Below are 56,284 nucleotides of genomic sequence, written 5' to 3'. Positions count from 1 at the left end.
GTCGGCGTCCCCTCGGAGTCGATCACCATCACGTTGCTGACGTGGATGGGAGCCTCCTGGGTGACGATGCCGCCCTGCTGCGCGCCCCGCTGGTTCGAGCTGATGCGGGTGTGCTTCTTGACGCGGCCGACGCCCTCGACGAGGACCTTCTGCAGCTTGGGGTAGGCGGCGATGACGCGACCCCTGGCGCCCTTGTCCTTGCCGGACAGGACCACCACGGTGTCGCCCTTCTTCACCTTCATGCCCGGCGTCTTGGCCGGCGGGGTCTTCTTGGCAGCCATGGTCAGAGCACCTCCGGGGCGAGCGAGATGATCCGCATGAAGCGCTTGTCGCGCAGCTCGCGGCCGACGGGACCGAAGATGCGCGTACCGCGCGGGTCGCCGCTGTCGCGGATGATCACCGCGGCGTTCTCGTCGAAGCGGATGTAGGAGCCGTCGGGACGACGGCGCTCCTTCCGCGTGCGGACGACGACGGCCTTGACGACGTCGCCGCGCTTGACGCCGGCACCGGGCAGCGCGTCCTTGACGGTCGCCACGATGACGTCGCCGATGCCCGCGTAGCGCCGCCCGGACCCGCCGAGCACCCGGATGCAGAGGATCTCCTTCGCACCGGTGTTGTCGGCGACCCGGAGCCGCGACTCCTGCTGGATCACGTCCTACTCCCAATCTCAGTGGTGACAGCCGGGCCGGAACGGTGAACCGGCTGTCCGGTACCCACGCGCGGACGCACCGGCGACTGATGCCGCCGGTGCGTCCGACACGGGTACCGGGATGTGGCGCTCACCCGGAGGGGCGCCAGTCGTCCAGGGTACCCGGTCCCGCGACCCGCCCCACAGGGCGTCGGTCACAGGGCCCGCGGACCCCCGACGCGTCTTACTTGGCCTTCTCGACGACCTCGACCAGCCGCCACCGCTTGGTGGCCGACAGCGGCCGGGTCTCCATGATCTGCACGCGGTCGCCGACACCGGCGACGCCCTGCTCGTCGTGGGCCTTCAGCTTGCTGGTGCGCCGGATGACCTTGCCGTAGAGGCCGTGCTTCACGCGGTCCTCGACCTCGACGACGATGGTCTTGTCCATCTTGTCGCTGACCACGAGGCCCTCGCGGACCTTGCGGTAGCCGCGGCCGGCCAGGCCGGGGCCGCTGGCGACAGCGGTGTTGTCGGGCTCGCTCATGCCACACCCTCGTTCGGGGCGACCGAGAGGCCCAGCTCGCGCTCGCGCATGATCGTGTAGATCCGGGCGATGTCGCGGCGGACGGTCTGCAGTCGCCGGTTGTTGTCCAGCTGGCCGGTGGCCACCTGGAACCGCAGGTTGAACAGCTCTTCCTTGTGCTCACGCAGCCGCGTGGCGAGCTCCTCGGCCGAGAGCTCGCGCAGCTCCGGGGCGGTCAGACCGGCGGCCATCACACCTCTCCTTCACGCGTGATGAAGCGAGCCTTCATGGGCAGCTTGTGGATGGCGCGGCGCATGGCCTCGCGGGCCACCGACTCCGGGACACCCGACAGCTCGAACATGACGCGGCCCGGCTTGACGTTGGCGACCCACCACTCCGGGGAGCCCTTGCCGGAGCCCATGCGGGTCTCGGCCGGCTTCTTGGTGAGCGGGCGGTCCGGGTAGATCGTGATCCAGACCTTGCCGCCACGGCGGATGTGCCGGGTCATGGCGATACGGGCGGACTCGATCTGGCGGTTGGTGACGTACGCCGGCTCGAGGGCCTGGATGGCGTACTCACCGAAGTTGATCGCCGTGCCGCCCTTGGCCCGGCCGGAGCGGTCCGGGTGGTGCTGCTTGCGGTGCTTGACGCGCCGGGGGATCAGCACGTGTCAGCCCTCCGTGTTCTCGGTCGCGGTCGTCTCGGCCGCGGCGGTCGCCTCGGGGCCGGCGGCCTCGGCGACGGTCTGCTCGGGCGCGACCTCACCCGAGGTCACGGCCACGGTGCTGTCGGCGGCGGTCTCCGGACCGGTCGTCGACTCGGCGGCGGCGCGGCCGGCCTCGGTGCCACCGGCGGTGGTGCCGCTGGAGCCCGACCGGCGGGGGCGCTGCGGGCGCTCCCGGCGCTGCTGCCGCGCGGCGAGGGCCTCGAGGGCCTCGCGCTCGGCACGCGAGCCGCTGACGTCGCCCTTGTAGATCCACACCTTCACGCCGATGCGGCCGAAGGTGGTGCGGGCCTCGTACAGGCCGTAGTCGATGTTCGCCCGGAGGGTGTGCAGCGGCACGCGACCCTCGCGGTAGAACTCCGACCGGCTCATCTCGGTGCCGCCCAGGCGCCCGGAGCACTGCACCCGGATGCCCTTGACCTGCGGGCTGCGCTGGGCCGACTGCATGGCCTTGCGCATGGCGCGGCGGAAGCTGACGCGGCTGGACAGCTGCTCGGCCACGGCCTGGGCCACGAGCTGGGCGTCGGCCTCGGGGTTCTTGACCTCGAGGATGTTCAGCTGCACCTGCTTGCCGGTGAGCTTCTCCAGCTCGCCGCGGATGCGGTCGGCCTCGGCGCCGCGGCGGCCGATGACGATGCCCGGCCGGGCGGTGTGGATGTCGACCCGGACCCGGTCACGGGTGCGCTCGATCTCCACCTTCGAGATGCCGGCGCGCTCCATGCCCTTGGACATGAGCTTGCGGATGGCCACGTCTTCCTTGACGTAGTCCTTGTACAGCTTGTCGGCGTACCACCGGGACTTGTAGTCGGTGGTGATGCCGAGGCGGAACCCGTGCGGGTTGACCTTCTGACCCACTAGCGGGTCCCTCCCCTCGTGTTGGAGCGCTGCTGCGTGCCCTGCTGCTGCGTCGCCGGGCCGGACTGGCCGGTGCGCCGGCGGGCGGTGCGGGACTTGCCGGCGAGCTCGGCGCTGGAGCCGACCTCGCTCACCTCGACGGTGATGTGGCTGGTCCGCTTGTTGATGCGGTAGGCGCGGCCCTGGGCGCGCGGCCGGATCCGCTTCATGGTCGGGCCCTCGTCCACGTAGGCGGCGCTGACGACGAGCGCGGCCGGGTCCAGCCGCAGGTTGTGCTCGGCGTTGGCGACGGCGCTGGCGACGACCTTGGCCACCGGCTCGCTGGCCGCCTGCGGGGCGAACCGCAGCAGGGCCAGGGCCTCGTCGGTGGGCAGGTAGCGGATGAGGTCCACCACCCGGCGTGCCTTCATGGGGGTGACGCGGACGCCGCGGGCGACGGCCCGGGCGACCTGCGTCTCCTCTCCCAGCTGGGAAGTCATATCGAGTCTCTCTCTCGGGACCGGGCTCAGCCGCGCCGCGACCGGCGGTCGTCCTTGACGTGACCCCGGAAGGTCCGGGTCGGGGCGAACTCGCCGAGCTTGTGCCCGACCATGGCCTCGGTCACGAAGACCGGGACGTGCTTGCGCCCGTCGTGCACGGCGATGGTGTGGCCGAGCATGTCCGGGATGATCGTCGAGCGGCGGGACCAGGTCCGGATGACCGTCTTGGTGCCCTTCTCGTTCTGCGCGTCCACCTTCTTGAGCAGGTGGTCGTCGACGAACGGGCCCTTCTTCAGGCTGCGTGGCATGTCTGTCGGACTCCTCTAACCCGCTCAGCGCTTCTTGTTGGTGCGCCGGCGGCGCACGATCAGGGCGTCACTGGCCTTGCGCTTGCGCGTGCGGCCCTCCGGCTTGCCCTTCGGGTTCACCGGGTGGCGACCACCGGAGGTCTTGCCCTCACCACCACCGTGCGGGTGGTCCACCGGGTTCATGGCGACACCGCGGACGGTCGGGCGCTTGCCCTTCCACCGCATGCGGCCGGCCTTGCCCCAGTTGATGTTCGACTGCTCGGCGTTGCCCACCTCGCCGACGGTGGCGCGGCAGCGCACGTCGACGTTGCGGATCTCGCCCGAGGGCATGCGCAGCTGGGCGAAGCGGCCCTCCCGGGCGACCAGCTGGACGCTGGTGCCGGCGGAGCGGGCGATCTTCGCGCCGCCGCCCGGCCGCAGCTCGATCGCGTGCACGACCGTGCCGACGGGGATGTTGCGCAGCGGCAGGTTGTTGCCCGGCTTGATGTCGGCCGCGGGGCCGCACTCCACCGTGTCGCCCTGCTTCAGGCGGGCCGGCGCGATGATGTAGCGCTTCTCGCCGTCGGCGAAGTGCAGCAGCGCGATGCGCGAGGTGCGGTTCGGGTCGTACTCGATGTGCGCGACCTTCGCCGGCACGCCGTCCTTGTCCGCCCGACGGAAGTCGATGACGCGGTAGGCGCGCTTGTGGCCGCCGCCCTGGTGGCGAGCGGTGACCTTCCCGTGGACGTTGCGCCCGCCACGACCGTGCAGCGGCCGGACCAGCGACTTCTCGGGGTGGTCGCGGGTGACCTCGGCGAAGTCGGCGACGCTGGAGCCGCGGCGGCCCGGCGTCGTCGGCTTGTACTTGCGGATAGCCATTGCTGACTCGGTTCCTCTGTCTCTGGTCCGGCAGTCCCGGGGCTCAGGCGCCCGGGCCCCCGAAGATCTCGATCCGGTCGCCGGGCGCCAGCGAGACGATGGCCCGCTTGGTGTCCTTGCGCTTGCCGAGCTTGTTGCCCCGGCTGCGCTTGCGCTTGCCCTGGCGGTTGATGGTGTTCACGCCGAGGACCTTCACGTTGAAGACCTGCTCGACCGCGATCTTGATCTGCGTCTTGTTGGCCTCGGGCAGCACCACGAACGTGTACTGGTTCTCGTCCAGCAGCCCGTAGCTCTTCTCCGAGATGACCGGCGACAGCAGGACGTCCCGGGGGTCGCGGACGCTCACGCCTTCTCCTCGGTGGTGTCGGTGGCCTCGTTCTGCTCGAGGTCCAGGTCGGTCGTGCCCTCGGCCGGCTGGATCGACGGGATGGCGCCGGGGATGTCCGGCGTCGTCAGGTCCGGCTTGGTCAGCGAGGTGCCGCCCTTGCCGCCGGTGCCGCCGTGCGGACCGGCCACGAACTCGGCGAGCGCGGTTTCGGTGAAGACCACCTCGTCGCTGACCAGCACGTCGTAGGTGTTGAGCTGGCCGGCCTCGATCAGGTGCACGCGCGGCTCGTTGCGCAGGCTCACCCAGTTGAGGACGTCGTCGCGGTCGAGGACCACGAGCACCCGCTTGGCGCCGGTCACCGCGTCGAGGGTGGCCAGGGCCGCCTTGGTCTTCGGCGCGTCGCCGTCGACGAAGGTGGTGACGACGTGCACGCGGCCGTCGCGCGCCCGGTCGGAGAGGGCACCGCGCAGGGCGGCGGCCTTCATCTTCTTGGGCGTGCGCTGCGAGTAGTCGCGCGGCTGGGGGCCGTGGACCGTGCCACCGCCGGTGAACTGCGGCGCGCGGATCGAGCCCTGGCGGGCGCGGCCGGTGCCCTTCTGGCGGTAGGGCTTGACGCCACCGCCGCTGACGGCGCCACGCGTCTTGGTCGCGTGGGTCCCCTGGCGGGCCGCGGCCAGCTGGGCGACGACGACCTGGTGCATGAGCGCGACGTTCGCGTTCGCGTCGAACAGGTCACCGGGCAGCGTGACGCTGCCGGAGGTCTCCCCCGCCGGCGTGCGGACGTCGACCTGGCGGTCGGCGCGCGCGGCCGTGCTGGTGGTCGCGGTCGCGGTCGACTGGGTCACTGGTTGTCACTCCCCACGGGACCGCCCTTGACGGCCGAGCGGACGAGCAGGAGCCCGCCCTTCGGGCCGGGGACGGCGCCCTTGATCAGGATGAGGCCGCGCTCGGTGTCGACCTTGTGGACGACGAGCGAGAGGGTCGTGGTCTTCACCGCGCCCATGCGCCCGGCCATCTTCAGGCCCTTGAACACGCGGCCGGGGGTGGAGGCGCCGCCGATCGAGCCGGGCGACCGGTGCTTGCGCTGGGTGCCGTGCGCCGCGCCGAGGCCCTTGAAGCCGTGGCGCTTCATGACACCGGCGGTGCCCTTGCCCTTGCTGGTGCCGATGACGTCGACCTTGGCCACGCCGTCGAAGACCTCGGCGGTCAGCTCCTGGCCGACCGTGTACTGGCCGGCGTCCTCGGTGCGGAGCTCGACCAGGTGACGGCGCGGCGTCACGCCGGCCTTGGCGAAGTGGCCCCCCTCGGGCTTGTTCACCTTGCGGGGGTCGATCTCGCCGAAGCCGAGCTGGACGGCCGAGTAGCCGTCGACCTCGGGGGTGCGCACCTGCGTCACCACGTTCGGGCCCGCCTTGACGACGGTCACCGGCACGATGCGGTTGTTCTCGTCGAAGACCTGGGTCATCCCCAGCTTCTCGCCGAGGAGCCCGCGGAACGTACTCGCCATGACTGGACTCGGTCCCTTACTGGATGTTCACGTCGACCGAGGCCGGCAGGTCGATGCGCATGAGCGCGTCGACCGTCTTCGGCGTCGGGTCGAGGATGTCGATGAGCCGCTTGTGCGTGCGCATCTCGAAGTGCTCGCGCGAGTCCTTGTACTTGTGCGGCGAGCGGATGACGCAGTACACGTTCTTCTCCGTCGGCAGCGGCACCGGGCCGACGACGCGCGCACCGGTCTTGGTCACCGTGTCGACGATGCGCCGCGCCGAGGCGTCGATCGCCTCGTGGTCGTAGGCCTTCAGCCTGATGCGGATCTTCTGTCCCGCCATCGCTGTCTCTCGCTCCTGCCGATCGCTGTTCTGCTAGCTGGGGAACGCCGGGTGCGTCCGGACGTCATCCGGTCTGGCCCCAGCGGGGAGGGTGGCGGTGCACACACGCAGCACGCACACCCGGGGACGGGCGGCGGCGCAGGGGTGCGCCGCCGCCCGTCGGGGGTGTTACTTGATGATCTTGGTGACGCGGCCCGCGCCGACGGTGCGGCCACCCTCGCGGATGGCGAACCGCAGACCCTCCTCCATGGCGATCGGCTGGATGAGCTCGACCGTCATCTCGGTGTTGTCGCCCGGCATGACCATCTCGGTGCCGGCCGGCAGGGTCACGACGCCGGTGACGTCGGTCGTCCGGAAGTAGAACTGCGGACGGTAGTTGTTGAAGAACGGCGTGTGACGGCCACCCTCGTCCTTCGAGAGGATGTAGACCGAACCCTCGAAGTTGGTGTGCGGGGTGATCGAGCCGGGCTTCACGACGACCTGGCCGCGCTCCACGTCCTCGCGCTTGATGCCGCGCAGCAGCAGACCCACGTTGTCGCCGGCCTGGCCCTGGTCGAGCAGCTTGCGGAACATCTCGACGCCGGTGACGGTGGTCTTGGTCGACGAGGAACGGATGCCGACGATCTCGACCTCCTCCGACACCTTGACGATGCCGCGCTCCACGCGACCGGTGACGACGGTGCCGCGACCGGTGATGGTGAAGACGTCCTCGACCGGCATGAGGAAGGGCTTGTCGACCTCACGCTGCGGCTCCGGGATCGCCGTGTCGACGGCGTCCATGAGCTCCATGAGCTTGTTGCCCCACTCGGCGTCGCCCTCGAGGGCCTTCAGCGCCGAGACGCGGACCACGGGGACGTCGTCGCCCGGGAACTCGTACTCGGACAGCAGCTCGCGGACCTCCAGCTCGACGAGCTCGAGGATCTCCTCGTCGTCGACCATGTCGGCCTTGTTCAGCGCCACGACGATGTAGGGGACGCCGACCTGGCGGGCCAGGAGGACGTGCTCCTTGGTCTGCGGCATCGGGCCGTCGGTCGCGGCGACCACCAGGATGGCGCCGTCCATCTGCGCCGCACCGGTGATCATGTTCTTGATGTAGTCGGCGTGCCCGGGGCAGTCGACGTGCGCGTAGTGACGGTTCTCCGTCTGGTACTCGACGTGGGCGATCGAGATCGTGATGCCGCGGGCCTTCTCCTCGGGCGCCTTGTCGATCTGGTCGAAGGCCGACGCCTCGTTGAGGTCCGGGTACTTGTCGTGCAGCACCTTGGTGATCGCCGCGGTCAGCGTGGTCTTGCCGTGGTCGATGTGCCCGATGGTGCCGATGTTGACGTGCGGCTTGGTCCGCTCGAACTTGGCCTTGGCCACTGGGTTCCTCTCCTCGTGGTCTCGCGTCGTGCGCGGGAACTCTGGGGTGGGCTTGCTGGGGGTGCCGGGCGGGGACGTACCCCGCCCGTCGGGTCACTCGCCGGTGGCCTTGGCGATGATCTCCTTGGCCACGTTCTGCGGGACCTCGGCGTACGAGTCGAACACCATGGTGTAGCTCGCCCGCCCCTGGGTGCGGCTGCGCAGGTCGCCCACGTAGCCGAACATCTCCGAGAGCGGGACCAGGGCCCGGACGACGCGGGCGCCGGAGCGCTCCTCCATCGCCTGGATCATCCCGCGCCGGGAGTTCAGGTCGCCGATGACGTCACCCATGTAGTCCTCGGGCGTGACGACCTCGACGGCCATCATCGGCTCGAGCAGGGCCGGGCTGGCCTTGCGGGCGGCCTCCTTGAAGACCATCGAGCCGGCGATCTTGAAGGCCATCTCCGAGGAGTCGACCTCGTGGTACTGCCCGTCGACGAGGGTCGCCTTGACGCCGACCATCGGGTAGCCGGCGAGGATGCCGTACTGCATGGCGTCCTGCATGCCCTGGTCGACCGAGGGGATGTACTCCTTCGGGATGCGACCACCGGTCACGGCGTTGACGAACTCGTAGGTCGGGCCGTCGCCACTGACCTCGAGCGGCTCGATGCTGACCTGCACCTTGGCGAACTGGCCGGACCCACCGGTCTGCTTCTTGTGGGTGTAGTCGATCTTCTCGACCGCCTTGCGGATGGTCTCGCGGTAGGCGACCTGCGGCTTGCCGACGTTGGCCTCGACGCGGAACTCGCGCCGCATGCGGTCGACCAGGATCTCCAGGTGGAGCTCGCCCATGCCGGAGATGACCGTCTGACCGGTCTCCTCGTCGAGGCGGACCTGGAAGGTCGGGTCCTCCTCGGCCAGCTTCTGGATGGCGGTGCCGAGCTTCTCCTGGTCGCCCTTGGTCTTGGGCTCGATCGCGACCGAGATGACCGGGGCCGGGAAGGTCATCGACTCGAGGATCACCGGGTTCTGCGGGTCGCAGAGGGTGTCACCCGTGGTCGTCTGCTTCAGGCCGACGACGGCGACGATCTGGCCGGCGCCCACGCCCTCGCGCTCCTCGCGCTTGTTGGCGTGCATCTGGTAGATCTTGCCGATCCGCTCCTTGCGGTCCTTGGTGCTGTTGAGCACCGGGGACCCGGAGTTGAGCCGGCCCGAGTAGACCCGGACGTAGGTCAGCTTGCCGAGGTGCTGGTCGGTCTGGATCTTGAAGGCCAGCGCCGAGAACGGCTCGTCCTCGTCGGCGTGCCGCAGGACCTCGGTCTCGCCGTCGAGGGCGGTGCCCACGATGGCCTCGATGTCCAGGGGGCTGGGCAGGTAGTCGACGACGGCGTCGAGCAGGGGCTGCACGCCCTTGTTCTTGAACGCCGTGCCGGTGAGGACCGGGTTGATCTGCGCGGCGATGGTCGCCTTGCGGATGGCGGCCTTGAGCTGGTCGACGGGGATGTCCTCGCCGCCCAGGTAGGCCTCCATGATCGCGTCGTCGGTCTCGGCGATCGTCTCGAGCAGCTTGTCGCGGTACTCGGCGGCCTGGTCGGCGAGCTCGGCGGGGATCTCCTCGATGGCGTAGTCCTCGCCCATCTTGGTCTCACCGCGCCAGGTGAGCGCGCGCATCTGCACCAGGTCGACGACGCCGATGAAGTCGGCCTCGGCGCCGATGGGCAGCTGCAGCACGGCCGGGTTGGCGCCGAGCCGCTCGACCATCATGTCGACGCAGCGGAAGAAGTTCGCGCCGGTCCGGTCGAGCTTGTTGACGAAGCACATGCGCGGGACGCCGTACTTCTCCGCCTGCCGCCAGACCTGCTCGGTCTGCGGCTCCACGCCGGCGACACCGTCGTAGACGGCCACGGCACCGTCGAGCACGCGCAGGGACCGCTCCACCTCGACGGTGAAGTCGACGTGCCCCGGGGTGTCGATGATGTTGATGTCGTGGTCGTTCCAGGAGCACTTCGTCGCGGCGGACGTGATGGTGATGCCGCGCTCCTGCTCCTGCTCCATCCAGTCCATCGTGGCCGCGCCGTCGTGGACCTCACCGATCTTGTAGTTGATACCGGTGTAGAAGAGGATGCGCTCGGTCGTCGTGGTCTTGCCCGCGTCGATGTGCGCCATGATCCCGATGTTGCGGGTCCTGGCGAGCTGGGCCTTGGTGTCGGCCATTCCTCACTCCTCTTTGTCTCTGGTCCGCGTGCGGTGTCCGGGGGTGGCCCGGCGTTCCCGCCGGCGGGTGCTGGTGGACGGGGGTGTCCCCAGCGGGGGTGCGACTACCAGCGGTAGTGCGCGAAGGCCTTGTTCGACTCGGCCATCTTGTGGGTGTCCTCGCGGCGCTTGACCGCGGCACCGAGGCCGTTGCTGGCGTCGAGCAGCTCGTTCATGAGGCGCTCGGTCATCGTCTTCTCGCGGCGGGCCCGGCTGTACTGGATCAGCCAGCGCAGGCCGAGGGTGGTGCTGCGGGAGGCGCGGACCTCGACCGGGACCTGGTAGGTCGCGCCACCGACGCGGCGGCTGCGGACCTCGAGGGCCGGCTTGACGTTGTCCAGCGCGCGCTTGAGCGTGACCACAGGATCGGTGTCGGTCTTGGCGCGGCAGCCCTCGAGGGCGCCGTAGACGATCGACTCGGCGACCGAGCGCTTGCCGTCGACGAGGACCTTGTTCACCAGCTGGGTGACCAGCGGCGACTGGTAGACCGGGTCGTTGACCAGCGGACGGCGCGGCGCGGGGCCCTTGCGCGGCATGTCAGCTCTTCTCCTTCTTCGCGCCGTACCGGCTGCGAGCCTGCTTGCGGTTGCGGACACCCTGGGTGTCGAGCGAGCCGCGGATGATCTTGTAACGCACACCCGGGAGGTCCTTCACGCGGCCGCCGCGCACGAGCACCATCGAGTGCTCCTGCAGGTTGTGGCCGACGCCCGGGATGTAGGCGGTCACCTCGATGCCACTGGTGAGGCGGACGCGAGCGACCTTGCGGAGCGCCGAGTTCGGCTTCTTCGGCGTCGTGGTGTACACGCGGGTGCACACGCCTCGACGCTGAGGGGAGCCCTTCAACGCCGGGGTCTTGGTCTTCTCGACCTTGTCCTCGCGGCCCTTGCGGACCAGCTGGTTGATCGTGGGCATGGGTGGCCTGGATCTCCTACCTGCGCTGGGTCGTGCTGTGGACGGTGCTGCTGTCGTGTCGCCGGTGCCGGTCCTGCCGGGGTCGTCCGCCCAGGTCGCGAGCCACTCACCGGTCCCCGCGGTCGGGCGTGTCGCCTTCCCCAGGACCGGCCGGCGGTCGAACCGGACAGGTCGCCCCCCGCGACTCGGCGCCGCCACCTCCGGACACCGTCCTCCGTGGACGGCCCACCGGGGCGGACCCGCGGCCTGGAGGCGGACCTCCGGACACCCAGGCGCACCGCGAACGGGAGCAGGCCCAGGGCACCCTGGGCACGGCTGACCACGATACCCGCGTGCTGGGAGGCGGTCAAAGCCGGGTCCCGGGAGCCGAGCGGGCAGGGTCTGCCTGCCACCCGGGCCCGTTCGACGGGGACAACGGCGCGGTGACGCCGGCCATTCCCGGCGGCCGCGGGGACCGTGCCGCACGGCCCCGGGGGGAGGTCGCACCATACCGCGGCGAGGGCCCCGCGCCAGGGGAGGACGCCGCGCCCGCGGTCCCCGGTGGGCGCGCGACTGTCAGCCCCTCCCCCTACCGTCGGTCCCAACGAGACCACTCACCGCTACGGAGGTCCTGGTGCTGATCGACACGGCGCGCGAGCTCAAGGCACGGCTGTCCGCGCGCCTGGCCGAGGGCTTCCCCCCGGTCCGGGCCAGCGACCTCGGCGGCCGCGTGTGGACGCGGCCGGCCATCGGGCTGGCGCCCGTCGCCCCCGGGCGGGCGCACCTGGCGATCCGCGTGGCCGCCGAGGCCGACGCCCGGGTGCTGCTCACCGACCTCGACGACGTGGTGCGCGCGGAGATCGACGTCCGGGTGACCGGGCCGATAGTGCCGCTGTCCTCCCCCACCCCCGCCGAGCTCCAACAGCGCACCCGCCCGCTGCGCCCGGGGCTGTCGGTGGCCCACCCGGCCGTCACGGCCGGGACGCTGGGCGGCTTCGTCCGGGTGGACGGCCGGCTGGCGATCCTGTCCAACAACCACGTCCTCGCCGCCAGCGACGCCGGCGCGGTCGGGGACGCGGTGCTGCAGCCCGGACCGGCCGACGGCGGCGTCCCGGCCGACCGGGTGGCCACGCTGACCGCGTTCGAGCGCTTCACCGAGGGCCGCAACAAGGTCGACGCCGCCGTCGCCGTCCTGGACGCGGGCGTCGAGGCCGAGCCCGGCCGGGTCCCCGGCGGCCCGCTGGCCGGCACCGTGGCCGACGGGCTGGAGGTGGAGCCCGACGAGGAGGTCGAGAAGGTCGGCCGCACCACCGGGCACACCCGTGGGCGGGTCACCGCCGTCGAGGTCGACGGGGTCGCCGTCCAGTACGACGACGGCGTGCACGTCTTCGACGACCAGATCGAGATCGAGGGCCTGTCGGGCCCCTTCTCCGCCGGCGGGGACAGCGGCTCGGTCATCTGGCGCAGCGCCGACCGCGTCCCGCTGGCCCTGCTGTTCGCCGGCAGCGACCAGGGCGGCAGCAACGGCGCCGGGCTGACCTTCGCCAACCCCCTGTCGACCGTGCTGGCCACCCTGGGGGCGGAGTGGGTCGCTTCCTGACCTCCTGAGGTCCTCTCCCAGGTCAGGGGGATGTCGCTCCGGGCGGGAACGAGGCACCATGGGGAGGTGACCGAGCCCGCACGGCCGTCCGGGACCTCCCTCGTCCCGGACACCCGGCGCGCGGGCGTCAGCGAGGAGACCTCGTGACCGACCGTGCCGCCGCCCGCGCCGCCAAGGGCGTCCTCGCCGACCAGCTCTCCACCCAGCCGGGGGTCGTCGGCATCGGCCTGGCCCGGCGGGACAGCGGCTACGTCGTCAAGGTCGACGTCGCCGACGCCGACGCGGCCGGCCTGGTCCCCCGCGACGTCGACGGCGTCCGGGTGGTCACCGAGGTCGTCGGCGTGATCCGCCCGCTGCGCAGCCGCACCGCCTGAGCCTCCGGCCCGCCCGCGCGCACCCGCTACGGTCGCCGGAGGCGCCGACGCGGGCGCCGCCGACCAGAGGAGTGCAGGTGCGCATCGGCATCCAGGCCAGTTACGCGGGGGGTTTCCAGGAGACGGCGGCGGAGATCGTCGACCTCGAGGCCGCCGGGCTCGACCTCGCGATGTGCGCGGAGGTCTACACCTTCGACGCCGTCAGCCAGCTCGGGTACCTGGCGGCCGTGACGCAGCGGGTCGAGCTGATGAGCGCGATCCTGCCGATCTACAGCCGGACGCCGGCCCTGACCGCCATGACCGCGGCCGGGCTGGACTTCGTCTCCGGCGGGCGGTTCACCCTGGGCCTGGGCGCCTCCGGCCCGCAGGTGATCGAGGGCTGGCACGGCGTCCCCTACGACGCCCCGCTGCAGCGCACCCGCGAGGTCGTGGAGATCTGCCGGCAGGTGTGGCGGCGCGAGCGGCTCGTGCACGAGGGGCCGAAGTACACGGTGCCGCTGCCGGCCGAGCAGGGCACCGGCCTCGGCAAGCCGCTGAAGCTGATCAACACCCCGGTGCGCGAGCGCATCCCGGTGATGCTGGCCGCGCTCGGCCCCAAGAACGTGGAGCTGGCCGCGGAGATCGCCGAGGTCTGGGAGCCGATCTGGTTCATGCCCGAGCGCGCCGACGACGTCTGGGGCGACTCGCTGCGGGCAGGGAAGGCCAAGCGCGACCCCGAGCTCGGGGACCTGCAGGTCATCTGCGGCGTCCCGGTGGCGATCGGCGAGGACGTCGACCACCTGCACGACCTGGTGCGGCCGCAGCTGGCCCTCTACGTCGGCGGCATGGGCGCCCGGGGCAAGAACTTCTACAACGACCTCGCCCGCCGCTACGGCTACGAGGAGGCCGCCGGGACCGTGCAGGACCTCTACCTGGACGGCAAGAAGGACGAGGCGGCCGCGGCGCTGCCCGAGGAGTTCGTCCGCAAGGTGTCGCTCATCGGGCCGGAGTCCTACGTCGCCGAGCGGGTGGCCGCCTACGCGGAGGCCGGCGTCACCACGATCGCGCTGCAGCCCCTCGACGACAGCCGCGAGGGCCGGCTGCGGACGGTGGAGACCATGCGGAAGCTGGCCGACCGCTAGGCACGTCGTCGGCCCACCGGCCGACACCGCGGCCAGGTGCCGTCCCGGCCGCCGTGGAGCCCCTCCCGCGTCCCCGTCGGGGACCCTCCGGGCCCCGCGACGGGCCCACTCCGAGGAGGTGCCGTCCCCGGCCGGGGACGGGACCCCGCCACCGTTCCGTCACTGTGACGGGTGTCCGCGGCACTTCCCTGTACACGGAAGGGCCCCCAGGTCGTCGACCTGGGGGCCCTTCTCACGTGCTACCGGGGATCAGCCCCGCCAGTCGTACTCCTCGAGGCGGACGGCCTCACCGGAGCCCGACCCGAAGACGTCCGGGCTGTAGTACTGCCCGTCGTCGTACCCGGCCATCGTGTAGACGGCGGCGCGGGCCTCCTCGGTCGGCTCGACCGTGATGTTCCGGTAGCGGCTGATGCCCGTACCCGCCGGGATCAGCTTGCCGATGATCACGTTCTCCTTGAGGCCGAGGAGCGAGTCGCTCTTGCCCTGGATCGCGGCGTCGGTGAGCACCTTGGTCGTCTCCTGGAAGGAGGCGGCCGACAGCCACGACTCGGTCGCGAGCGAGGCCTTGGTGATGCCCATGAGCACCGGACGGGCCGAGGCCGGCTCGCCGCCCTCGGCGACGACGCGGCGGTTCTCGGTCTCGAACAGCGTCCGCTCGACCAGCGCACCGGGGAGGAACTCCGTGGCGCCCGAGTCGATGATGGTCACCCGCTTCAGCATCTGGCGGATGATCACCTCGATGTGCTTGTCGTGGATCGACACGCCCTGGCTGCGGTAGACCTCCTGGACCTCGCGGACCAGGTGCAGCTGCACCTCGCGCGGGCCCATGATCCGCAGCACCTCGTGCGGGTCCACCGCACCCTCGGTGAGCTGCTCGCCGACCTCGACGTGGGCGCCGTCCTCGACCCGCAGCCGCGACCGGCGCGACAGCTTGTCGTAGACGACCTCGTCGGAGCCGTCGTCCGGGGTGATGGTGAGCTTCCGGAACTGCTCGCCGTCCTCGATCCGGACGGAGCCGGCCAGCTCGGCGATCGGGGCCTTGCCCTTGGGGACGCGGGCCTCGAAGAGCTCCACGACACGCGGCAGACCGTGGGTGATGTCCTCACCCGCGACACCACCGGTGTGGAAGGTGCGCATCGTCAGCTGGGTGCCGGGCTCACCGATCGACTGGGCGGCGATGATGCCGACCGCCTCGCCGACGTCGACGAGCTTGCCGGTGGCCAGCGACCGGCCGTAGCAGGTCGCGCAGGTGCCCAGCAGGGACTCGCAGGTCAGGACGCAGCGGACCTTGACCTCGGCGACGCCGGCGTCGACCAGCTGGCCGATCAGCACGTCACCCAGGTCCTGGCCGGCCTGCGCGATCAGCGTGCCGTCCTCGGCCACCACGTCGGCGGCCAGGGAGCGGGCGTAGACGCTGGTCTCGACGTGCGCGTCCCGGGTCAGGACGCCGTCGACGACGGTCGCGATCGGCATGATCACGCCGCGCTCGGTGCCGCAGTCCTCCTCGCGGATGATGACGTCCTGCGAGACGTCGACCAGCCGGCGGGTGAGGTACCCGGAGTCCGCGGTCCGCAGCGCGGTGTCGGCCAGACCCTTGCGCGCACCGTGCGTGGAGATGAAGTACTCCAGCACGGACAGACCCTCCCGGAAGTTGGCCTTGATGGGCCGCGGGATGATCTCGCCCTTCGGGTTGGCCACCAGGCCGCGCATGCCGGCGATCTGGCTGATCTGCATCATGTTGCCTCGGGCGCCCGAGTTGACCATGACCCAGACCGGGTTGGTGGTCGGGAAGTTGTCCACCATCGCCTGGGAGACCTCGGCCCGCGCGCGGGTCCAGATCTCGATCAGCTCGCCACGACGCTCGGCGTCGGTGATGACACCGCGCTCGTACTGCCGCTCGATGCCGCGCGCCTCGGCCTCGTGCCGGTCCAGGATCTCCTGCTTGGCCGGCGGGGTGACGACGTCGTCGATGGCGATCGTGACGCCCGAGCGGGTGGCCCAGCGGAAGCCGGCCGACTTGAGGGCGTCCAGCGTCGCCGCGACCTGCACCTTGGGGTAGCGCTCGGCGAGGTCGTTGACGATCGCCCCGAGCTCCTTCTTCGGCACCTGGTAGTTGACGAAGCGGTAGTCCTCGGGCAGTGCCTCGTTGAACAGCACCCGGCCCAGGCTGGTCTCGACGATCGCCGACGCACCCGGGGTCCAGTCCTCGGGCTGGGTCCAGGGCTCGTTGACCTTGCCGTTGTCGACGCCGAACACCTCGTCGAGGCGGATCAGCGCGCGCTCCTGCAGGCCCAGGGCGCCCTTGTCGAACGCCATGATCGCCTCGGCCGTCGACCCGAAGGCCGCCGGACGGCCACCGTCGGCCTCGTGCCGGCTCCGCACCAGGGTGGTCAGGTGGTACAGGCCCAGCACCATGTCCTGGGTCGGCGCGGTGATCGGGCGACCGTCGGCCGGGCTCAGGATGTTGTTGCTGGACAGCATGAGGATGCGGGCCTCGGCCTGCGCCTCCGCCGACAGCGGCAGGTGGACCGCCATCTGGTCACCGTCGAAGTCGGCGTTGAAGGCCGTGCAGACCAGCGGGTGGATCTGGATGGCCTTGCCCTCGACCAGCTGCGGCTCGAAGGCCTGGATGCCCAGGCGGTGCAGCGTCGGCGCCCGGTTCAGCAGGACCGGGTGCTCGGTGATGACCTCCTCGAGCACGTCCCAGACGACGGGACGGGCGCGCTCGACCATGCGCTTGGCGGACTTGATGTTCTGCGCGTGGTTGAGGTCGACCAGCCGCTTCATGACGAAGGGCTTGAACAGCTCCAGCGCCATCTGCTTGGGCAGGCCGCACTGGTGCAGCTTCAGCTGCGGGCCGACGACGATGACCGACCGGCCGGAGTAGTCGACGCGCTTGCCGAGCAGGTTCTGGCGGAACCGGCCCTGCTTGCCCTTGAGCAGGTCGGACAGCGACTTCAGGGGACGGTTGCCCGGGCCGGTGACCGGACGGCCGCGGCGGCCGTTGTCGAACAGCGCGTCCACGGACTCCTGGAGCATCCGCTTCTCGTTGTTCACGATGATCTCGGGCGCGCCGAGGTCGAGCAGCCGCTTGAGCCGGTTGTTCCGGTTGATGACCCGGCGGTACAGGTCGTTCATGTCGCTGGTGGCGAAGCGGCCACCGTCGAGCTGCACCATCGGGCGCAGGTCCGGCGGGATGACCGGGACGCAGTCCAGCACCATGCCCATGGGCGAGTTGCGGGTCTGCTGGAACGCCGCGACGACCTTCAGCCGCTTGAGGGCCCGCAGCTTGCGCTGGCCCTTGCCGTTGCGGATGGTCTCGCGCAGCGAGGCGGCCTCGGCGTCGAGGTCGAAGTCGGCCAGCAGCTTCTGCAGGGCCGCGGCACCCATGCCGCCCTCGAAGTACTCGCCGAACCGGTCGCGCAGCTCCCGGTACAGGCCCTCGTCGGCGATGAGCTGCTTGACCTCGAGCTTGCGGAAGGTGTCGAGCACCTCCTCGAGGCGGTCGATCTCCCGCTGGGCGCGGTCGCGCAGCTGGCGCATCTCGCGCTCGCCGCCCTCGCGCACCTTGCGGCGGACGTCGGACTTGGCGCCCTCCGCCTCGAGCTCGGCCAGGTCGGCCTCGAGCTTCTGCTGGCGGGCCTCGACGTCGGCGTCGCGCCGGCTCTCGAGGTTGTGCTTCTCCGCGCTGATCTCGGCCTCGATGGTCGGGAGGTCGCGGTGGCGGGCCTCGTCGTCGACCGAGGTGATCAGGTAGGCGGCGAAGTAGATGATCTTCTCGAGGTCCTTGGGCGCCAGGTCGAGCAGGTAGCCCAGGCGCGAGGGGACGCCCTTGAAGAACCAGATGTGGGTGACCGGCGCGGCCAGCTCGATGTGACCCATCCGCTCGCGGCGGACCTTGGCCCGGGTCACCTCGACGCCGCAGCGCTCACAGATGATGCCCTTGAAGCGGACGCGCTTGTACTTGCCGCAGTAGCACTCCCAGTCCCGCGTGGGACCGAAGATCTTCTCGCAGAAGAGACCGTCCTTCTCCGGGCGCAGCGTCCGGTAGTTGATGGTCTCGGGCTTCTTCACCTCACCGTGCGACCACTGGCGGATGTCGTCGCCGGTGGCCAGGCCGATGCGGAGCTCGTCGAAGAAGTTGACGTCGAGCACTGAGTGGACCCCTTTCCCGGGGCTCGTTACTGCACTTCTAGTCGTTGGCTGGGGACGCCGGCCGGCCCGTCACGCGGAGGGCCGGCCGGCGGCCGATCACACGTCCTCGACGCTGGAGGGCTCGCGGCGGGACAGGTCGATGCCCAGCTCCTCCGCGGCCCGGAACACCTCGTCGTCGGTGTCGCGCAGCTCGATCGCCTGCCCGTCGCCGGAGAGGACCTCGACGTTGAGGCAGAGCGACTGCAGCTCCTTGAGCAACACCTTGAACGACTCGGGGATGCCCGGCTCGGGGATGTTCTCGCCCTTGACGATGGCCTCGTAGACCTTGACGCGGCCCAGGATGTCGTCGGACTTGATGGTCAGCAGCTCCTGCAGCGCGTAGGCCGCGCCGTAGGCCTGCATCGCCCAGCACTCCATCTCACCGAAGCGCTGGCCACCGAACTGCGCCTTACCACCCAGCGGCTGCTGCGTGATCATCGAGTAGGGGCCGGTCGACCGGGCGTGGATCTTGTCGTCGACCAGGTGCAGCAGCTTCAGGATGTAGACGTAGCCCACCGAGATCGCCTCGGGGAAGGGCTCGCCGGAACGGCCGTCGAACAGCCGCGCCTTGCCGGTCTCCTGCACCATCCGGTTGCCGTCGCGGTTGGGGATCGTCGAGCCGAGCAGGCCGATGATCTCCTCCTCGCGGGCGCCGTCGAACACCGGCGTCGCGGTCCGGGTCCCCGGCTCCGCCTGACGCGCCTGCTCGGGCAGGTTGGCCGCCCACTCGGGCGTGCCCTCGACCTGCCAGCCGGACTTGGCGATCCACCCGAGGTGGGTCTCCAGGACCTGGCCGACGTTCATCCGGCCCGGGACGCCGAGCGGGTTGAGGACGATGTCCACCGGGGTGCCGTCCTCGAGGAACGGCATGTCCTCCTGCGGCAGGATCTTCGCGATGACGCCCTTGTTGCCGTGGCGCCCGGCGAGCTTGTCGCCGTCGGAGATCTTGCGCATCTGGGCGACGTAGACCCGGATCAGCTCGTTGACGCCGGCGGGCAGCTCGTCGCCGTCCTCGCGCGAGAACACGCGGACGCCGATGACCTTGCCGGACTCGCCGTGCTTGACCTTGAGCGACGTGTCGCGGACCTCGCGGGCCTTCTCACCGAAGATCGCCCGCAGCAGCCGCTCCTCGGGGGTCAGCTCGGTCTCGCCCTTGGGCGTGACCTTGCCGACGAGGATGTCGCCGGGGACGACCTCGGCGCCGATGCGGATGATGCCGCGCTCGTCGAGGTCGGCGAGGACCTCCTCGGAGACGTTCGGGATGTCCCGGGTGATCTCCTCGGCACCGAGCTTGGTGTCGCGGGCGTCGACCTCGAACTCCTCGATGTGGATCGAGGACAGGACGTCGTCCTGCACGAGGCGCTGCGACAGGATGATCGCGTCCTCGTAGTTGTGGCCCTCCCACGGCATGAAGGCGACGAGCAGGTTCTTGCCCAGCGCCATCTCGCCCTGGTCGGTGCACGGCCCGTCGGCGATGACCTGGCCGACCTCGACCCGCTGGCCCTCGTCGACGACGGGGGTCTGGTTGATCGAGGTGCCCTGGTTCGAGCGGCGGAACTTCAGCAGCCGGTAGGTCTGCCGGGTGCCGTCGTCGGCCATGACGGTGACGTAGTCGGCGGTCGAGTCCTCGACGACGCCGGCCTTCTCCGCCACGACGACGTCGCCGGCGTCGACGGCGGCCCGCAGCTCCATGCCGGTGCCGACCAGCGGCGCCTCGCTGCGCAGCAGCGGGACGGCCTGGCGCTGCATGTTGGCGCCCATGAGCGCGCGGTTGGCGTCGTCGTGCTCGAGGAACGGGATCATCGCCGTCGCGACCGAGGTCATCTGCCGCGGCGAGACGTCCATGTAGTCGACCTGCTCGGGCGACAGGTAGTCGACCTCACCGCCCTTGGTGCGGACCAGGACGCGGTCCTCGGCGAACCGGCCCTGCGCGTCCAGCGGCGAGTTGGCCTGGGCGACGACGAAGCGGTCCTCCTCGTCGGCGGTCAGGTAGTCGATGGAGTCGGTGACGACACCGTTCTCGACCTTGCGGTACGGCGTCTCGATGAAGCCGAAGGCGTTGACCCGGCCGTAGGCCGACAGCGAGCCGATCAGGCCGATGTTCGGGCCTTCCGGGGTCTCGATCGGGCACATCCGGCCGTAGTGGCTCGGGTGCACGTCGCGGACCTCCATGCCGGCCCGCTCACGGGACAGACCACCCGGGCCCAGCGCCGACAGGCGGCGCTTGTGGGTCAGGCCCGCGAGCGGGTTGGTCTGGTCCATGAACTGCGACAGCTGGCTGGTGCCGAAGAACTCCTTGATGGAGGCGACGACCGGCCGGATGTTGATCAGGGTCTGCGGCGTGATCGCCTCGACGTCCTGGGTGGTCATCCGCTCGCGGACGACGCGCTCCATGCGGGAGAGGCCGACCCGGATCTGGTTCTGGATCAGCTCGCCGACGGTGCGCAGGCGGCGGTTGCCGAAGTGGTCGATGTCGTCGACGCCGTGCTCGGGCTCGCCGGCGTGCAGCCGCACGACGTACTCGATGGTGGCGACGATGTCGTCCTCGGTCAGCGTCAGGGTGCCCTGCGGGACCTCGACGCCGAGCTTCTTGTTGACCTTGTAGCGGCCGACCTTCGCCAGGTCGTAGCGCTTCGGGTTGAAGAAGAGGTTCTCCAGCAGCGCCTGGGCGCTCTCCCGCGTCGGCGGCTCGCCCGGCCGCAGCTTGCGGTAGATGTCGAGCAGCGCCTCGTCCTGCCCGGCGATGTGGTCCTTCTCCAGGGTGGCGAGGACGGTCGGCGACCACTGGAAGTGCTCGCGGATGCGGTCCTCGGTCCAGCCCAGCGCCTTGAGCAGCACGGTGACCGGCTGGCGGCGCTTGCGGTCGATGCGGACGCCGACGGTGTCGCGCTTGTCGACGTCGAACTCCAGCCACGCACCACGGCTGGGGATGACCTTGGCGCTGAAGACGTCCTTGTCGGAGGTCTTGTCCAGGGTCTTGTCGAAGTAGACGCCGGGGCTGCGCACGAGCTGCGAGACGACCACGCGCTCGGTCCCGTTGATGACGAACGTGCCCTTGTTCGTCATGATCGGGAAGTCGCCCATGAACACCGTCTGGCTCTTGATCTCGCCGGTGGTGTTGTTCATGAACTCGGCGGTGACGAACAGCGGCGCCGCGTAGGTCATGTCCTTGTCCTTGCACTCCTCGAGGGACGCCTTGACGTCCTCGAAGCGCGGGTTGGAGAAGGACAGCGACATCGAGCCGCTGAAGTCCTCGATCGGGGAGATCTCCTCGAGGATCTCGGCCAGGCCGCCGACGGCGGTCGCCTGCTCCTCGGGCGAGAGGGTGGCACGCCACTCGGGGCTGCCGACCAGCCAGTCGAAGGACGCGGTCTGCAGGGCGAGCAGATCGGGCACCTCGAGGGGCTCGGAGATCTTCGCGAACGAGACGCGCAGCGGCGCGCCGGGGATCTTCTGCTGGTCGGCCTCCCCGGTGCGGGGGCCGGCCTGGGGAGTCTGGTTCTGCTGGCCGAAGCCGCCGGACTCGGTCGTGCTGGGGGAGATGCTGGTGGGGCGAGAGCCTGCCAAGATGCGTCCTTCCAAGGACCTCACGACGTGCGGGCGGTGGGTGCGGGTTCGTCCTGGGTCGTCGTCGGTGATGGCGGGGCTGTCCGCGGCGTCCGGCCCGCTGGGGGAACGGGGCGTCGACCGGCCGCCGGGAGCGATCCCGGGCAGCCCAGGCGACCCGTCTCGGCGGGCAGGCAGTCAGGGGGCAGCGCAACAGAGAACCCTACCCCCGCAGGCGCACGCTGTCCACGTCGGGGGGTGGGGGGCGAGCCCGCCACACTCCGGGAAGGACGGCGTCCGGCTGACCGGGCGGCGTTCCGCGCGGCCATGATGCCAGCCCGAGGGGCTCCCTGTCTCCGCCACGCCGCCGGGAGCGCGAGCCGGACCGGCCCGCGGCCCCGTGTCAGCTGGTCGTGAGCAGCGTCAGGTCGCTGATCTTCCAGTCGCCGTCGACCCTCGTCATCTGCACCTGGACGGTCTGGGTGCACGACTGCGCGCCCTCGGGGGTGACCGTGCACTCCGACCCCTCGGGGGCGGGCTGGGTCCCGCTGTTGACCGACTCGACGACGTACTGGCCGAACACGACGACGGTCGCGCTGTCCTGGTCGTCGGAGACCTGCTGCAGGCCGACGTCGAGCACCTCGTACCGCGTGGTGGCCGACACCTGCTCGTAGGTGTCGACGATCCCGCCCTGGGACAGGTCCTGCTCGTACTGGTCGCGCAGGTCGCCGGTCAGGACGTCGAGCTTGCGCTGCACGCTGCCCTCGGAGTCCTGGTAGTCGTAGGCGTAGAGGGCCTGCACGTCCTCGCGGGCCGCGGCGAACACCGACGGCGAGACGTGCTCGGGGTGCAGCCGCTGCCAGGCCAGGACGCCGACGAGAGCGGTGGCGAGCACGCACAGGGCCGCGAGGACCGCCACCGGCGGCAGCCGGCGACGACGCGGCGACGGCCCGGCGGCGCGGGTCCGCGCCGGGCGCTCGGCACGGGCGCGGCGGGAGCCGTGCCGGGCGGGCGCCTCCTCGCCGGCGGTCGCGGTCGCCGTCCCGCCGGCGCTGGGCGAGGGGGCCGGGCCCTTGGTCAGCGAGACGGCCGCGCCGCCGCCCACCGGGCCGGGACGGACCCGGCGCCGGCCGGAACCGGTCTCCCCTGCCGGGGCCTGGGCCCGGGCCACGGATGCCTCGACCACGGATGCCTCGACGACCGGCGCCTCGGTGAGGGGTGCCTCCCGGTCCCGGCGGCTGCCGGCCACCCGCGGGCGTGGGGACGGGCGGGGCCGCTCCGCGCGCGGGCGCGGCGTGGGGCGGGGGCGCTCCCCCGGGGTGTCGCTCACGCCGGTCACCTCCCCGAGATCCCGGACAGCAGCCAGCGGCCGTCCTCGCGCACGAGCTCCACCTGGATGCGGTAGCGCAGCACCTGGGCCTGCGGGCTGGCGGTGCTCTGCTGCGTCGACTGGATGACCAGCAGCACGGTGCCGGAGTCCTCGTCGGCGCTGACCACGCCCGCGCCCACGACCTCGGTCTGCACGACCGCCTGGGCGTCGACCAGCTCCTGCCGCCGGTCCTGCAGCTGGGCCAGGGACTCGTCGCGCAGGTCGCCGGTGGCCACGCGGCGGACCTGCTCGACGTCGTCGTCGATGGTGACCGCGTCGAAGGAGGTCAGGTCGACGATCCCCGAGCGGGCCGCCTGCAGGACCTCGACGTAGCTGTCGGTGCGCACCGGCGACCCGTCCTCGCGGGTCGACCACAGCCACCCGGCCGCGGCGAGCAGCAGGACGAGCAGCACCGCGAGCACGGGCACCAGCGGGACCGACGGCCGGCGGCGGACGCGCGGCGTGGCGTCGTCGTCCGAGGATTCGGCGGCGGCCGGCGCCCCGGCGGGAGCCTCCTCGGCAGCGGCGCGGCGGGCCCGGCGGCCCGGGGCTGCGTCTCCGGCGGTGGAGGTCCCGGCGGAGGGCTCCGCGACGGTCTCGCCGGGGGCCGTCCCGCTGTCCTGCCCGGTGCGCGTCACCGCGTCCTCCTCTCGTGCTGTGCCGTGTCGTGTGCGCTGGGTGATGAGCATGACGTACTCAGCCCGCCGTGCGTGCGAAGGGGAGGGCACCGAGCAGCCCGCCGAGGACGTCGTCGACCACCGACGCCACCGGCGCACCGCCGCCGGCCTGGCCCTGCGGGCCGGGCGACCCGACGCCGCCGTCGCGGCCGATGTTCTGCTCGCCGCGGATGTTCGAGCCCGACTCGTCCACGCCGTCGCCCGGGTCCGGGTCGGCGCCGTCGACGACGTCGCAGCCGATCGAGTCGACGTCCAACCCGGCCACGGACCCGGGGCTGGGCAGCTGCCCGGTGGAGACGTAGCCGCTGGTGCAGGCCCGCGGGTCGTCGCTGTTGAGCACGAACCCGAAGTGCGCGCGCATCGTGCCGCCGTCGTCGCGGACGACGCTGAAGCCGCCGCTGACGGCGTCGGGGTAGGTGACGAGCATCTGCTCGACGCCGTCGAGGCGCGGGATGGTGACGCCGTTGAGGACGTCGAGGTGGCGCACCAGCGAGCCGAGGCCGGGTCCCGCGTCGTCCACCAGGTCCTGCAGCGCCGCCCCGGCGTCGGGCGCGTTGACCACCAGCCCGCGCAGGTCGGGGTCGATGTCGACCAGCGTGTCGCTGATCGCGCGCAGGTCGGCGGCCCACTGCTCGATCGCCGAGCGGCTCTCGACCTGCGTCTGCAGCACGGTCTGCCCGTCGGTGATCAGCTGCAGCGTCTGCGGCAGCGACTCCTCGGCCCGGGCCAGCAGCAGGTCGCCGTTGTCGATGAGCCGGCTCAGGTCGTCGCCGGCGCCGGCGAAGGCGCGGCCGAGCTCGTCGACGACGACGCGCAGGTCCTCGGGGTCGATGGAGGTGACCAGCTGGTCCACGTTGAGCAGCAGCTGCTCGACCGGGATCGGGATGGCGGTGCGCGACTGCGGGATGACCGCGCCGTCGGCCAGGTACGGCCCGTCGGCGGTGGCCGGGCGCAGGTCGACGTACTGCTCCCCGACCGCGCTGCGGTTGGCGACGACGGCGTCGGTGTCGGCCGGGATCGGGTCGGCGTCGGGCTCGATGGTCATCGTGACCCGGACGCCGTCGTCGGTGAGCTGCATGTCGCTGACCCGGCCGACGGCGACGCCGCGGTAGGTGACCTCGGCGTTGACGAAGATGCCGCCGGAGTCGGCGAAGTCGGCGGCGACGTCGTAGCCGCTGCCGAGCAGCACCCGGTCGAGGCCGACGTAGTTGAAGCCGACGTAGGAGATGCCGAGCAGCGCGACCGCGGTGAACGCGAGCAGCTGCAGCCTGACCTTGCGGGTGATCACGGCGTGCCTCCCGTCGGGATGCCGGGCAGCCCGGGCAGGCCGGCCGGCGCGCCGCCGCCGGGGACGGTGCCGGCCAGCCCGCCCAGCCCCGGGGCGAGCGACTGCGCCGGCGTGGAGGACCCGGAGCCCGTGCCGCCGGCGTTGGCCGGCGGCGTGCCCGCGCTGCCGCAGCTGTCGCCGACGAGGTCCTGCGGGTCGAGGGTCTCCAGGCCGCCGGTGACCGGGTCGACGACGTAGCGGCAGAGCAGCTCGCGCAGGTCGAGGTCCAGGTTGGCGGTCATGTTGGTGAACAGGCCGTAGCCGCCGGTCCGCGCGTCGGGCCGGTACTGCAGCGCCGACAGCGAGCTGGCCGGGAACGGGTAGGTGAGCAGCAGGTCCAGCGACTCGGCGAGGTCGGGCCCCGCGGCGGCCAGCTGGGTGAGGATCGGCTGCAGCAGCTGCAGGTCGGCCACGGTGTCCGCGCCGGCCTGCTGGATCACCCGCGTGCCGACGTCGCCGAGGCGGGACAGGCTGTCGAGCATCGAGACGAGCAGGTCGCGCTGCTCGGTGACGACGTCGAGGCCCGGCCCGATGGTGTCCAGCGCCGTCTCGATGGTCTCCGTCCGGGCGGCGAGGGACTCGGCCAGCGCGTTCACGCTGTCCAGCGCCCGGCCGATCTCGTCGCGCTGCTCGTCGAGGCCGGCGATGAACGTGTCGAGCTGGGTGAGGGTGGCGCGGACGGCGTCCTCGCGGCCCTCGAGGGCGTCGGCCAGCTCCCGGCTGATGGTCTGCAGCTGCGCCAGCCCGCCGCCGTTGAGCACCAGCGACAGCGCGCCGAGGAGCTCCTCGACCTCGACGTTGCGGTTGGTGCGGTCCAGGCCGATCAGCGCGCCGTCGGTGAGCTCGCCGGTGGGCGTCTCGGTGCCCGGGGCGGCCAGCTCCACGTACTTCTCCCCCAGCAGCGAGGACTGCTGGATCATCGCGACCGCGTTGGCCGGCAGGTCGACGTCGCCGTTGATCTCGACGGTGACCAGGGCGGTCCAGTCCTCCCCCAGCGACACGTCCTCCACCCGGCCCACCGGGACGTCGGCGACGCGGACGCCGGCCTGCGGGACCAGGTCCAGGACGTCCAGGAACTGGATCTGCACCGTGTACGGGTCGTCCCCGACGTCCGCGCCGCCGGGCAGGTCCAGGGAGTAGGCGCCGCGGAAGCCGCACCCGGTCAGCAGCAGCACCCCGGCGCCCAGCGCGGCCACCCGCCGGCCCGTCCCGGTCACTGCTGCGCTCCCGGCACCAGCGGCAGGCCGACCAGCGGGGTGCCGCCGGCCTGCGGGGTGGCGCTGCGGCCGAACAGCGTGCCGAGCAGCTCCTGCAGGTCGGGCACCCCGTTGCCGTTGAGGTCGTCGAGCTGCCCGTCGTTGCCGGGGTCGCCCGACAGCAGCCGCAGGCAGATCTGCTCGGTCGGCGGCAGCTGCAGGAAGGCGTTCAGGTCGGTGAGGCCCACCCCGGCGACCTGCAGCCGCCCGGCCTGGGCCAGCAGCTGGCAGACGGTGACCTCCGGGTTGGCCGACCCCAGCGAGTTGTCGCGGGTGTCGAGGGTGCCGTAGTCGGGGTTGTAGGCGTGCGCCACGTTGCCCAGGGCCGCGGGGGCGACGTCGAGCACCTCGGCCAGCGCCTGCCGCTGCTGGACCAGGGTGAGGGTGACGTCGGCCAGCCGGTCGACGTTCGTCGTCAGCAGGGCGGTGTTGGTCTGCACGAACGTCGCGATCTCCCCCAGCGCCTGGGACAGCAGCTGCACCGCGGCGGCGAGGTCCTCGCGCTCGCCCTCGAGCTGGGCGGCGACGGCGGCCATGTCGTCGTTGAACTGGCCGACCTGGGTGTCGATCGTGGCCAGCGCCGAGGTGAACGCCTGCAGGTTCTCCACCGACCCGAACAGGTCGTCGCGGTTGTCCGACAGGGTCTGCACCGCGGTCGAGAACCCGGTCAGCGTCCGGTTGAGCGCGTCGCCGTTGCCCTCGAGGTTGTCCGCGCCGGTGGCCAGCAGGTCCTGCAGCGCGCCGTCGGCGTTGGCGCCGGTCGGGCCGAGGGCCGCCGAGAGCTCGTCGAGCGCGCCGTACACCGCGTCCAGCTCGACCGGCGTGGCCGTGCGCGACAGGTCCAGCTCGGCGCCGTCCTCCATGGTCGGGCCGCCGTCGTAGACGGGTGAGAACTGCACGTACCGGTCGCTGACCAGCGACGGCGCGAGGATGACCGCGTCGGCGTCGGCCGGGATGTCGTACTCCTCGTCGACGAGCATGTCGACGCGCACCCGGTCGCCCATCGGGACGACGTCGGTGATCTCGCCGACGTCGATGCCCAGGATCCGCACGTCCCCGCCCGGGTACACGCCCACGGCCTGGCCGAAGTACGCGGTCACCCGCATCTGGCCGGCCGGCCGCAGGATCGTCCAGCCCAGGACGGCCACCAGGACCACCGCGGCCGCCAGCGCCACGCCGCGCTGCAGGGAGCCGCTCACTGCCCCTCCTCGCAGGAGACGACACCGCCGGGCACCTGGGCGGTGCCCCCGCAGAGCACCGCCCCGACGGCGCCGGGCAGCAGGTTCTCCACGAAGCTGTCGAACCAGCGGCCGTTGCCCAGGGTGTTGGTGAAGACCCGGACGAAGGGCGCCAGGTTGGCGACGGTCTCCCCGAGGGCCTGCCGGTTGCGCGACAGGATGTCGGTGACGGCCGCCAGCTGCTGCAGCGCCGGGGTGAGGGCCTCGCGGTTGTCCGCGACCAGCCCGGTCAGCTGCTGGGCCAGCGTCTGGGTGTTGGTCAGGATCGAGTCGATGAGCTGCCGGCGCTCCTGCACCTCGGTGAGCAGGGTGTTGGAGTCCAGGATCAGCTGGGTGAACTCGCCGTTGCGGTCGGCCAGGACCTGGGTCACGTCCCGGGTGGCCGACAGCAGCTGGCGCAGCTGCGCGTCCCGCGAGGCGATGGTGTCCGACAGCCGGGCCAACCCGTCCAGGGAGGTCCGGACCTCGTCGGGGGTGTCGGCGAAGGTCTCCGACAGCACCTCGAAGGAGCTCGCCAGCTGGGCGGTGTCGATGTCGTCGACGGTCGTGGACAGGTCCGCGAAGGCCTCGACGACGTCGTAGGGCGAGGCGGTGCGCTGCAGCGGGATGCGCTGCTCGGGGTCCAGCGGCGTCGCGCCGCGCGGGACCAGCGCCAGGTACTTCGCGCCGAGCACCGTCTCGATCTTGATGGCCGCCTCGGACCGGTCGCCGACGAAGGCGTCCCGGACGCGGAACTCGACGGTGACCGCGCCGTCCTCCAGCGCCAGGCTCTCGACCTGGCCCACCTTGACGCCGGCGACGCGCACCGGGTCGTCGGGCTTGAGGCCCGCGGCCTCGGAGAACTGGGCGCGGTAGACGGTGCCGCCGCCGATGAGCGGCAGCGACTGGGCGTTGAAGGCGAGCAGCACCAGCAGCGCGATCAGCGAGAGGCTGATCGCCCCGATGACGACCGGGTTGCGGTCGCTGAACGGCCTGGCCGGACGGCGGGCCATCAGCAGCCCCTCCCGCCGGAGGACAGCCCGCCCGCGGGGATGGTGCTCGGCTCGCCGGCGCCGGGGAGGGTGACCGACCCGGACGCCCCGCACATGTAGAAGTTGAACCAGCTGCCGTTGACGGCGGTCCGCGTGATCAGGTCGATCTTGGTCGGGGCGAGCTGCAGGAAGTCCTCCACGACGTCGCCGGTGTCGGCGAGGTTGCCGGCCAGGTCGCCGAGGCCCTCGATGTCCGCGGCCAGCGGGGCGCGGGCGTCCTCGAGCAGCCCCGCGGTGCTCACCGCCAGGCCGTCGATGGTCTGCAGCGAGTCGAAGATCGCGTCGCGGTCCTCGCTCAGCCCGGAGACGAACTGCTGCAGCGAGACGACCAGCGACGACAGCTGCTCGTCCCGGGCGGCGACCGTGCCCATCACCGAGGTCAGGTTGTCGATGACGCTGCCGATGACGGCGTCCTTGTCCGCGAGCGACGAGGTCAGCGAGCCGACGTGGCCGAGCAGGCTCTCCACCGTTCCGCCCTCGCCCTGGAACACCTGGATGATCTCGAAGGACAGCCGGTTGACGTCCTGCGGCGACAGCGCCTGGAACAGGGGCTGGAACCCGCCGAAGAGCGTGGTGAGGTCCAGTGCGGGCGTCGTCTGGGCCAGCGGGATGGTGTCGCCCTCCTCGAGGGTCTGCCCGGCCGACCCCTCCCCCTCGGTCAGCGCGACGTACCGCTGGCCGACGAGGTTGCGGTAGCGGATGGTCGCCAGCACCGAGGTGGGCAGCGGGACGTCGGAGTCGACCTCGAGGGACACCTCGGCCACCGGCCGGTCGGTCCCGTCGGACAGGCCGATGCCGGTCACCTGGCCCACCCGGACGCCGGCGATGCGCACCTCGTCGCCCTCCACCAGGCCGGCGACGTCGGTGAACTGCGCCCGGTACTCCCGCGGCTCGCCGTACCCGGCGTTGGTGATGGTGCTGACCAGGACGTAGCTGGCGAGCACGGTCACCAAGGCGAAGACGGCCAGCTTGGTCAGCGGCGCGGCGAGGCCCCTCATCGCAGCGCCACCTGGGTCCCCCGCAGCAGCGGCGCCATCGTCGAGGCGGCCAGGTCGGACACCTCGCCGGGGTCCACGCCGGTCTGGTAGCCGAGGAGGCTGCGCACGAAGTCCAGTTCCGCCGTCGACCCGGCCAGCCGGCCCGGCACCGAGTTGCCGAACGCGGACAGGTCGGTGGTCACGTTCCCGTCGGGCTCGCCGGCGCCGGCGGGGACGTCCTCGGGCCCGCGGCCGCCCAGGCAGTTGGGGTTGCCGCTGAACGGGTTGTCCGCCGAGTCGACACCGTCCACCGGCGGCACCGGGCAGTAGTACTCGCCCCGGTCGGCCGCCGCGATGATCGCGTCGATGTCGTCCAGGCCCTGGCAGTCGGGGCCGGACCGGTCGAGGTACGCCGGTTGGTCGCCGGGCTGGTAGGGGTTGCGCGGCGGCAGCGTCACGGTGATGTCCAGGTTGAGCGCGGGGTCGCCGTCGCCGCCGAAGGCCTCGGTGATCATCGGCTTGAAGCGGGCCAGGCCGTCGAGCAGGCACGGGTACACCGGCGAGTACTCGGCGAACAGCTCCAGCACCGGCCGCGAGGTGGCGGCCAGCGAGATGAGGTTCTGCTCGTTGGTCTCCAGGAAGCCGGCGGCGGTGGCCGACGAGGCGCCGACGACGGTGAACGTGCGCCGCAGCTGCTCGGACTGGTCGACCAGCGTCCGCGACGTCACGGCCAGGTTGTCCAGGACCGCGAGCAGGTCGTCGGCGGCCGAGGTGTAGGTGTCGGCGACGTCGGCCAGCCCGCTGATGTCGGCCTGCAGCTCGGGCAGCACGGTGTTGAGCTCGCCGACGTAGCCGCCGATCGCGGCGAGGTTCTCCCCCAGCCGGTCGCCGCGGCCGCGCAGCGCCGAGGCGACCGCGCCGAGGGTGTGGCTGAGGTCCTGCGGCTGGACCGCCCGCAGCAGCGGCAGCAGGTCGTCGATGACCCGCTGCAGCTCGACGGCGTTCTCGGTGCGGTCCTGGCCGATCTCGTCGCCGTCGGCCAGCCGCTCCCCGGAGGGCTGCTCGGGCACCACGAGGGACACGTAGCGCTCCCCGAACAGGGTCTTGGGCAGCAGCCGGGCGGTGACGTCGGCGGGGATCTGCTCCAGGTACTCGGGCCGGATGGCCAGCTCGACCGTCGCGCCCTCGGCGCCGGCGTCGACCGAGCGCACCTCGCCGACGATCACCCCGCGCACCTTGACGTCGGAGGCCTCCTGCAGCTGGTTGCCCACGGTGTCGGCGTGCAGCACCACGCGGGCGGTGTCGGTGAAGGCCTTCGTGTAGAGCGCCACGGTCAGCGCGAGCAGCACCACCAGGACGACGAGGAACGCCACGCCCTGCAGCCGACGGCGCACCACCGCGCTCCTGCCCCCGCTCATCGCCCTGCTCACCCCGCGATCCGGACGGTCGTCGTCGAACCCCAGATGGCCAGCGACAGGAACAGGTCGATGACCATGACCGCCACGATCGAGAAGCGCACCGCCCGGCCCACGGCGAGGCCGACGCCGGCGGGGCCACCGCTGGCCCGGTAGCCGTAGTAGCAGTGGCTCAGGATGATCACGACGGCGAAGACGAGCACCTTGACGAAGGACCACAGCACGTCCTGCGGCGGCAGGAAGAGGTTGAAGTAGTGGTCGTAGGTGCCGGCCGACTGCGCGTACGCCTCGGTGGTGATGGTCCGGGTGGCGAAGTAGCTGCTCAGCAGGCCGATGACGTAGAGCGGGACCACCGCGACGAAGCCGGCGACGATGCGGGTGGTCACCAGGAACGGCAGCGAGGGCACGCCCATGACCTCGAGGGCGTCGATCTCCTCGTTGATCCGCATGGCGCCGATCTGGGCGGTGAAGCCACAGCCGACGGTGGCCGACAGCGCCAGGCCGGCGACCAGCGGGGCGATCTCCCGGGTGTTGAAGTACGCCGAGAGGAACCCGGTGAACGCGGAGGTGCCGAGCTGGTCGAGGGCGGCGTAGCCCTGCAGGCCGACCTCGGTGCCGGTGAAGAAGGACAGGAAGGCGATGACGCCGACGGTGCCGCCGATGACCGCCAGCGCGCCGGTGCCGAAGGTGACCTCGGCGAGCAGCCGGAACGTCTCGCGCTTGTAGCGGCGCAGCGTGCGCGGCGTCCAGCCCAGGGCGCGGCCGTAGAAGGACAGCTGGTCGCCGAGGTCCTCGAGGGTGTCCATCGGGCGGCCGTAGACGCGGCGGACCAGCCGGCGCGCGCCGACGCGGACCCGGTCGACCGGGGAGAGCAGTGCCATCGGGTCACTGCCCCTTCGGCGGGACGAGCTGGAAGTAGATCGCCGTCATCACGAAGTTGACCGCGAACAGCAGCAGGAAGGTGACGACCACCGACTGGTTCACCGCGTCGCCGACGCCCTTGGGTCCGCCCCCGGCGCGCAGGCCCTTGTACGAGGCGACGATCCCGGCGATCAGCCCGAACACGAGGGCCTTGATCTCCCCGGACCAGAAGTCCTCGACTTGCGCGAGCGCGCCGAACGACGCCAGGTAGGCGCCGGGGGTGCCGCCCTGCAGGACGACGTTGAAGAAGTAGCCGCCGGCCACGCCGACGACGCTGACCAGGCCGTTGAGCAGGGTGGCGACGAGCATCGCGGCCAGCACCCGGGGGACGACGAGGCGCTGGATCGGGTTGATCCCGAGCACCTCCATGGCGTCGATCTCGTCGCGGATCTTCCGGGCGCCGAGGTCCGCACAGATGGCCGAGCCGCCGGCGCCGGCGATGAGCAGCGCGGTGACGATCGGGCTGGCCTCGCGCAGCACGGCGAGCACCGACGCCGAGCCGGTGAAGGACTGGGCGCCGAGCTGGCGGGTCAGCGAGCCCAGCTGCAGGGCGATGACCGCGCCGAAGGGGATCGCGACCAGCGCCGTCGGGAGGATGGTCACGCTGGCGACGAACCAGGTCTGCTGGACGAACTCGCGCAGCTGGAAGGGCCGCTTGGGCATCGCCCGGAAGGTGTCGAGCGCGAAGGCGAACAGCGTGCCGCTGGCGCGCAGCGGCCGGGCCGGGGAGAGCTTCCCGTCGAGCAGGCCCGGCGCCTCCGGCTTCCCGGTGGCCGTCACCGGCCGTCCCGCGGGCCGGGCAGGGAACCGCCGGCCGCCGTCGCGCCGACCACCTGCGAGGTGTCCCGGTGCCGGCCGGTCGTGCCCGTCGTCGGGGCGAACACCCCGGCGTCGACCTGGGCGAGCAGGTCCTCGGGCAGCGAGGCGCGGATCGCCGTGGCGGTGACCGGGTCGAACTCGTGCAGCATGCGGGCCACGCGCTCCTGCCGGCGGCGCTGGGCGCGCCGCTCGGGCAGGCCCGGGGAGGGGTCCAGCTGCGGCGGGACGGCGTCGCCGCCGACGGCGCCCTTCGGCCCGACGCCGTTGTGCCGGTCGCCGCCGCGGGCCTGCAGGGCGGCCATCTCGGCCTCCACCTGCGCGACGTCCTTCTCCTCGCTCATGCCGATGGGGCCCTCGCGCCGGCCGTTGAGGAACTGCTGGACGACCGGCTCCTGCGAGGTGAGCAGCTGCTCGCGCGGGCCGAACATGGCCAGGTGCTTGCGGTAGAGCAGGCCGAGGTTGTCCGGCACGGTCCGGGCGGTGCCGATGTCGTGGGTGACGATGAGGAAGGTGGCGTCGATCTGCGCGTTGAGGTCGACGATCAGCTGGTTGAGGTAGGCGACGCGGACCGGGTCCAGGCCCGAGTCCGGCTCGTCGAACAGGATGATCTCGGGGTCGAGCACCAGCGCCCGGGCCAGGCCGGCGCGCTTGCGCATGCCGCCGGAGATCTCGCCGGGCAGCTTCCCCTCGGCGCCCTGCAGGCCGACCATGTCCATCTTCTCGAGGACGATGCGGCGGACCTCGGACTCGCTCTTCCGCGTGTGCTCGCGCAGCGGGAAGGCGATGTTGTCGAACAGGTTCATCGAACCGAACAGCGCGCCGTCCTGGAACAGCACGCCGAACAGCTTGCGGACCTCGTACAGCTTCGCCTCGCCGCACCGGACGATGTCGGTGTCGGTGATGACGATCGAGCCGCGCTCGGGCTTGAGCAGCCCCACCAGCGACTTGAGGAAGACCGACTTGCCGGTGCCCGAGGGGCCCAGCAGCACGGAGATCTCCCCGGGCGGCAGCGTGAGGGTGACGTCGCTCCAGATGTTCTGGCTGCCGAAGGACTTGGTCAGCCCCTCGACCTGGACCGCGACGCCCACCGTCGACCTCCCTCGCCTGGACCCGGGCCCGCGCGCGGCGGGAGCCCCGGGACCGCGTCCCGACGCGGGTCCCCTCGTGCCGGGGACACCGCCTCCTCGTACTCACGGGTAACGAGGACCGGAGGCGGAGGTTACGTGGGTCACGCCGTCGACGTGACACGGGTCGCTGTCACACCACCCGAACGGGAGGAGACGCGACAGGGGCCGCCCTCCCGGAGGAGAGCGGCCCCTGTGGCGTGCTGGGTGGTGCTGGTCCCCGGCTCAGGCCGGGGACGGCGTCACTTGATGGTGACGGTGGCGCCGGCGCCCTCGAGAGCGGCCTTGGCCTTCTCGGCGGCGTCCTTGGCGACCTTCTCCAGGACCGGCTTCGGCGCGCCGTCGACCAGGTCCTTGGCCTCCTTGAGGCCGAGCGAGGTCAGGCCGCGCACCTCCTTGATGACCTGGATCTTCTTGTCGCCGGCGGCCTCGAGGATGACGTCGAACTCGTCCTGCTCCTCGGCGGCGGGGGCACCGCCGTCACCGGCACCACCGGCGGCCGGGGCGGCCGCGACGGCGACGGGGGCAGCCGCGGTGACCTCGAAGGTCTCCTCGAACTGCTTCACGAAGTCGGACAGCTCGAGCAGCGTCATCTCCTTGAACGCGTCGAGCAGCTCCTGGCTGGACAGCTTGGCCATGATCTCTCCTTGGGGGTCAGTCGGTGCTGGCCGCGGCGTCCGCGGCGTCAGCGGAGTCGGTGGTGGTGTCGGAAGCAGCGGTGTCGGCGGCGGGAGCGGCGGGGCCCTCGGTGGACTCCTTCTTCTCCTGCAGCGCCGCGGCCAGGCGGGCGACCTGCGACAGCGGGGCCTGGAACAGGCCGGCGGCCTTGGTCAGGTTGCCCTTCATCGCGCCGGCCAGCTTGGCCAGCAGCACCTCGCGCGGCTCGACGTCGGCGAGGGCGGTGACCTCGGCGGGGCTGACGGTGCGGCCCTCGACGACGCCGCCCTTGACGACGAGCAGCGGGTTGGCGCGCGCGAAGTCGCGGATGGCCTTCGCGGCCTCGACGACGTCGCCCTCGATGAAGGCGATCGCGGTCGGGCCGTTGAGCAGCGGGGCCAGGTCGGTGTGGCCGACCGAGTCCGCCGCCCGCTTCGTCAGGGTGTTCTTGACGACGGCGTAGCTGCTGCCCGCACCGAGGGAACGCCGCAGCTGGGTCAGCTGCGACACGGTCAGCCCGCGGTACTCGGTGAGCACGGCCGCGCTGGACTTCTGGAACCGCTCGGTGATCTCGTCGATCACCGCGGCCTTCGCCTGCGTGGGCATGGGCCTCCTCTCGTCGGACGGGTGACCACCCGTGCGCCGCACGAGAGCGGGCGATCGGGCCCGGAGACGAGGAACGCCCCGGCGCAGGGCGCACGGGGCGAGGGACGCGGGCACGGGGCGCCGCGGCGATCGAACCGTCCTCCTGCGCGGGCCGCCCGGGGATCCGGGACCTTCGATCGCACGCGGACGTGCGACGACCAGCGGTCGTGGGGGGAACGCCGTCCAGCGTACACCGCGCCGCGGGGGCGCCGCTGTCGCGGTCCTCACCGGCCCCGGACGCGACAGGGGCCCGCAGCGCGGTGCGCTGCGGGCCCCCGAGTCCTTCGCGGGTGGCCCCGTCCCGGGTCCCGCCCCGAGCGTGCGAGGGGTGGGGAGGACGGGGTCCTTCGTCAGGCGGTGGGCTCGTCCACCGTCAGGTTGCGGGTGCGGTTCGGGTCGACCGGGATGCCCGGGCCCATCGTGGTGGAGATGGTGACCTTCTTGAGGTACCGGCCCTTGGCCGCGGCCGGCTTGGCGCGCAGCACCTCGTCGAGGGCGGCGGCGTAGTTCTCGACGAGCTTGGTCTCGTCGAAGGAGGTCTTGCCGATCACCAGGTGCAGATTGGCCTGCTTGTCGACGCGGAAGTTGATCTTCCCGCCCTTGATGTCCGCGACGGCCTTGGTGACGTCGGGGGTCACCGTGCCGGTCTTCGGGTTCGGCATCAGGCCGCGGGGGCCGAGGATGCGGGCGATCCGGCCGACCTTGGCCATCTGGTCGGGCGTGGCGATCGCGGCGTCGAAGTCCAGGAAGCCCTCCTGGATGCGCGCGATCAGGTCGTCCGAGCCGACGACGTCGGCGCCGGCGGCCTCGGCCTCGGCGGCCTTGTCACCGGTCGCGAAGACGATGACGCGGGCGGTCTTGCCGGTGCCGTGGGGCAGGTTGACCGTGCCGCGGACCATCTGGTCGGCCTTGCGCGGGTCGACGCCCAGGCGCATGGCCACCTCGACGGTGGCGTCGTAGGTGGTCGGCGAGGTCTGCTTCGCCAGCCCCGCCGCCTGCAGCGGGCTGTACAGGCTCTCGCGGTCGACCTTGGCGGCCGCCTCGAGGTACTTCTTGCCGTGCTTCGCCATGGTGGTTCCTCTCCCCCGCCGCGGGTGCGGGGATCGCGTGGTGTGCGGGCCTGGCGCAGGCCCTCCCACAGGTGCGCGGGGCTCGGACGAGCCCCGGGTGGTGCAACGCTGCCGGTCTCCGGCGGCTTCCGTCAGCCGGTGACGGTGATGCCCATCGACCGGGCGGTGCCGGCGATGATCCGCTCGGCCTCGTCCAGCGAGTTGGCGTTGAGGTCGGGCATCTTGGTCTGCGCGATCTCGCGGACCTGGTCGCGGGTGACCGTGGCGACCTTGGTCTTGTGCGGCTCGCCCGAGCCCTTCTCGACACCCGCGGCCTTGAGCAGCATGCGGGCGGCCGGCGGGGTCTTGGTGACGAAGGTGAACGAGCGGTCCTCGTACACCGAGATCTCGACCGGGACCACGTTGCCGCGCTGCGACTCCGTGGCGGCGTTGTACGCCTTGCAGAACTCCATGATGTTGACGCCGTGCTGGCCGAGCGCCGGACCCACGGGCGGCGCGGGGGTGGCCGCACCGGCGTTGATCTGGAGCTTGATGACCGCGGTCAACCGCTTCCTGGGGGGCATGACTTCCTTCTCGTGTGACTCAGGCTCGAACGGCCGGGGTGGTGCTCGGGCGCACCTAGATCTTGGCGACCTGGGTGAACGACAGCTCGACCGGCGTCTCCCGGCCGAAGATGGAGACCAGCACCTGCAGCTTCTGCTGCTCGGCGTTGATCTCGTTGATGGTCGCCGGGAGGGTGGCGAACGGGCCGTCCATGACGGTCACCGACTCGCCGATCTCGAAGTCGACGACGGCGGTCGGCGCGGACGCCGCCGCGGGCGAGGCCGCCTCGGTCGCCTTGGCCGCCTGCGGCGGGGCGTCGGGCACCAGCAGGTTGACGACCTCGTCGATCGACAGCGGCGAGGGCCGCGAGGTGGCACCGACGAAGCCGGTGACGCCGGGGGTGTTGCGGACCGCGCCCCAGGACTCGTCGTTGAGGTCCATCCGGACGAGCAGGTAGCCGGGCAGCTTCTTCCGGTTGACCTGGGTGCGCTTGCCGTTCTTGATCTCGGTGACCTCCTCGGTGGGCACCTCGATCTGGAAGATGTAGTCCTCCATGTCCAGCGACTGGATGCGGGACTCGAGGTTGGTCTTCACCTTGTTCTCGTAGCCCGCGTAGGAGTGGATGACGTACCAGTCACCGAACTGGGTGCGCAGGGTCCGCTTGAGCGTCTCGCGCGGGTCCAGGTCCTCGGCCTCCGCCTCGGCCAGGGCCTCGGTCACGACCGGGTCGTGGTCGGGGGCCGGCGCGGCCAGCGGGTCGCCGACCAGGCTGTCGCGGCCGCCGCCCTCGACCGCCGGGGTCACGTCGGCGACACCGGTGGCGGTGTCCTGGCCGGTGGTGTCGACCGACCCCTCGGCGGAGCCGGGCTCGTCCGCGCCGGTCTCGAGGTCGACGCTGCCGCGGACGTCCATCCGCTCGTCGTCGAGGTCGATGGCCTCGACGTCGCTGTCGGTGTCGAAGGGCTCGCGGGGGTCGGTCACGGGGTCTCTTCCTTGTCGGGTGCGGTCAGGCGCAGGGGGCGGTCAGCCGAAGACGGCGAGCACGCCCTGCGCGAAGAGGACGTCGAGGCCCGCGACGAGCGCCACCATGAACGCCACGAAGAGGATGACGACGGTCGTGTAGGTGATCAGCTCCCGGCGCCCCGGCCAGATGACCTTGCGGAGCTCGGCGACGACCTCGCGCAGGAACCGGCGCAGGCTGCGCTTCTGCCGGACCTCCTCGGCCCGCGCGCGCTGCGCGGCGGCCCGGGACCGGGTGCCGGAGCCCTCGGCGGCGCGTCCGGCGGGACGGGCGCCGGCGGCCTTCTCGCGGGCCGGGCGCCGCGTGCGCGGGGTGGCCGGCTCGTCGTCCTCGTCGTCGCCGGCGGTGATCCGGCCGCCGCGGCGGCGCGCCGGGGTGCTGACGACCTTGTCCTCGTCGGCCTCGGCCTCGGCGGCGACCTCGTCCTCGGCGGCCTCCAGCTCGGCGGCGTCCTCGACGCCCGGGGCCTCGCGGTCGAGCTGCTCGTCGGTCAGCTCGGCGTCGGAGGCGGTGCGGGGGTCCTCCCCGCGGCCCGGCTTCTCGCTCACTGCGCCTCGCTCGCGTCGTGGTTGGTGGCCGCTGCTGTCGGGCCGTCTGGTGTGGTGCTCGCCGGCCGGCGGCCGCGTCCGGGGAGCCGGTGCGCGGTCGGGCCGGGTCGTGCTGCCCGCCGGCACGGGCCGGCGGCACGGGCAGGGGTGACAGGACTTGAACCTGCAGCCTGCGGTTTTGGAGACCGCTGCTCTGCCAATTGAGCTACACCCCTAGTGCCCGGGACCGGTGGCCCGGGCTGCCCCGGGACGGTCGGGCCTCGCCGTCGGCGCGCCGGTCCCGGGGAGGATCCGGGGCACGCCGGTGGCGGGGTCGAACGCCCCAGGGTTGCCAGTGTACGGGACCGCGGGACCGCTCCGTGACCGCGCTCCGGAGGACCTCCCGCCTGCGGGCGACGAGTCCGTGTGCCGGGGGCCGTCCACGCACGTCGTGCCGCGGGGGACCGGGAACTGACCGGCCCCGCGGGCGTGGCGCCTGACACGATGGACCCATGACCGCCGTCTCCCCGTCGGAGTCCGCCCTCTCCCCCGCCGAGCGCCGGGTGTCCCGGCGCATCGGGTCCATCGCCGAGTCCGCCACGCTCGCGGTGGACGCGAAGGCCAAGGCGCTCAGGGCGGCGGGCAAGCCGGTCATCGGCTTCGGCGCCGGCGAGCCGGACTTCCCGACGCCGGACTACGTCGTCGAGGCGGCGATCGCCGCGGCCCGGCAGCCGGCCATGCACCGCTACACCCCGGCCGGCGGCCTGCCCGCGCTCAAGGAGGCGATCGTCGCCAAGACGGCGCGCGACTCCGGCCTGGCCGTCACGCCGGCGCAGGTGCTGGTGACCAACGGCGGCAAGCAGGCCGTGTACGAGGCCTTCGCCACCATGCTCGACCCGGGCGACGAGGTGCTGGTGCCCGCGCCGTACTGGACCACCTACCCGGAGGCGATCCGGCTGGCCGGCGGCGTGCCGGTGCCCGTGGTCGCCGACGAGGACAGCGGCTACCTCGTCTCGGTCGAGCAGCTCGAGGCCGCGCGCACCGAGCGCACCAAGGTGCTGCTGTTCGTCTCGCCGTCCAACCCGACCGGCGCGGTCTACCCGCCCGACCAGGTCGAGGCCATCGGCCGGTGGGCCCTGGAGGCCGGGCTGTGGGTGCTCACCGACGAGATCTACGAGCACCTGACCTACGGCGGGGTCACCGCGCCGTCGATGCCGGTCGTGGTGCCCGACCTCGCCGACCGCTGCGTCGTCGTCAACGGGGTGGCCAAGACCTACGCGATGACCGGCTGGCGGGTCGGCTGGATCGTCGGCCCGGCCGACGTCGTCAAGGCCGCGACCAACCTGCAGTCGCACGCCACCTCGAACGTCGCCAACGTGTCCCAGGCGGCGGCGGTGGCCGCGCTGACCGGCGACCTGTCGGCGGTGGACGCGATGCGGACGGCGTTCGACCGGCGCCGCAAGACGATCGTGTCGATGCTGCGGGAGATCCCCGGCATCACCTGCCCCGAGCCGCAGGGCGCCTTCTACGTGTACCCGTCGGTCAAGGGCCTGCTGGGCCGGCCGATCAACGGCCGCACCGCGTCGAGCAGCGCGGAGTTCGCCGAGATCGTGCTGGAGGAGGCCGAGGTCGCCGTCGTCCCCGGGGAGGCCTTCGGCACGCCGGGCTACGTGCGGATGTCCTACGCGCTCGGCGACGACGACCTGGCCGAGGGCGTCGGCCGGCTGCAGCGCCTGCTGCGCTGACTCAGTCCGGCAGGTCGTCCTCGTCGAGGGCGCCGGCCGCCACCAGCACCTCGGTGGCGGCCGGGAGGTCGGCCAGCGCCTGCGCCAGGTCGGCGGGCGTGGCGATCGTCCACGCGTTGACCTGCACGTAGCAGCGCAGCGCCGCGTCGAACTCCGCGGCACCGGCGGCCTGGCGGGCGGCGAGCAGGGCGGCGCCGCCCTTGCCGTACACGACGTCGAAGTAGGTGCCGGTGTCGGCGAACCCGTCCATCGCCGCGCCGACGTCGCCGGGGGTGGCGAGCGTGCGGTCGAGCTGCTCCTGCGGCACGTCGCCGTCGCTCTCCGCGTAGGTGGCGAAGGCCTCGTCGAGCCACGGGTCGCGGAACTGCGAGTCGCCGACCATCCCGTAGAACCACATGTGCGCGACCTCGTGCTCGAGCACGACCCGGCTGGCGCCGGCGAGCAGGATCGAGCTCGGGTACTCGATGCCACCGCCCTCGTCGGGCAGCAGCGGCACGGTCAGCGTGTCGTACGGGAAGGGGCCGAACCGGTCGGCGAGGGCCGTCACGTCCTCGCTGGCCCAGTCGGCGAGCTCGCCCGGGCCGGTCCGCGAGTCCGGCAGCACCCCGGTGGTGATCTCGACGCCGTTCGGTGAGGTGAGGGTGGCGGTCCGGAACTCCCCGGCGGCGACGCTGACGTCGCGGGCGACCGGCTCGTGCGAGGTCCAGGTGCGCCGGCCGCCCTCGGGTCCGGAGGGCTCGTCCTGGTCGCCGGTCATGAGGACGACGAGGTCCTCGGGCGCCGAGACGCTGATCGTGGTGTCGGCGACCGGGCTGGTGGCGGTCTCGCCGAGGATGCCGACGAACGGGTCGCGCGCCCAGCCGACGCCGGGCTCCCAGGCCAGCAGGGGGAAGCCGCTGGCCCACCAGGACACGTCCTCGGCCGTGCCGAGCCGCTCGAAGCCGCGCCCGCCGAGGGAGACGGTGAAGTCCAGCTCCACCTCGGTGGACTCGCCGGCGTCGAGCTCGCCGTCGAGCTGGAGCACGTAGAGCCCGCCGGGGCCCTCGGCGCCGGCGTCCTCGTAGCCGGCCTGGTCGACGTCGTCGCCGCGGACGTCGTCGACGGTGATCCGGTTGCCGAGCTCGCTGGCGCCGGGGCTGTTGGGCACCAGCCGGAACACCATCTCGTCGGTGGCGCGATCGGGCGTGAACACGACGTTCTCGGTGCCGGTGACGGTGCGCCCGTCGTCGGAGAGCCGGAACTCCAGGTCGACGACGGGGCGGTCGGGGTCGGGTTCGGCGCGCTCCGCCGGGCAGCTCGGGCCGTCGTCCCCGCCGGTGTCCCCCTCCTGGCCCGGCGACGACGGCGCCGCGGACGCGGAGTCCTCGGCGTTGAGCGTGTCGCTGAAGGAGGTGCCGCAGCCGGCCAGCAGGAGCAGCGCCGCGGCCGCGGTCGGCAGGGCCCGCCGGGGGGTCATGCCAGTGCGACGGTGGCGCGGGCGAGGGACAGCACCTTCTCGCCGCCGCTGGTGACCGTGAGGTCCACGCGCACCCGGCCGCCGTCGAGCACGGCGCCGACCCTGCCGCGGACGGTGACCTCGGCGCCGGTGTCGTCGTCGGGCACGACCACCGGGCGGCCGAAGCGGACCTGGTACTCGACGACGGCGCCCGGGTCGCCGGCCCAGTCGGTCACCGCGCGGGCGGCCAGGCCCATCGTCAGCATCCCGTGGGCGATGACGCCGGGCAGGCCGACGCCGGTGGCGACCCGGTCGCTCCAGTGGATCGGGTTGAGGTCGCCGGAGGCGCCGGCGTAGCGGACGAGGTCCGCGCGGGTGACCCGGTGCGTCTGCTCGGGCAACTCGGTGCCGACGGCGACGTCGGCGGCCCGCAGCCCGGCGCTCACGCCGTCCCCCGGGCCACGAGCATCGAGGTGGCGGTGCACACGGCCTCGCCGTCCTCGGTGGCGACGTCGACGCGGGTGGTGAGCAGGTCGTTGCCGGCCACGCTGCGCACCGCCTCGATCGTCGTGGTGCTCACCAGCCGGTCACCGGCCCGGATCGGGCGGTGGTGGGTGAAGCGCTGCTCGCCGTGCACCACCCGGCTGAAGTCGAGGGCCACGTCGGGGTCGGCGAGCACGACGTCGGCGGCGCCCAGGGTGACCACGATGGCGAAGGTGGGCGGCGCGACGACGTCGGGGTGCCCGAGCGCGCGGGCGGCGTCGGCGTCGGTGTGCACCGGGTCGACCGCGCCGACGGCGGCGGCGAACTCGGCGATCTTCGCGCGGCCGACCTCGTAGACGGCGGAGGGCGGGTAGCTGCGCCCGACCAGTCCTGCGTCCAGCGCCACTCCCGCCCTCCCTCGCTCCTCGCGGACCGGCGTCAGCGGGTCTCGCGGTGGACCGTGTGCTTCTTGTCCCGCGGGCAGTACTTCTTCAGCTCGAGCCGGTCGGGGTCGTTCCGCCGGTTCTTGCGGGTGATGTAGTTGCGGCTCTTGCACTCCTGGCAGGCCAGGGTGATCTTCGGACGGACGTCGGTGGCTGCCACGGGGCACTCCTCGCCTTGCGCGGACCGGCCCGGAGGCCGGGGACCGTGGCGGCGGGTGCCGACACGGCGACGGACCCCGGGGCACGGGGTCCGTCTGGGGTAGCGGTGACCGGATTTGAACCGGTGACACAGCGATTATGAGCCGCTTGCTCTGCCAGGCTGAGCTACACCGCCGGGAAGACCGCGCGGCCCGGTCTCGCGACAGGACCGGTGGGTCGGAGCCCCTTTACGGAATCGAACCGTAGACCTTCTCCTTACCATGGAGACGCTCTGCCGACTGAGCTAAAGGGGCGTGCTCACTGAGCCGGAGGGAACTCTACCCCACCGTCTCCGGCGGTCTCGCACCCCCTCCGGGGTGTGCCAGACGACTGTAACAGTCAGGCGCGGACGAACAGCCGGCGGTGCTGGGCACCGGGCGCGGCGGACCGGACACCGGTGCGCGCGAGCAGCCACTTCTCCAGCACCTCGTCCGCCAGCGGCCGGCTGACCAGGAAGCCCTGCAGCTTGTCGCAGCCCATCTCGGTGAGCAGCCGGCGGGTCAGCTCGTCCTCGACGCCCTCGGCCACCACGCGCAGGCCGAGGTTGTGCGCCAGCTCGATGATCGAGCGGGCGATGAACGACTCGCCCTGGCTGGTGGACATCCCCAGCACGAAGGACTTGTCGATCTTGACCTCGTCGATCGGCAGCTGCCGCAGCTGCGACAGCGACGAGTAGCCGGTCCCGAAGTCGTCCATCGACAGCCGCAGGCCCAGGGCGTGCAGGTCGGTGAGGACGGTGCCCGAGCGCACCGAGTCGTCGACGACGCTGCCCTCGGTCAGCTCGAGGATGAGCAGTTCCCCGGGGACGCCGTGGCGGCGCAGCGCCCGCTGCACCCGCTCGACCAGGTCCGGCTCGGCCAGGCAGCGCGCGGAGAGGTTCACCGCGACCGACAGCGCGATGTCCTGGTCCAGCCAGCGCCGGCAGCGGGCCAGCGCGAGGTCCAGCACGTGGTCGGTGAGCGGGCCGATGCGGCCGATCTGCTCGGCGAGGTGGATGAAGTCGTCCGGCGGGATCGCGCCGAAGCGCGGGTGCGCCCAGCGGACGAGGGTCTCCACCGAGACGATGTCGGAGGTGCGGGCGTCGATGATCGGCTGGAAGACGACGCTGATCTGCCCGTCGGCCATGGCCTGCTCGAGCTCGGTGCCCAGCTGCAGGCGGCGCAGGCTCTGCTGGTCCAGCACCTGGTGGTAGCTGGCGACGCCGCCGCTCTCGGAGGCGGCCGCCAGCAGCGCGACGTCGGCCCGCTGCATGAGCGTGCCGGAGTCCGTGCCGTGCACCGGCGCGGCCGCGACGCCCACGGTGAGCGTGACCTCCAGGTCCAGCCCCGCCACACGCGCCCGGGTGGAGGTCGCCTCCCGCAGCCGCCGGGCGGCCCGCTCGGTCGCCGGCAGGGACAGCCCCGGCAGCAGGACGGCGAACTGCTCGCCCTCCATCCGCGCGACCAGCGCGTCCGGCGGCGCGTGCTCGCGCAGCAGGCCCGCGGTGACCAGCAGCAGCTCGTCGGCCGCGGCGTGGCCGAGGGTGTCGACGATCTCGGTGTGGTTGTCCAGCGCGGCGAGCACCAGGCCGGCCCGCGCCCCGACCGGGTCGGCGCCGAGCATCTGGTCGATCTCGGCGGCCAGCCGCTGCCGGTTGGGCAGCCCGGTGAGCCGGTCGTGGTCGGCGTCGTAGCGGATCTGGGTGAGCAGCTGCTGCTGGCGGATGGCCGCGTTGACGTGGGTCAGCATCGAGTCCAGCGCGGAGCGGTCGCTGCCGGAGAAGGACACGACGTCGCTGCGCCGGTCGCACACCTCGAGGTAGCCGGGCTCGCCGGCCGCCGTCGCCACCGGGGCGCCGAGCACCTCCTGGGCGCCGCGGCGGGCCAGGGCGGCGGTCTCGGCCGGCGTCGCGCGGCCGGCGGTCACCAGGACCGGCTCCGACGACCCCGGCGTCAGCACCCGCTGGCGCAGGACGTCCTCGGGGTCGGCGGGCCCGTCGTACCAGGTGACACCGCCGTCGCCGGCCACGACCAGCCGCGGCGGCTCGTCGAGGTAGGGCGGCAGCCACAGCCCGACCCGGTCGGCGTTCAGGAGCTCCCGGACGGCCTCGACGATCCGGCGGGTGCCGTCCTCGGCGGGGTCGACCTGCTCGATCCGCCGGGCGAACTCGTAGACCCGCTCGAGTCGCTCGCTCTCGCGCGTGACCTTCGCGAACCGCCGGTACACCAGGGCGAGGACCACCAGCACCGGGAGGAGCAGCAGCCACGCCCAGGCCGTGCGCTCCACGAGCAGGGAGGCGACGAGCCCGATGACGACCGACAGCGGGTAGACCACCAGGACGGGGACGAAGAGCCGGGCCAGCAACCGGCCCGGGTTCCCCTGGGTGATGGCGATGGCCGCGACGACCATCAGCGTGCCGACCGCGGTGGCCGTGGTGACGGCCAGGACGTAGCAGAGCCAGGTGACCGGATCGCTGAGCGAGCCGACCGGCAGGGCGTCCAGGAGCAGGACCGCGACCCCGACCTGGACGACGGTCACCGCGACGTTGGTCAGCTGCTTCGTGACGGCGATCGGGTCACGGACGCTGATCACCCAGATGGCGGCGGCCCACGCGACCGCCGTCCAGAGGCCGCCCGTGTTGATCAGGGCCACGACCAACACGACCTCACCGACCGAACAGGTGAAGGTGTGCGAGCGGACCTCGACCGCCAGCGTCAGCTGCTCGGCGACGAGGAAGGCCACGAAGAAAGCCGCGACCATCCACAGGTGCGTCGAGGCCGTCGCGGTCCGCAGCAGGTGGACGAGGGCGGGCAGCGCCAGGACGATGCTGCCTGCTGCCACCACGGCCGGGCGCCGGAGGGCCGACCACCGCGCGGGCGCGCCTGGATCGACTTCGGACACGGCCACCCGTTCTCGGCAAGTGAGGGAGAGATGCGGCCGAGAGGCTAACAGCGTCGCGGGCCTCTGAGCTCCTGCTCGCTCGGGGGTCCTACCCCGGAAGGGGCAGCCGGCACGCCGGCCGCCCCTGCCACCGGAGGATCAGCGGTTCCAGCGGGTACCGCGGTTCCAGCGGGTGCCCCGGTTCCAGCGGGTGCCACGGTTCCAGCGGGTGCCGCGGTCGGTGGTGTTCGCGCTCATGACGCCTCCTCAGGCATGGAAAAGACAGCTGTCAGCTGCGGCTGTCACCCAGGCGCGGGGGCAGAGCGTCGTTCGAGTACGGACCGCGCCCGGAACCATCGTTTCCCTCACTCGGGCGAGGCAAGCACGGAGCATCACGAACGGGTGACGGCCCGTAGTGTCACTACGGACGGTGGTTGTTGATCAGCAGGACGTCACCGGCACGGGTGACGGGTGGTGCCCGTGTGATCGACCCGGTCTGTGGACGGCGGTCCGAGGGGACGTCCCCCACCTACGCTGCGCGCCGTGCGACGAGGGAGGAGGCCGGCCGGCCCCTGGGCGGAACGCGGCTCCGCGATGCCCTTCGTCCTCGTCTGCTGGCTGGTCGCCGCGTTCATGGCGCTGGGCGCCGTCGCCGCCTCCGACGCCTTCCTCGAGCACCAGGACGTGCAGGCGGTGTGCGACGGCGCGGCGCTGGCCGCCGCCAACCGGGCCGACGAGGGGCGGGTCTACGCGACCGGCGTGGGCACGGCGCTGCCCCTGACCGGAGAGACGGCACGGGCCGCCGTCGCCGACCACCTCGCCGACGGGGGGACCGCCCTGGACGCCTGGTCGGCGGAGACCGACGGCACCGAGGTCACGGTCCGCTGCACGCGGTCGGTGGAGATCGCCTTCGGCTGGCTGTTCCTCGGCGGGCGGCCGCTGGAGGTCACCGCCGTGGCCGGCGCGCATTCGCCGACGCTGCCCTGACTCCCCCGCACGGGCTGCAGAACGCGAGAGCGGCCCCCGACCTGCTGGTCGGGGGCCGCTCTGCCGGGGGTGGCGGGTGAAGGATTCGAACCTTCGTAGGCTAAGCCGACGGATTTACAGTCCGCTCCCATTGGCCACTCGGGCAACCCGCCGTGGACCCACGGGGAGAGCGTACAAGACGGGCCGGGACCGGCCCGATCAGGTCCCGTCGCGGGTCTCCGCACGGGGTGAGGAGCAGACATGGCCGACTCGTCCTTCGACGTGGTGAGCAAGGTCGACCACCAGGAGATCGACAACGCGATCAACCAGGCGGGCAAGGAGCTCGCCCAGCGCTTCGACTTCCGCGGGACCAACGCCAGCATCGCCTGGGCCGGGGAGAACGGCGTCCTCCTCCAGGCCGACACCGAGGAGCGGGTCAACGCCGCCCTCGACGTCTTCAAGGACAAGCTCGTCAAGCGCGGCATCTCGCTCAAGGCCCTCGACGCCGACGAGCCGCAGTCCTCGGGCAAGGCCTACAAGCTGTCGGCGCGGATCAAGCAGGGCATCGAGTCCGACGTGGCCAGGAAGATCGCGAAGATCATCCGCGACGAGGGCCCCAAGGGCGTCCAGGCCCAGATCCAGGGCGACCAGCTGCGGGTCAGCGGCAAGAAGCGGGACGACCTGCAGGAGGTGCAGCGGCTGCTGCGCGCGCAGGACCTCGACGTCGCCCTCCAGTTCGACAACTACCGCTGACCAGCGGGTCCGCGGCCGGTGGCCGCCCCGATCGGGGCGGTCACCGGCCGCGGGCGCGCGTCTCCTCCGGTGGGGCAGATACGGTGGGGGTGATGGTCCTCCACGGGAGCCGGCGGACCGGTGGGGAGCCCGGGGACGGCGCAGCGCGCCGCGACGACTCCGCCACCGCCGGCCACGACGCACACGACGCGGGTCCGCCACCGCCCGCGGACGCACGCCACGACGCGCTCGTCTACGACGCGGCCGACGACGTCGCCGCCGTGGCCGCCCCGTGGCTGCTCGAGGGCCTGGCAGCCGGGGACACCGCGGTCATCGCGACCGGACCGCAGACCGCCGGCCCGCTGTGGGAGGCCATCGGCCGGGACCCGCGGGTGGTGGTCGTCGAGCGGCACCAGCTGTACCGGTCCCGCACCCCCACGGCGATCACGGCCTTCCGCCGGTTCGCCGAGCAGCACGCCGCGTCCGGCGGGCTGGTCCGCTGCGTCGGCGAGGTCGACTTCGGCGCCGGCCCCGCCGACTGGCGGGAGTGGCAGGCCTACGAGTCGGTCATCAACGAGGCGTTCGCCCCCCTCCCGCTGTGGGGGCTGTGCGTGTTCAGCTCCGCCCTCCCCGACCCGCTGCTGGCCTCCGCGCTGCACACCCACCCCGGCGTGCTCACCCCCGACGGCCGGACGGACAACCCCGACTTCGTCGACCCGGCCACCTACCTGAGGGCCCTGCCGGTGCCCGACGAGCCGCTGGAGGCCACGGCCCCGGCGCTGGCCGACGACGACATCGCCGACTACGTCGGCCTGCGGCACGCCGTCCGCGCCCACCTGGACTCCGTCGACGGGCCGGCCGACGTGCTCGAGGACTTCCTCATGGCGGTCGACGAGATGACCTCGAACGCGGTCCGGCACGGCTCCCCACCCGCCGGGCTGCGGCTGTGGACGGCGCCCGGGCGGCTGGTCGCCACGATCCGCGACTCCGGCGGCGGCCTCGACGACCCGTTCGCCGGCTACGGGCCCGCGCACGGCGAGGACCTGTCCCACGGCGGGATGGGCCTGTGGCTGGCCCGCCAGCTGTGCGACCACGTGGCCATCCGCCGCGACGACGCGGGCACCAGCGTCCGCCTGTCGACGTCCTGGGCCTGAGGCCGGGTCAGCCCCGGCCGGACTCCCCTGCCATCCGCTCCAGCCGGGCGATCCGCTGCGCCATGGGCGGGTGGGTGGAGAACAACGCCGCCAGCCCCGCGGCGCGGACCGGTGCCGCGATCATGAGGTGGCTCTGCGCGACCAGCCGGTCGTCGGCGGGCAGCGGGCGGGCCGTGGCGCCGGCGGAGATGCGGCGCAGGGCGCTGGCCAGGGCCAGCGGGTCACCGCTGAGGTGGGCGCCGTCGGCGTCGGCCTCGTACTCGCGGCTGCGGGTGACCGCCAGCCGCACCAGCCCGGCGGCCAGCGGGCCGAGCAGCACCAGCAGCAGGGTCCCGAGGACCCCGCCGTCGCGGTCGTCGTCGGAGCGGCCGCCGAACAGCGAGGCGAACGTGGCCAGGTGCGCCAGGTAGGTGACGACGCTGGCCAGGGCGCCGGCGACGCAGCCGACCAGGACGTCGCGGTTGCGGACGTGCGAGAGCTCGTGGGCGAGCACCGCCCGCAGCTCGCGGCGGTCGAGCAGCTCGAGGATGCCCTGGGTGCAGCAGACGGCGGCCCGGCGCGGCGTGCGCCCGGTGGCGAAGGCGTTCGGCTGGTCGGTGGGGCTGACGTACAGGCGCGGCATCGGCTGGCGGGCCTGGGTGGCCAGCTCGCGCACCATCGCGTACAGCCCCGGCGCCTGCGTCTCGGTGACCGGGAAGGCGCGCATCGCACGCAGGGCCAGCCGGTCGGAGGCGTACCAGGCCCAGCCGTTGACCCCGAGCGCGACGGCGAGCGCCACGAGCAGGCCGCCCCGTCCGCCCAGCAGTGCCCCGGCGGCGAGCGCGAGACCGGCCACCAGGCCCAGGAGGAGCGCGGTCCGCACCCCGTTGTCCCATCGCCGCACGCCCCGGTGAACGGAACGGCCGCGACCGCCGTTCCCGGCCCCCGCGCTGCGACCCCCGTCACGGACGGGAGGGGAGCGGAACAGCGGCCCGTCGGGGAGGGTTGGAGCCCAGGATGCCGTACTCGGCGACGGGTCCCGTGAGCCGCCTCACAGGACCGGCGCGTCAACCCGGCCCGTAATCTGAGCCGTCGGAGGTAACCCTGATGACCGTCACCGGATCGCCCGCAACGCCCGGCAGCTCGGCCCCCGGCGGGCTCGTCAAGAGCGTCGTCGAACTCGACCGCGTCGTCATCCGGCTGGCCGGCGACTCCGGCGACGGGATGCAGCTGACCGGCAACCGGTTCACCAGCGAGACGGCGTCCTTCGGCAACGACCTCTCGACGCTGCCCAACTTCCCCGCCGAGATCCGCGCGCCGACGGGGACCCTGCCCGGCGTCAGCTCCTTCCAGCTGCACTTCGCCGACCACGACATCATGACGCCGGGCGACGCCCCGGACGTGCTGGTCGCGATGAACCCCGCGGCGCTCAAGGCCAACCTCGCCGACCTGCCCGGCGGCGGGCTGGTGATCGCCGACAGCGACGAGTTCACCCCGCGCAACCTGGCGAAGGTCGGCTACGCGACCAACCCCCTCGAGGACGGCTCGCTCGACGGCTGGCAGGTCGTCGCCGTGCCGCTGACCTCCATGACGCTCGAGGCGCTCAAGGACTCCGGGCTCGGCAAGAAGGAGGCCGAGCGGAGCAAGAACATGTTCACTCTCGGCCTGCTGAGCTGGATGTACCACCGGCCCACCGAGGGCACCGTGCGCTTCCTGGAGCGGCAGTTCCGCCGCAAGCCGGAGATCGCCGCGGCGAACATCGCCGCCTTCCGGGCCGGCTACAACTACGGCGACACGACCGAGGCCTTCGCCGTCTCCTACGAGGTCAAGCCGGCCCCGATGGCGCCGGGCCGCTACCGCAACATCTCCGGCAACCAGGCGCTGGCGCTCGGGCTGGTCGCGGCCGGGCAGCGGTCGGGCCTGCCGGTCTTCCTCGGCGCCTACCCGATCACCCCGGCGTCGGACATCCTCCACGAGCTGTCCCGGCACAAGGCCTTCGGCGTGCGGACCTTCCAGGCCGAGGACGAGATCGCCGGCATCGGCGCGGCGCTGGGCGCCTCGTTCGGCGGCGCGCTGGGCATCACGACGACGTCGGGCCCCGGTGTCTCGCTGAAGTCCGAGACCATCGGCCTGGCCGTCATGACCGAGCTGCCGCTGGTGATCGTGGACGTGCAGCGCGGCGGGCCCTCGACCGGCCTGCCGACGAAGACCGAGCAGTCGGACCTGCTCCAGGCGATGTTCGGCCGCAACGGCGAGGCGCCGCTGCCGGTGATCGCGCCGCGCTCCCCCGCCGACTGCTTCGACGCCGCGCTCGAGGCGTCGCGGATCGCGCTGAAGTACCGGACGCCGGTCATGCTGCTGTCCGACGGCTACCTGGCCAACGGCGCCGAGCCGTGGGCCATCCCGGCCGCCGACGAGCTGCCCGACCTGCGGGTGGAGTTCGCCACCGAGCCCAACGGCGCCACCGCCGACGGGACGCCGGAGTTCCTGCCCTACCTGCGCGACCCCGAGACCCTGGCCCGGCCGTGGGCGGTCCCGGGCACCGCGGGCATGCAGCACCGCATCGGCGGGCTGGAGAAGGCCGACAGGACCGGCAACATCTCCTACGACCCGGCCAACCACGACCTCATGACCCGGCTGCGGCAGGCCAAGGTCGACGGCATCGCCGCCGACATCCCGCCCACCGACGTCGACGACCCCGACGGCGACGCGCGGGTCGCGGTCATCGGCTGGGGCTCCACCTACGGGCCGATCGGGGCCGCCTGCCGGCGGATCCGCCGCTCGGGCCGCAAGGTCGCCCAGATCCACCTGCGGCACGTCAGCCCGATGCCGGCCGACCTCGGCGAGGTGCTGAGCCGGTACGACCGGGTGGTCTGCCCCGAGATGAACACGGGGCAGCTCGCACTGCTGCTCCGCGCGAAGTACCTCGTCGACGTCCAGAGCCACACCCAGGTGCGCGGGCTGCCCTTCCGGGCCGCCGAGCTGGCCGGGGTGGTCCAGGACGTCATCGACTCCACCACTCCGACCGCCAGCACCGGAGGCCTGCAGTGACCACCTCCCCGCACGTGCACGACCTCGGCATGCCGGGGACGCCGATCGACGACCGCATCCAGCAGGCGATCGCCAACTCGGTCGCCAGCCAGGGCGAGAAGCAGACGGCCCTCAAGGCCAAGGACATGAAGACCGACCAGGAGGTGCGCTGGTGCCCCGGCTGCGGTGACTACGTCATCCTGAACGCCGTCCAGAGCTTCCTGCCCTCGCTCGGGATCGCCCGCGAGGACATGGTCATCGTCTCGGGCATCGGCTGCTCCTCGCGCTTCCCGTACTACATGAACACCTACGGGATGCACTCGATCCACGGCCGCGCCCCGGCCATCGCCACCGGCCTGGCCGCCTCCCGGCCGGACCTGTCGGTGTGGGTCGTGACCGGTGACGGCGACGCGCTGTCGATCGGCGGCAACCACCTGATCCACGCGCTGCGCCGCAACGTGAACATGACGATCCTGCTGTTCAACAACCGGATCTACGGGCTGACCAAGGGCCAGTACTCGCCGACGTCCGAGGTCGGCAAGGTCACCAAGTCCACGCCGATGGGCTCGCTGGACCACCCGTTCAACCCGGTGTCGCTGGCCCTCGGCGCCGACGCCACGTTCGTCGGCCGGGCCATGGACTCCGACCGCAAGGGCCTCACCGAGGTGCTGCGGCAGGCGGCCGAGCACGAGGGCACCGCGCTGGTCGAGATCTACCAGAACTGCAACATCTTCAACGACGGCGCCTTCGACCTGCTCAAGGACCCGGCCACCGGCCCGATGTGGACGATCCCGCTGGTCCACGGCGAGCCGCTGGTGTTCGGCCCGGACGGCGCCTCGTGCGTGGTCCGCGACGACTTCGGGGGCCTGCGGATCGCCGAGACCAACCAGGTCGACGCGAGCGAGGTCGTCGTCCACGACGCGACCCGCCAGGACCCGTCCTACGCGTTCGCGCTGTCGCGGCTGTCCAGCCAGGACCTGCGGTACACGCCGATGGGCGTCTTCCGGTCGGTGCGCAAGCCCACTTACGACCGGATGATGCTCGACCAGCTCGAGGAGGCCCGCACCGGCGGCGCCGGCGACCTCGACGCGCTCCTGGCCGGCAGCGACACCTGGACCGTGTCCGCCTAGGTCCGTGCGCCCGCGACCGGCCCGTCTCCCACCCGGGAGGCGGGCCGGTCGCGTTCGCCGACGATCTCTTCTCCGACGACCTCGGCCAGCGCCGGGAGCGCCCGGGTGAGCTCGGCGCGGGACGGGGCGGCGAAGCCCAGGACCAGGCCGGCCGCCGGGTCGTGCGGCCCCGGACCGGTGAGGTGCCGGGCCAGGCCGTCGACGGCGAGCCCGCGGGCGGCAGCGGCCGCGACCACCGCCTCCTCGGCCGCGCGGTCCGGCAGCGGGACGAACACGTGCGCGCCCGCCGGGTCCCCGGCGACGGTCACGCCCACCGCGGCCAGCTCCCGCACCACGAGGGCCCGCCGCTCGGACAGCTCCCGGCGCAGTCGCCGCAGGTGCCGGGCCAGGTCGCCCGAGGACGCCAGGGCGGCGACGACCCGCTGCCCGGCGCGGGCGGGGCGGGTGCCGGTGACCGTCCGGGCGGCCACGAGCTCCGCGCGCAGGCCCGGGGGCGCCACCAGCCAGCCGGTGCCCAGCGTCGGGCTGACGATCTTGCTGCTCGTGCCGAGGTGCACCACGACGTCGGGGGCCAGCGCGGCCAGCAGCGGGAGCGGGGCGACGTCGTAGCGCAGCTCGCCGTCGTAGTCGTCCTCGAGCACCCACCAGCCCTCGGCCCGCGCGCGGGCGACCAGCGCGACGCGGCGGGCCGCCGACATCCGCCGGCCCAGCGGCCACTGGTGCGCCGGGGTGCAGTAGACCGCGGCCAGCCCGCCGGGCACGGCGTCGACGACCAGGCCGTCGTCGTCGACCGGGCAGGGCACCACCTCGACGCCGGCCACCCGCAGGGCCCCGGCCGCCCGCTGGTACCCGGGGTCCTCGACGCCGACCCGGCTGCCCGGCGGCAGCAGGCGGGCGACCTCGGCGACGGCGGCGGAGGTGCCCGCGGTGGCGAGGACGTCGGCGGGGTCCACCGGCAGGCCGCGGTGCCGCAGCAGGTGGGCGGTGACCGCAGCCTGGAACGCGGGGTCGGCCGAGGGCTCGGGCGCGGCGTCGGGAGGCTCGTCCCCGGCGGCGCGCCAGGCGCGGCGCCAGGCGGCGCGGTCGAGCACCTCCAGGCACGGGGACCCGGCCCGGAGGTCGACCGCCGCGGGCGCCGTGCGGGACCGGCCGGGCCGGGGCGGGGGCGCCGGCCGCCCGGAGGGTGCGGCGCCGACGACGAAGGTCCCCGCGCCCCGCCGGCCCGCGGCCCAGCCCTCGGCGACGAGCTGGTCGTAGGCGGCGGCGGTCACGGTGCGGCTGACCCGCAGGGCCGCGGCGAGCTCGCGGGTGGACGGCAGCCGGTCGCCGGGGCACAGCACCCCCCCGGCGGCCGCGGTCCGCAGGGCGTCGGCGAGCTGGGCCGCGAGCGGGCGGGCGGCGGTGCGGTCGAGGACCACGGGCGGGACCGGCACGCTCACCCCTCTCGGATTGGCCTGGCGGAACGGCAGCGTACTGGCCCTTGGAGGAGGCCAGTCGGTGCCGCAGGGTGGTCGGCGTGAGCACCGCGCCGCCGCTGTCCCCCACCGCCCGCAGCACCGTCCGCCGGGGTGCGAAGCGCGCCCGCACCGACCGCGCCGAGTTGCACGCCGTCCTCGACGCCGGGCTGGTCGGCCACCTCGGCGTCGTGCTCGGCGACGCCCCGGTCGTGCTGCCCACCGGCTACGGGCGCCGCGGCGACACCCTCTACCTGCACGGCTCCACCGGCGCGGCCACGCTGCGCGCCGCGTCCGCCGGGGCGCCGGTGTGCTTCACCGTCACCCACCTCGACGGCGTCGTCTACGCCCGCTCGGCGTTCCACCACTCGGTGAACTACCGCTGCGCCGTCGTCCACGGGACCGCGCGGCCGGTGACCGACCCGGGGGAGCGGCTGCTCGGGCTGGAGGTCCTCACCGAGCACCTGGCGCCGGGGTCCTGGGCGGCGACCCGGCGGCCCACGCGCCGGGAGCTCGCCGCGACGGCGCTGCTCGCCCTCGACCTGACCGAGGCCAGCGTCAAGGTGCGCACCGGGCCGCCGGTCGACGACGAGGAGGACCTGTCCGCGCCGGTGTGGGCCGGCGTGCTGCCGCTGCGCACCGTCGTCGGGGAGCCGGAGCCCTGCCCGCTGCTGCCCGAGGGGACGCCGGTGCCCGACCGGGTCCTCAGCCGGCGGGTGTGACGCGATGACACCGTCGGCCTGCCGGCCGACACCGCGGCCAGGTGCCGTCCCGGCCCGCGTTGAGCCGGACCCGCCGCGCCTGCGCGGACCCCTCCGGGGCCCACTCGGCGCGGCGACCGCTACGCGGGTGTGACGCGGAGCAGGACGTCCTCGCCGCCGCCGTTGTCGGTGGTGACGTACAGCGCGCCGTCGACGCCGAGCCGCGGCGTGCGGATCCGGCCGTAGCCGTCCTCGAGCTCCTGCACCCGGAACTGCTCGACCAGCCGCCCGGTGTCGTCGAGTCGCAGCGCCAGCAGCCCGGTGTCCTTCAGCACCCCGACCAGCAGGACGCCGTCGTAGCCACCCCACGCGATCCCGCTGACGAAGTCGGCGCCGCAGGTGGCGATCGTCGGGTCCCCGGAGGACCAGACCGCCGGGATCGCGCCGGGCAGCCCGGGCTCGGTCATCGGCACGCTCTCGTCGTAGCGGCCGCGGGCGCCGTCGGGGTCCCAGCCGTAGTTGCCGCCGGGTACCGACAGGTTGACCTCGTCGTCGCGGTCGGGCCCCTGCTCGACCGTGTAGACCTCCCCGCTCCCGGGGCGGACCGCGATGCCCTGCACGTTGCGGTGCCCGGAGGACAGCAGCAGCCGGGTGACCGGGTCGGGGTCGGCGGCGAACGGGTTGCCCGGCGCCGGGCCACCGGTGGCGGCGTCCACCCGCAGCACCTTGCCGGCGAGGGTGGTGCGGTCCTGCGCGTTGCTGCCGACGGCGTTGTCGCCGGTGCCCACGAGCAGCGCGCCGTCGGGCGCGAAGCGGACGCGGCAGCCGCCGTGCCGTCCGCTGCGCTCGTTGACCGGGATGCCGCCGAGCAGCGGGTCGGCGACGCGGGTGGCTCGGGTCCAGCCGGCGTCGACGGCCCACGCGATCACCTGGATCTCCGCGCCGCCGTCCTCCTGCACGCCCTGGCAGGTGTACAGCCGGCGGTTGTCGGCGAAGGCCGGGTCCAGGGTCAGGCCCATGAGGCCGGTCTCGCCGTCGGCGAAGAGGTCGGAGAAGTCGGCGTCGAGCTCCCGGGCGGTGCCGTCGGGCAGCACTGCGGTGAGGCCGCCGCCGCGCTCGTCGAGCAGCAGGGTGCCGTCGGGCGCCTGGGCGACGTCCCAGGGGTGGTCGAGCCCGCCGAGGACGGTCTCCACCCGGAGCGGGGGGAGGCCGGCGGGCGCGGTCACCCCGCCGTCGGGGGCCTCGGTGGCCGCCTCGTCCTCCTGCGCACCGGGCAGGTCGCCGGTCCCGCCGGCACCGTCGCTCGTGCAGCCGGTCACCAGCAGGACGGCGGCGACGAGGAGGGCGGGCGAGGACCTCACGCCGCCGAGCATCCCCCCGCGGGGGGGGGGGGGGGGGGGGGGGGGGGGGGGGGGGGGGGGGGGGGGGGGGGGGGGGGGGGGGGGGGGGGGGGGGGGGGGGGGGGGGGGGGGGGGGGGGGGGGGGGGGGGGGGGGGGGGGGGGGGG

The 56,284-nt window shown here is 72.8% G+C and carries 54 protein-coding genes and 4 tRNA genes (1 of these 58 cut by a window edge); 10 read left to right on the top strand and 48 right to left on the bottom strand.

Annotation, left to right across the window (positions count from 1 at the left end):
• The 17 genes from rplX to rpsL form a co-directional block, all read right to left on the bottom strand.
• Positions 1–281, bottom strand: the 5' portion of a protein-coding gene (gene rplX / locus ACI798_RS10770) for a 50S ribosomal protein L24 (RefSeq protein ID WP_456940078.1). It extends 73 nt beyond the left edge of the window; 281 of the gene's 354 nt are visible here — the first part of the coding sequence; the start codon lies at positions 279–281; its stop codon lies beyond the left edge, outside the window.
• A 2-nt stretch (positions 282–283) separates the two neighbouring features.
• The gene (gene rplN / locus ACI798_RS10765; RefSeq protein ID WP_387987738.1) at positions 284–652 is read right to left on the bottom strand and encodes a 50S ribosomal protein L14; all 369 of its coding nucleotides are present in this window, start codon (positions 650–652) and stop codon (positions 284–286) included.
• Between the two features lie 220 nt (positions 653–872).
• Positions 873–1,172: a 30S ribosomal protein S17 gene (gene rpsQ / locus ACI798_RS10760; RefSeq protein ID WP_456940079.1), complete on the bottom strand. Its 300-nt coding sequence runs from the start codon at positions 1,170–1,172 to the stop codon at positions 873–875.
• Positions 1,169–1,402, bottom strand: a complete 234-nt coding sequence (gene rpmC / locus ACI798_RS10755; protein WP_387987741.1) for a 50S ribosomal protein L29 — start codon at positions 1,400–1,402, stop codon at positions 1,169–1,171. Before rpmC ends, rpsQ begins: the two co-directional genes overlap by 4 nt.
• A complete protein-coding gene (rplP, locus tag ACI798_RS10750) occupies positions 1,402–1,818 on the bottom strand; it encodes a 50S ribosomal protein L16 (protein WP_387987743.1) in 417 nt (138 codons plus the stop codon). Before rplP ends, rpmC begins: the two co-directional genes overlap by 1 nt.
• A 3-nt stretch (positions 1,819–1,821) precedes the next feature.
• Positions 1,822–2,730 carry a 30S ribosomal protein S3 gene (gene rpsC / locus ACI798_RS10745; protein ID WP_456940080.1) on the bottom strand — a complete coding sequence of 303 codons (909 nt, stop codon included), beginning with the start codon at positions 2,728–2,730 and terminating at the stop codon, positions 1,822–1,824.
• On the bottom strand, positions 2,730–3,209 hold the full coding sequence (gene rplV / locus ACI798_RS10740; RefSeq protein WP_456940081.1) for a 50S ribosomal protein L22: 480 nt from the start codon (positions 3,207–3,209) through the stop codon (positions 2,730–2,732). The genes rpsC and rplV overlap by 1 nt, the downstream gene beginning before the upstream one ends.
• Before the next feature lie 26 nt (positions 3,210–3,235).
• Positions 3,236–3,517: a 30S ribosomal protein S19 gene (gene rpsS, locus ACI798_RS10735; RefSeq protein ID WP_089402109.1), complete on the bottom strand. Its 282-nt coding sequence runs from the start codon at positions 3,515–3,517 to the stop codon at positions 3,236–3,238.
• 24 nt (positions 3,518–3,541) lie between these two features.
• Entirely contained in the window at positions 3,542–4,375 is an 834-nt protein-coding gene (rplB, locus tag ACI798_RS10730; RefSeq protein ID WP_073421345.1) for a 50S ribosomal protein L2, read from the bottom strand.
• A gap of 43 nt (positions 4,376–4,418) precedes the next feature.
• Complete coding sequence (gene rplW / locus ACI798_RS10725; RefSeq protein ID WP_100497379.1) at positions 4,419–4,721, bottom strand: 50S ribosomal protein L23; 303 nt, start codon at positions 4,719–4,721, stop codon at positions 4,419–4,421.
• On the bottom strand, positions 4,718–5,548 hold the full coding sequence (gene rplD / locus ACI798_RS10720; RefSeq protein ID WP_456940082.1) for a 50S ribosomal protein L4: 831 nt from the start codon (positions 5,546–5,548) through the stop codon (positions 4,718–4,720). The genes rplW and rplD overlap by 4 nt, the downstream gene beginning before the upstream one ends.
• Complete coding sequence (rplC, locus tag ACI798_RS10715) at positions 5,545–6,210, bottom strand: 50S ribosomal protein L3 (RefSeq protein WP_456929502.1); 666 nt, start codon at positions 6,208–6,210, stop codon at positions 5,545–5,547. The genes rplD and rplC overlap by 4 nt, the downstream gene beginning before the upstream one ends.
• A gap of 16 nt (positions 6,211–6,226) precedes the next feature.
• Positions 6,227–6,532: a 30S ribosomal protein S10 gene (rpsJ, locus tag ACI798_RS10710; protein WP_014742859.1), complete on the bottom strand. Its 306-nt coding sequence runs from the start codon at positions 6,530–6,532 to the stop codon at positions 6,227–6,229.
• A 168-nt stretch (positions 6,533–6,700) separates the two neighbouring features.
• Entirely contained in the window at positions 6,701–7,894 is a 1,194-nt protein-coding gene (gene tuf, locus ACI798_RS10705) for an elongation factor Tu (RefSeq protein ID WP_456940083.1), read from the bottom strand.
• A 93-nt stretch (positions 7,895–7,987) separates the two neighbouring features.
• The gene (fusA, locus tag ACI798_RS10700) at positions 7,988–10,087 is read right to left on the bottom strand and encodes an elongation factor G (RefSeq protein ID WP_456940084.1); all 2,100 of its coding nucleotides are present in this window, start codon (positions 10,085–10,087) and stop codon (positions 7,988–7,990) included.
• 104 nt (positions 10,088–10,191) lie between these two features.
• Positions 10,192–10,662, bottom strand: a complete 471-nt coding sequence (gene rpsG, locus ACI798_RS10695; protein WP_075013303.1) for a 30S ribosomal protein S7 — start codon at positions 10,660–10,662, stop codon at positions 10,192–10,194.
• A 1-nt stretch (position 10,663) separates the two neighbouring features.
• On the bottom strand, positions 10,664–11,038 hold the full coding sequence (rpsL, locus tag ACI798_RS10690; protein WP_012950487.1) for a 30S ribosomal protein S12: 375 nt from the start codon (positions 11,036–11,038) through the stop codon (positions 10,664–10,666).
• 613 nt (positions 11,039–11,651) lie between these two features.
• Between rpsL and ACI798_RS10685 the strand changes: the two genes are divergently transcribed.
• The 3 genes from ACI798_RS10685 (at position 11,652) to ACI798_RS10675 (ending at position 14,112) form a co-directional block, all read left to right on the top strand.
• Entirely contained in the window at positions 11,652–12,617 is a 966-nt protein-coding gene (locus tag ACI798_RS10685; protein ID WP_456940085.1) for a hypothetical protein, read from the top strand.
• A gap of 143 nt (positions 12,618–12,760) precedes the next feature.
• Entirely contained in the window at positions 12,761–12,991 is a 231-nt protein-coding gene (locus tag ACI798_RS10680; RefSeq protein WP_456940086.1) for a hypothetical protein, read from the top strand.
• Positions 12,992–13,068: 77 nt separating this feature from the next.
• Positions 13,069–14,112 (top strand): LLM class F420-dependent oxidoreductase, encoded by a 1,044-nt coding sequence (locus tag ACI798_RS10675; protein WP_456940087.1) that lies wholly within the window; start codon positions 13,069–13,071, stop codon positions 14,110–14,112.
• Between the two features lie 249 nt (positions 14,113–14,361).
• Here ACI798_RS10675 and ACI798_RS10670 read toward each other — a convergent pair whose 3' ends face one another.
• The 20 genes from ACI798_RS10670 to ACI798_RS10575 all read right to left on the bottom strand — a co-directional run bounded on the left by ACI798_RS10670 (position 14,362) and on the right by ACI798_RS10575 (position 38,705).
• Entirely contained in the window at positions 14,362–18,267 is a 3,906-nt protein-coding gene (locus ACI798_RS10670; protein WP_456940088.1) for a DNA-directed RNA polymerase subunit beta', read from the bottom strand.
• Positions 18,268–18,363: 96 nt separating this feature from the next.
• Complete coding sequence (gene rpoB / locus ACI798_RS10665) at positions 18,364–21,873, bottom strand: DNA-directed RNA polymerase subunit beta (protein WP_456940089.1); 3,510 nt, start codon at positions 21,871–21,873, stop codon at positions 18,364–18,366.
• Between the two features lie 382 nt (positions 21,874–22,255).
• Entirely contained in the window at positions 22,256–23,182 is a 927-nt protein-coding gene (locus ACI798_RS10660; RefSeq protein WP_457047908.1) for a hypothetical protein, read from the bottom strand.
• Positions 23,183–23,187: 5 nt separating this feature from the next.
• Positions 23,188–23,859, bottom strand: a complete 672-nt coding sequence (locus ACI798_RS10655) for a hypothetical protein (protein ID WP_456940091.1) — start codon at positions 23,857–23,859, stop codon at positions 23,188–23,190.
• A gap of 58 nt (positions 23,860–23,917) precedes the next feature.
• A complete protein-coding gene (locus ACI798_RS10650; RefSeq protein WP_456940092.1) occupies positions 23,918–25,186 on the bottom strand; it encodes an MCE family protein in 1,269 nt (422 codons plus the stop codon).
• Complete coding sequence (locus ACI798_RS10645; RefSeq protein WP_456940093.1) at positions 25,183–26,442, bottom strand: MCE family protein; 1,260 nt, start codon at positions 26,440–26,442, stop codon at positions 25,183–25,185. The genes ACI798_RS10650 and ACI798_RS10645 overlap by 4 nt, the downstream gene beginning before the upstream one ends.
• Positions 26,439–27,680, bottom strand: a complete 1,242-nt coding sequence (locus ACI798_RS10640; protein WP_457047907.1) for an MCE family protein — start codon at positions 27,678–27,680, stop codon at positions 26,439–26,441. Before ACI798_RS10640 ends, ACI798_RS10645 begins: the two co-directional genes overlap by 4 nt.
• Positions 27,677–28,711, bottom strand: coding sequence for an MCE family protein (locus tag ACI798_RS10635; RefSeq protein WP_456940095.1), 1,035 nt, complete (start codon positions 28,709–28,711; stop codon positions 27,677–27,679). The genes ACI798_RS10640 and ACI798_RS10635 overlap by 4 nt, the downstream gene beginning before the upstream one ends.
• A complete protein-coding gene (locus tag ACI798_RS10630; RefSeq protein ID WP_457047906.1) occupies positions 28,711–29,748 on the bottom strand; it encodes an MCE family protein in 1,038 nt (345 codons plus the stop codon). The genes ACI798_RS10635 and ACI798_RS10630 overlap by 1 nt, the downstream gene beginning before the upstream one ends.
• Positions 29,745–31,145, bottom strand: a complete 1,401-nt coding sequence (locus ACI798_RS10625) for an MCE family protein (RefSeq protein WP_457047905.1) — start codon at positions 31,143–31,145, stop codon at positions 29,745–29,747. Before ACI798_RS10625 ends, ACI798_RS10630 begins: the two co-directional genes overlap by 4 nt.
• Before the next feature lie 8 nt (positions 31,146–31,153).
• Complete coding sequence (locus ACI798_RS10620) at positions 31,154–32,023, bottom strand: MlaE family ABC transporter permease (RefSeq protein WP_457047904.1); 870 nt, start codon at positions 32,021–32,023, stop codon at positions 31,154–31,156.
• A 4-nt stretch (positions 32,024–32,027) separates the two neighbouring features.
• Positions 32,028–32,843 (bottom strand): MlaE family ABC transporter permease, encoded by an 816-nt coding sequence (locus ACI798_RS10615; protein ID WP_456940099.1) that lies wholly within the window; start codon positions 32,841–32,843, stop codon positions 32,028–32,030.
• Positions 32,840–33,970 (bottom strand): ABC transporter ATP-binding protein, encoded by a 1,131-nt coding sequence (locus ACI798_RS10610; protein ID WP_456940100.1) that lies wholly within the window; start codon positions 33,968–33,970, stop codon positions 32,840–32,842. The genes ACI798_RS10615 and ACI798_RS10610 overlap by 4 nt, the downstream gene beginning before the upstream one ends.
• A 278-nt stretch (positions 33,971–34,248) precedes the next feature.
• Positions 34,249–34,644, bottom strand: a complete 396-nt coding sequence (gene rplL / locus ACI798_RS10605) for a 50S ribosomal protein L7/L12 (RefSeq protein WP_456940101.1) — start codon at positions 34,642–34,644, stop codon at positions 34,249–34,251.
• 16 nt (positions 34,645–34,660) lie between these two features.
• The gene (gene rplJ / locus ACI798_RS10600; RefSeq protein WP_457047903.1) at positions 34,661–35,269 is read right to left on the bottom strand and encodes a 50S ribosomal protein L10; all 609 of its coding nucleotides are present in this window, start codon (positions 35,267–35,269) and stop codon (positions 34,661–34,663) included.
• Between the two features lie 389 nt (positions 35,270–35,658).
• Positions 35,659–36,378: a 50S ribosomal protein L1 gene (rplA, locus tag ACI798_RS10595; RefSeq protein WP_457047902.1), complete on the bottom strand. Its 720-nt coding sequence runs from the start codon at positions 36,376–36,378 to the stop codon at positions 35,659–35,661.
• A gap of 131 nt (positions 36,379–36,509) precedes the next feature.
• Entirely contained in the window at positions 36,510–36,941 is a 432-nt protein-coding gene (rplK, locus tag ACI798_RS10590; RefSeq protein ID WP_387987792.1) for a 50S ribosomal protein L11, read from the bottom strand.
• Positions 36,942–36,996: 55 nt separating this feature from the next.
• Complete coding sequence (gene nusG, locus ACI798_RS10585) at positions 36,997–37,902, bottom strand: transcription termination/antitermination protein NusG (protein WP_456940104.1); 906 nt, start codon at positions 37,900–37,902, stop codon at positions 36,997–36,999.
• A gap of 42 nt (positions 37,903–37,944) precedes the next feature.
• The gene (gene secE / locus ACI798_RS10580) at positions 37,945–38,490 is read right to left on the bottom strand and encodes a preprotein translocase subunit SecE (protein ID WP_456940105.1); all 546 of its coding nucleotides are present in this window, start codon (positions 38,488–38,490) and stop codon (positions 37,945–37,947) included.
• 142 nt (positions 38,491–38,632) lie between these two features.
• A tRNA-Trp gene (locus ACI798_RS10575) sits at positions 38,633–38,705 on the bottom strand.
• Between the two features lie 276 nt (positions 38,706–38,981).
• Between ACI798_RS10575 and ACI798_RS10570 the strand changes: the two genes are divergently transcribed.
• Positions 38,982–40,214 (top strand): pyridoxal phosphate-dependent aminotransferase, encoded by a 1,233-nt coding sequence (locus tag ACI798_RS10570; protein WP_457047901.1) that lies wholly within the window; start codon positions 38,982–38,984, stop codon positions 40,212–40,214.
• A gap of 1 nt (position 40,215) precedes the next feature.
• Here ACI798_RS10570 and ACI798_RS10565 read toward each other — a convergent pair whose 3' ends face one another.
• From ACI798_RS10565 to ACI798_RS10535, 7 genes are all read right to left on the bottom strand, one after another.
• Positions 40,216–41,670, bottom strand: a complete 1,455-nt coding sequence (locus ACI798_RS10565; RefSeq protein WP_457047900.1) for a peptidase M1 — start codon at positions 41,668–41,670, stop codon at positions 40,216–40,218.
• Positions 41,667–42,095 (bottom strand): MaoC family dehydratase, encoded by a 429-nt coding sequence (locus ACI798_RS10560; RefSeq protein ID WP_456940108.1) that lies wholly within the window; start codon positions 42,093–42,095, stop codon positions 41,667–41,669. Before ACI798_RS10560 ends, ACI798_RS10565 begins: the two co-directional genes overlap by 4 nt.
• Positions 42,092–42,538 (bottom strand): FAS1-like dehydratase domain-containing protein, encoded by a 447-nt coding sequence (locus ACI798_RS10555; RefSeq protein ID WP_457047899.1) that lies wholly within the window; start codon positions 42,536–42,538, stop codon positions 42,092–42,094. Before ACI798_RS10555 ends, ACI798_RS10560 begins: the two co-directional genes overlap by 4 nt.
• 32 nt (positions 42,539–42,570) lie before the next feature.
• The gene (gene rpmG, locus ACI798_RS10550; protein WP_387987806.1) at positions 42,571–42,735 is read right to left on the bottom strand and encodes a 50S ribosomal protein L33; all 165 of its coding nucleotides are present in this window, start codon (positions 42,733–42,735) and stop codon (positions 42,571–42,573) included.
• A gap of 100 nt (positions 42,736–42,835) precedes the next feature.
• A tRNA-Met gene (locus ACI798_RS10545) sits at positions 42,836–42,909 on the bottom strand.
• A 45-nt stretch (positions 42,910–42,954) separates the two neighbouring features.
• Positions 42,955–43,027 (bottom strand) — tRNA-Thr (locus tag ACI798_RS10540).
• 85 nt (positions 43,028–43,112) lie between these two features.
• Positions 43,113–45,593: a putative bifunctional diguanylate cyclase/phosphodiesterase gene (locus ACI798_RS10535; RefSeq protein WP_456940110.1), complete on the bottom strand. Its 2,481-nt coding sequence runs from the start codon at positions 45,591–45,593 to the stop codon at positions 43,113–43,115.
• A 633-nt stretch (positions 45,594–46,226) separates the two neighbouring features.
• Between ACI798_RS10535 and ACI798_RS10530 the strand changes: the two genes are divergently transcribed.
• Entirely contained in the window at positions 46,227–46,619 is a 393-nt protein-coding gene (locus tag ACI798_RS10530; protein ID WP_456940111.1) for a pilus assembly protein TadG-related protein, read from the top strand.
• 70 nt (positions 46,620–46,689) lie between these two features.
• On the opposite strand, the gene ACI798_RS10525 is transcribed toward ACI798_RS10530, so the two are convergent.
• Positions 46,690–46,771: transfer RNA gene (locus ACI798_RS10525), tRNA-Tyr, on the bottom strand.
• Positions 46,772–46,859: 88 nt separating this feature from the next.
• On the opposite strand from ACI798_RS10525, the gene ACI798_RS10520 reads away from it, so the two are divergent.
• Positions 46,860–47,351, top strand: coding sequence for a YajQ family cyclic di-GMP-binding protein (locus tag ACI798_RS10520; protein WP_456940112.1), 492 nt, complete (start codon positions 46,860–46,862; stop codon positions 47,349–47,351).
• Positions 47,352–47,443: 92 nt separating this feature from the next.
• Complete coding sequence (locus ACI798_RS10515) at positions 47,444–48,484, top strand: anti-sigma factor RsbA family regulatory protein (protein ID WP_457047898.1); 1,041 nt, start codon at positions 47,444–47,446, stop codon at positions 48,482–48,484.
• Positions 48,485–48,491: 7 nt separating this feature from the next.
• Here the strand turns inward: ACI798_RS10515 and htpX are convergent, their stop codons facing one another.
• Entirely contained in the window at positions 48,492–49,367 is an 876-nt protein-coding gene (gene htpX / locus ACI798_RS10510; protein WP_457047897.1) for a zinc metalloprotease HtpX, read from the bottom strand.
• A gap of 203 nt (positions 49,368–49,570) precedes the next feature.
• On the opposite strand from htpX, the gene ACI798_RS10505 reads away from it, so the two are divergent.
• Both ACI798_RS10505 and ACI798_RS10500 read left to right on the top strand, forming a co-directional pair.
• The gene (locus ACI798_RS10505; RefSeq protein WP_457047896.1) at positions 49,571–51,514 is read left to right on the top strand and encodes a 2-oxoacid:acceptor oxidoreductase subunit alpha; all 1,944 of its coding nucleotides are present in this window, start codon (positions 49,571–49,573) and stop codon (positions 51,512–51,514) included.
• Entirely contained in the window at positions 51,511–52,623 is a 1,113-nt protein-coding gene (locus ACI798_RS10500; protein WP_457047895.1) for a 2-oxoacid:ferredoxin oxidoreductase subunit beta, read from the top strand. The genes ACI798_RS10505 and ACI798_RS10500 overlap by 4 nt, the downstream gene beginning before the upstream one ends.
• Here the strand turns inward: ACI798_RS10500 and pdxR are convergent.
• Positions 52,620–54,056: a MocR-like pyridoxine biosynthesis transcription factor PdxR gene (gene pdxR / locus ACI798_RS10495; protein WP_457047894.1), complete on the bottom strand. Its 1,437-nt coding sequence runs from the start codon at positions 54,054–54,056 to the stop codon at positions 52,620–52,622. The two genes, ACI798_RS10500 and pdxR, sit on opposite strands and share 4 nt — an antisense overlap.
• 83 nt (positions 54,057–54,139) lie before the next feature.
• Between pdxR and ACI798_RS10490 the strand changes: the two genes are divergently transcribed.
• On the top strand, positions 54,140–54,799 hold the full coding sequence (locus ACI798_RS10490) for a pyridoxamine 5'-phosphate oxidase family protein (protein ID WP_457047893.1): 660 nt from the start codon (positions 54,140–54,142) through the stop codon (positions 54,797–54,799).
• 119 nt (positions 54,800–54,918) lie between these two features.
• Here ACI798_RS10490 and ACI798_RS10485 read toward each other — a convergent pair whose 3' ends face one another.
• Complete coding sequence (locus tag ACI798_RS10485; protein WP_457047892.1) at positions 54,919–56,139, bottom strand: PQQ-dependent sugar dehydrogenase; 1,221 nt, start codon at positions 56,137–56,139, stop codon at positions 54,919–54,921.
• Positions 56,140–56,284: the final 145 nt, after the last annotated feature.

Source organism: Geodermatophilus sp. SYSU D01045, assembly GCF_054050295.1.
The sequence above is the reverse complement of the archived record's forward strand: the minus strand, read 5'-3'. Positions and strand labels throughout refer to the sequence as shown.

Bases quoted from the DNA above. Each gene is read 5' to 3' on its own strand.
- rpsQ (WP_456940079.1), bottom strand. From the start codon at position 1,172: ATGAGCGAGCCCGACAACACCGCTGTCGCCAGCGGCCCCGGCCTGGCC.
- rpmC (WP_387987741.1), bottom strand. From the start codon at position 1,402: ATGGCCGCCGGTCTGACCGCCCCGGAGCTGCGCGAGCTCTCGGCCGAG.
- rplV (WP_456940081.1), bottom strand. From the start codon at position 3,209: ATGACTTCCCAGCTGGGAGAGGAGACGCAGGTCGCCCGGGCCGTCGCC.
- rpsS (WP_089402109.1), bottom strand. From the start codon at position 3,517: ATGCCACGCAGCCTGAAGAAGGGCCCGTTCGTCGACGACCACCTGCTC.
- rplB (WP_073421345.1), bottom strand. From the start codon at position 4,375: ATGGCTATCCGCAAGTACAAGCCGACGACGCCGGGCCGCCGCGGCTCC.
- rplC (WP_456929502.1), bottom strand. From the start codon at position 6,210: ATGGCGAGTACGTTCCGCGGGCTCCTCGGCGAGAAGCTGGGGATGACC.
- rpsJ (WP_014742859.1), bottom strand. From the start codon at position 6,532: ATGGCGGGACAGAAGATCCGCATCAGGCTGAAGGCCTACGACCACGAG.
- fusA (WP_456940084.1), bottom strand. From the start codon at position 10,087: ATGGCCGACACCAAGGCCCAGCTCGCCAGGACCCGCAACATCGGGATC.
- rpsG (WP_075013303.1), bottom strand. From the start codon at position 10,662: ATGCCGCGCAAGGGCCCCGCGCCGCGCCGTCCGCTGGTCAACGACCCG.
- rpsL (WP_012950487.1), bottom strand. From the start codon at position 11,038: ATGCCCACGATCAACCAGCTGGTCCGCAAGGGCCGCGAGGACAAGGTC.
- ACI798_RS10635 (WP_456940095.1), bottom strand. From the start codon at position 28,711: ATGGCCCGCCGTCCGGCCAGGCCGTTCAGCGACCGCAACCCGGTCGTC.
- ACI798_RS10630 (WP_457047906.1), bottom strand. From the start codon at position 29,748: ATGAGGGGCCTCGCCGCGCCGCTGACCAAGCTGGCCGTCTTCGCCTTG.
- ACI798_RS10625 (WP_457047905.1), bottom strand. From the start codon at position 31,145: ATGAGCGGGGGCAGGAGCGCGGTGGTGCGCCGTCGGCTGCAGGGCGTG.
- ACI798_RS10620 (WP_457047904.1), bottom strand. From the start codon at position 32,023: ATGGCACTGCTCTCCCCGGTCGACCGGGTCCGCGTCGGCGCGCGCCGG.
- rplL (WP_456940101.1), bottom strand. From the start codon at position 34,644: ATGGCCAAGCTGTCCAGCCAGGAGCTGCTCGACGCGTTCAAGGAGATG.
- rplJ (WP_457047903.1), bottom strand. From the start codon at position 35,269: ATGCCCACGCAGGCGAAGGCCGCGGTGATCGACGAGATCACCGAGCGG.
- rplA (WP_457047902.1), bottom strand. From the start codon at position 36,378: ATGGCGAAGCACGGCAAGAAGTACCTCGAGGCGGCCGCCAAGGTCGAC.
- rplK (WP_387987792.1), bottom strand. From the start codon at position 36,941: ATGCCCCCCAGGAAGCGGTTGACCGCGGTCATCAAGCTCCAGATCAAC.
- ACI798_RS10570 (WP_457047901.1), top strand. From the start codon at position 38,982: ATGACCGCCGTCTCCCCGTCGGAGTCCGCCCTCTCCCCCGCCGAGCGC.
- ACI798_RS10565 (WP_457047900.1), bottom strand. From the start codon at position 41,670: ATGACCCCCCGGCGGGCCCTGCCGACCGCGGCCGCGGCGCTGCTCCTG.
- ACI798_RS10530 (WP_456940111.1), top strand. From the start codon at position 46,227: ATGCCCTTCGTCCTCGTCTGCTGGCTGGTCGCCGCGTTCATGGCGCTG.
- ACI798_RS10520 (WP_456940112.1), top strand. From the start codon at position 46,860: ATGGCCGACTCGTCCTTCGACGTGGTGAGCAAGGTCGACCACCAGGAG.
- ACI798_RS10515 (WP_457047898.1), top strand. From the start codon at position 47,444: ATGGTCCTCCACGGGAGCCGGCGGACCGGTGGGGAGCCCGGGGACGGC.
- ACI798_RS10505 (WP_457047896.1), top strand. From the start codon at position 49,571: ATGACCGTCACCGGATCGCCCGCAACGCCCGGCAGCTCGGCCCCCGGC.